48 protein-coding genes and 2 pseudogenes (2 of these 50 running past the window's edge) are annotated in these 57671 nt (G+C 34.2%); 23 read left to right on the forward strand and 27 right to left on the reverse strand.

The genetic code is table 11. From position 1 onward, the window contains the following. Window positions 1-699: the 5' portion of an AI-2E family transporter gene (locus H0W64_11375; GenBank protein MBA3662325.1), read on the reverse strand. The gene continues 369 nt to the left of window position 1, outside the view; only the first 699 of its 1068 coding nucleotides appear in the window; it begins with the start codon at window positions 697-699; its stop codon lies off the left edge, out of view. A 383-nt stretch (window positions 700-1082) separates the two neighbouring features. On the opposite strand from H0W64_11375, the pseudogene H0W64_11380 reads away from it, so the two are divergent. Then, window positions 1083-2245: pseudogene (locus H0W64_11380) on the forward strand (IS256 family transposase). Between the two features lie 169 nt (window positions 2246-2414). Here the strand turns inward: H0W64_11380 and H0W64_11385 are convergent. The 5 genes from H0W64_11385 to H0W64_11405 form a co-directional block, all read right to left on the reverse strand. Continuing rightward, entirely contained in the window at window positions 2415-3428 is a 1014-nt protein-coding gene (locus H0W64_11385) for a mechanosensitive ion channel family protein (GenBank protein MBA3662326.1), read from the reverse strand. A gap of 39 nt (window positions 3429-3467) precedes the next feature. After that, window positions 3468-4802, reverse strand: coding sequence for a DUF2254 domain-containing protein (locus H0W64_11390; GenBank protein ID MBA3662327.1), 1335 nt, complete (start codon window positions 4800-4802; stop codon window positions 3468-3470). A gap of 388 nt (window positions 4803-5190) precedes the next feature. After that, a complete protein-coding gene (locus tag H0W64_11395; protein MBA3662328.1) occupies window positions 5191-5349 on the reverse strand; it encodes an IS3 family transposase in 159 nt (52 codons plus the stop codon). Beyond that, window positions 5313-5405 (reverse strand): hypothetical protein, encoded by a 93-nt coding sequence (locus tag H0W64_11400; protein MBA3662329.1) that lies wholly within the window; start codon window positions 5403-5405, stop codon window positions 5313-5315. The genes H0W64_11395 and H0W64_11400 overlap by 37 nt, the downstream gene beginning before the upstream one ends. Beyond that, window positions 5402-5635 (reverse strand): transposase, encoded by a 234-nt coding sequence (locus H0W64_11405; protein ID MBA3662330.1) that lies wholly within the window; start codon window positions 5633-5635, stop codon window positions 5402-5404. Before H0W64_11405 ends, H0W64_11400 begins: the two co-directional genes overlap by 4 nt. Window positions 5636-6197: 562 nt before the next feature. On the opposite strand from H0W64_11405, the gene H0W64_11410 reads away from it, so the two are divergent. Beyond that, on the forward strand, window positions 6198-7196 hold the full coding sequence (locus H0W64_11410; protein ID MBA3662331.1) for a hypothetical protein: 999 nt from the start codon (window positions 6198-6200) through the stop codon (window positions 7194-7196). Window positions 7197-7583: 387 nt separating this feature from the next. On the opposite strand, the gene H0W64_11415 is transcribed toward H0W64_11410, so the two are convergent. Together H0W64_11415 and H0W64_11420 are read right to left on the reverse strand one after the other, a co-directional pair. Further along, on the reverse strand, window positions 7584-7895 hold the full coding sequence (locus H0W64_11415; GenBank protein MBA3662332.1) for a hypothetical protein: 312 nt from the start codon (window positions 7893-7895) through the stop codon (window positions 7584-7586). Window positions 7896-8100: 205 nt separating this feature from the next. After that, window positions 8101-8922, reverse strand: a complete 822-nt coding sequence (locus H0W64_11420) for a hypothetical protein (protein MBA3662333.1) — start codon at window positions 8920-8922, stop codon at window positions 8101-8103. Between the two features lie 551 nt (window positions 8923-9473). On the opposite strand from H0W64_11420, the gene H0W64_11425 reads away from it, so the two are divergent. Continuing rightward, the gene (locus H0W64_11425; protein MBA3662334.1) at window positions 9474-10430 is read left to right on the forward strand and encodes a hypothetical protein; all 957 of its coding nucleotides are present in this window, start codon (window positions 9474-9476) and stop codon (window positions 10428-10430) included. Window positions 10431-11052: 622 nt separating this feature from the next. On the opposite strand, the gene H0W64_11430 is transcribed toward H0W64_11425, so the two are convergent. The 3 genes from H0W64_11430 to H0W64_11440 all read right to left on the reverse strand — a co-directional run bounded on the left by H0W64_11430 (window position 11053) and on the right by H0W64_11440 (window position 14756). Continuing rightward, window positions 11053-11835 carry a hypothetical protein gene (locus H0W64_11430; GenBank protein ID MBA3662335.1) on the reverse strand — a complete coding sequence of 261 codons (783 nt, stop codon included), beginning with the start codon at window positions 11833-11835 and terminating at the stop codon, window positions 11053-11055. Window positions 11836-12431: 596 nt separating this feature from the next. After that, window positions 12432-12803, reverse strand: a complete 372-nt coding sequence (locus tag H0W64_11435) for a hypothetical protein (GenBank protein ID MBA3662336.1) — start codon at window positions 12801-12803, stop codon at window positions 12432-12434. 633 nt (window positions 12804-13436) lie between these two features. Beyond that, window positions 13437-14756, reverse strand: coding sequence for a hypothetical protein (locus H0W64_11440; protein MBA3662337.1), 1320 nt, complete (start codon window positions 14754-14756; stop codon window positions 13437-13439). 575 nt (window positions 14757-15331) lie between these two features. Between H0W64_11440 and H0W64_11445 the strand changes: the two genes are divergently transcribed. The 4 genes from H0W64_11445 to H0W64_11460 all read left to right on the forward strand — a co-directional run bounded on the left by H0W64_11445 (window position 15332) and on the right by H0W64_11460 (window position 21496). Continuing rightward, window positions 15332-17203, forward strand: a complete 1872-nt coding sequence (locus H0W64_11445; protein MBA3662338.1) for an ankyrin repeat domain-containing protein — start codon at window positions 15332-15334, stop codon at window positions 17201-17203. Window positions 17204-17225: 22 nt separating this feature from the next. Next, complete coding sequence (locus H0W64_11450) at window positions 17226-17681, forward strand: hypothetical protein (GenBank protein ID MBA3662339.1); 456 nt, start codon at window positions 17226-17228, stop codon at window positions 17679-17681. An 864-nt stretch (window positions 17682-18545) separates the two neighbouring features. Further along, window positions 18546-19172, forward strand: coding sequence for a hypothetical protein (locus tag H0W64_11455; GenBank protein ID MBA3662340.1), 627 nt, complete (start codon window positions 18546-18548; stop codon window positions 19170-19172). Window positions 19173-19672: 500 nt separating this feature from the next. Further along, window positions 19673-21496, forward strand: coding sequence for a hypothetical protein (locus H0W64_11460; GenBank protein ID MBA3662341.1), 1824 nt, complete (start codon window positions 19673-19675; stop codon window positions 21494-21496). A gap of 826 nt (window positions 21497-22322) precedes the next feature. Here the strand turns inward: H0W64_11460 and H0W64_11465 are convergent. The 3 genes from H0W64_11465 to H0W64_11475 all read right to left on the reverse strand — a co-directional run bounded on the left by H0W64_11465 (window position 22323) and on the right by H0W64_11475 (window position 26626). Then, the gene (locus H0W64_11465; GenBank protein ID MBA3662342.1) at window positions 22323-23384 is read right to left on the reverse strand and encodes an ankyrin repeat domain-containing protein; all 1062 of its coding nucleotides are present in this window, start codon (window positions 23382-23384) and stop codon (window positions 22323-22325) included. Window positions 23385-23563: 179 nt separating this feature from the next. Further along, complete coding sequence (locus H0W64_11470; GenBank protein ID MBA3662343.1) at window positions 23564-24121, reverse strand: dihydrofolate reductase; 558 nt, start codon at window positions 24119-24121, stop codon at window positions 23564-23566. A gap of 381 nt (window positions 24122-24502) precedes the next feature. After that, window positions 24503-26626, reverse strand: coding sequence for a HEAT repeat domain-containing protein (locus H0W64_11475; GenBank protein ID MBA3662344.1), 2124 nt, complete (start codon window positions 26624-26626; stop codon window positions 24503-24505). A gap of 380 nt (window positions 26627-27006) precedes the next feature. On the opposite strand from H0W64_11475, the gene H0W64_11480 reads away from it, so the two are divergent. Both H0W64_11480 and H0W64_11485 read left to right on the forward strand, forming a co-directional pair. Further along, on the forward strand, window positions 27007-27765 hold the full coding sequence (locus tag H0W64_11480; GenBank protein ID MBA3662345.1) for an SDR family oxidoreductase: 759 nt from the start codon (window positions 27007-27009) through the stop codon (window positions 27763-27765). Between the two features lie 457 nt (window positions 27766-28222). Next, entirely contained in the window at window positions 28223-28552 is a 330-nt protein-coding gene (locus H0W64_11485; GenBank protein ID MBA3662346.1) for a hypothetical protein, read from the forward strand. A gap of 189 nt (window positions 28553-28741) precedes the next feature. Here H0W64_11485 and H0W64_11490 read toward each other — a convergent pair whose 3' ends face one another. After that, window positions 28742-29173, reverse strand: a complete 432-nt coding sequence (locus tag H0W64_11490; protein ID MBA3662347.1) for a GNAT family N-acetyltransferase — start codon at window positions 29171-29173, stop codon at window positions 28742-28744. Between the two features lie 669 nt (window positions 29174-29842). Here H0W64_11490 and H0W64_11495 point away from each other — a divergent pair. Then, window positions 29843-30658, forward strand: a complete 816-nt coding sequence (locus tag H0W64_11495) for an alpha/beta hydrolase (GenBank protein MBA3662348.1) — start codon at window positions 29843-29845, stop codon at window positions 30656-30658. A 27-nt stretch (window positions 30659-30685) separates the two neighbouring features. Here the strand turns inward: H0W64_11495 and H0W64_11500 are convergent, their stop codons facing one another. Then, window positions 30686-31489, reverse strand: a complete 804-nt coding sequence (locus tag H0W64_11500) for a hypothetical protein (GenBank protein ID MBA3662349.1) — start codon at window positions 31487-31489, stop codon at window positions 30686-30688. A 293-nt stretch (window positions 31490-31782) separates the two neighbouring features. On the opposite strand from H0W64_11500, the gene H0W64_11505 reads away from it, so the two are divergent. Both H0W64_11505 and H0W64_11510 read left to right on the forward strand, forming a co-directional pair. Further along, window positions 31783-32727: a threonine/serine dehydratase gene (locus H0W64_11505; GenBank protein ID MBA3662350.1), complete on the forward strand. Its 945-nt coding sequence runs from the start codon at window positions 31783-31785 to the stop codon at window positions 32725-32727. 471 nt (window positions 32728-33198) lie between these two features. Continuing rightward, a complete protein-coding gene (locus H0W64_11510; GenBank protein ID MBA3662351.1) occupies window positions 33199-34422 on the forward strand; it encodes a hypothetical protein in 1224 nt (407 codons plus the stop codon). Window positions 34423-34520: 98 nt separating this feature from the next. Here H0W64_11510 and H0W64_11515 read toward each other — a convergent pair whose 3' ends face one another. Both H0W64_11515 and H0W64_11520 read right to left on the reverse strand, forming a co-directional pair. Further along, window positions 34521-35288: a metallophosphoesterase gene (locus H0W64_11515; GenBank protein MBA3662352.1), complete on the reverse strand. Its 768-nt coding sequence runs from the start codon at window positions 35286-35288 to the stop codon at window positions 34521-34523. Next, window positions 35288-36181 (reverse strand): NAD(+)/NADH kinase, encoded by an 894-nt coding sequence (locus tag H0W64_11520; protein ID MBA3662353.1) that lies wholly within the window; start codon window positions 36179-36181, stop codon window positions 35288-35290. Before H0W64_11520 ends, H0W64_11515 begins: the two co-directional genes overlap by 1 nt. Window positions 36182-36474: 293 nt before the next feature. On the opposite strand from H0W64_11520, the gene H0W64_11525 reads away from it, so the two are divergent. After that, window positions 36475-37542, forward strand: coding sequence for a gamma-glutamyl-gamma-aminobutyrate hydrolase family protein (locus H0W64_11525; GenBank protein MBA3662354.1), 1068 nt, complete (start codon window positions 36475-36477; stop codon window positions 37540-37542). 607 nt (window positions 37543-38149) lie between these two features. Here the strand turns inward: H0W64_11525 and H0W64_11530 are convergent. Continuing rightward, entirely contained in the window at window positions 38150-39772 is a 1623-nt protein-coding gene (locus H0W64_11530) for an FAD-dependent monooxygenase (protein ID MBA3662355.1), read from the reverse strand. Window positions 39773-40182: 410 nt separating this feature from the next. Between H0W64_11530 and H0W64_11535 the strand changes: the two genes are divergently transcribed. Continuing rightward, window positions 40183-40575: a hypothetical protein gene (locus H0W64_11535; GenBank protein ID MBA3662356.1), complete on the forward strand. Its 393-nt coding sequence runs from the start codon at window positions 40183-40185 to the stop codon at window positions 40573-40575. A gap of 143 nt (window positions 40576-40718) precedes the next feature. Here H0W64_11535 and H0W64_11540 read toward each other — a convergent pair whose 3' ends face one another. Then, a complete protein-coding gene (locus tag H0W64_11540) occupies window positions 40719-42179 on the reverse strand; it encodes a hypothetical protein (protein MBA3662357.1) in 1461 nt (486 codons plus the stop codon). A gap of 226 nt (window positions 42180-42405) precedes the next feature. Continuing rightward, a complete protein-coding gene (locus H0W64_11545) occupies window positions 42406-42765 on the reverse strand; it encodes a hypothetical protein (protein ID MBA3662358.1) in 360 nt (119 codons plus the stop codon). A 309-nt stretch (window positions 42766-43074) separates the two neighbouring features. Between H0W64_11545 and H0W64_11550 the strand changes: the two genes are divergently transcribed. Then, complete coding sequence (locus tag H0W64_11550; protein ID MBA3662359.1) at window positions 43075-43467, forward strand: hypothetical protein; 393 nt, start codon at window positions 43075-43077, stop codon at window positions 43465-43467. Window positions 43468-43645: 178 nt separating this feature from the next. Then, window positions 43646-44343, forward strand: a pseudogene (gene dapE, locus H0W64_11555) (succinyl-diaminopimelate desuccinylase). A gap of 309 nt (window positions 44344-44652) precedes the next feature. On the opposite strand, the gene H0W64_11560 reads toward dapE, so the two are convergent. Continuing rightward, window positions 44653-44991, reverse strand: coding sequence for a hypothetical protein (locus H0W64_11560; GenBank protein ID MBA3662360.1), 339 nt, complete (start codon window positions 44989-44991; stop codon window positions 44653-44655). Window positions 44992-45345: 354 nt separating this feature from the next. Between H0W64_11560 and H0W64_11565 the strand changes: the two genes are divergently transcribed. After that, a complete protein-coding gene (locus H0W64_11565) occupies window positions 45346-46521 on the forward strand; it encodes a hypothetical protein (protein MBA3662361.1) in 1176 nt (391 codons plus the stop codon). Between the two features lie 136 nt (window positions 46522-46657). Here the strand turns inward: H0W64_11565 and H0W64_11570 are convergent, their stop codons facing one another. Next, window positions 46658-48001 carry a beta-lactamase family protein gene (locus tag H0W64_11570; GenBank protein ID MBA3662362.1) on the reverse strand — a complete coding sequence of 448 codons (1344 nt, stop codon included), beginning with the start codon at window positions 47999-48001 and terminating at the stop codon, window positions 46658-46660. 309 nt (window positions 48002-48310) lie between these two features. Here H0W64_11570 and H0W64_11575 point away from each other — a divergent pair, with 309 nt between their 5' ends. From H0W64_11575 to H0W64_11590, 4 genes are all read left to right on the forward strand, one after another. Next, complete coding sequence (locus H0W64_11575) at window positions 48311-49633, forward strand: hypothetical protein (protein MBA3662363.1); 1323 nt, start codon at window positions 48311-48313, stop codon at window positions 49631-49633. A gap of 32 nt (window positions 49634-49665) precedes the next feature. Continuing rightward, entirely contained in the window at window positions 49666-50349 is a 684-nt protein-coding gene (locus H0W64_11580) for a helix-turn-helix transcriptional regulator (GenBank protein MBA3662364.1), read from the forward strand. Window positions 50350-50791: 442 nt separating this feature from the next. Further along, the gene (locus H0W64_11585; protein ID MBA3662365.1) at window positions 50792-51271 is read left to right on the forward strand and encodes a hypothetical protein; all 480 of its coding nucleotides are present in this window, start codon (window positions 50792-50794) and stop codon (window positions 51269-51271) included. An 801-nt stretch (window positions 51272-52072) separates the two neighbouring features. Further along, on the forward strand, window positions 52073-52867 hold the full coding sequence (locus H0W64_11590; GenBank protein ID MBA3662366.1) for an IS30 family transposase: 795 nt from the start codon (window positions 52073-52075) through the stop codon (window positions 52865-52867). 98 nt (window positions 52868-52965) lie between these two features. Here the strand turns inward: H0W64_11590 and H0W64_11595 are convergent, their stop codons facing one another. Continuing rightward, on the reverse strand, window positions 52966-53841 hold the full coding sequence (locus tag H0W64_11595) for a DUF2608 domain-containing protein (GenBank protein ID MBA3662367.1): 876 nt from the start codon (window positions 53839-53841) through the stop codon (window positions 52966-52968). 297 nt (window positions 53842-54138) lie between these two features. Continuing rightward, window positions 54139-54699 carry a hypothetical protein gene (locus tag H0W64_11600; protein ID MBA3662368.1) on the reverse strand — a complete coding sequence of 187 codons (561 nt, stop codon included), beginning with the start codon at window positions 54697-54699 and terminating at the stop codon, window positions 54139-54141. A 305-nt stretch (window positions 54700-55004) separates the two neighbouring features. Between H0W64_11600 and H0W64_11605 the strand changes: the two genes are divergently transcribed. Continuing rightward, window positions 55005-56060, forward strand: a complete 1056-nt coding sequence (locus H0W64_11605) for a hypothetical protein (protein ID MBA3662369.1) — start codon at window positions 55005-55007, stop codon at window positions 56058-56060. Window positions 56061-56484: 424 nt separating this feature from the next. Here H0W64_11605 and H0W64_11610 read toward each other — a convergent pair whose 3' ends face one another. Both H0W64_11610 and H0W64_11615 read right to left on the reverse strand, forming a co-directional pair. After that, window positions 56485-56742, reverse strand: coding sequence for a type II toxin-antitoxin system RelE/ParE family toxin (locus H0W64_11610; protein ID MBA3662370.1), 258 nt, complete (start codon window positions 56740-56742; stop codon window positions 56485-56487). Between the two features lie 20 nt (window positions 56743-56762). Next, entirely contained in the window at window positions 56763-56987 is a 225-nt protein-coding gene (locus H0W64_11615) for a ParD-like family protein (protein ID MBA3662371.1), read from the reverse strand. Between the two features lie 493 nt (window positions 56988-57480). Here H0W64_11615 and H0W64_11620 point away from each other — a divergent pair, with 493 nt between their 5' ends. Then, on the forward strand, window positions 57481-57671 hold the 5' end (the start) of the coding sequence (locus H0W64_11620; GenBank protein ID MBA3662372.1) for a hypothetical protein. Its footprint extends 2575 nt past the window's final position; 191 of the gene's 2766 nt are visible here — the first part of the coding sequence; its start codon is at window positions 57481-57483; the stop codon falls past the right edge of the window.

Below are 57671 nucleotides of genomic sequence, written 5' to 3' on the forward strand. Positions count from 1 at the left end.
GAAGAACGCGTGAGGTATTCCAATAGCTAATAATCCAAGAACATTCAATATGGCAACAATAAAGATATCTAAGGAAAGCCCGATAAAATATAGTTTAATGATAGTCACACTTTCTTCAATTATTTTTTTTATACGACGATGATTTTTTTGTGCAGTGATTTTAAATAAAAAGGTAACTAGGAACTGACGATAATAAAGTAAAAAAAATAATGAAAGCAAAAAAAATACAAACGATGTCAATATATTTTTAGTTAGCCCAATTATATAATTCACGTAAGATGATATACTTTTACCTATATTACTAAGCGAAGCTGTTAAATAATCTGTTTGCTTGGGCGGCTTTATATCTAGTTTAGCGGCTCCCCATTGTTTAATTGAGTCTACATAGGATCCCAATTTGCCAAAGCTAGCGTTAAAATCAAAATTAATATTTGCTATTTGTACTGAAATGCAAAAAAAGATAAGAAGCAAAACAAACATGACAAGTAATACAGATGCCAAACTGCTAAAGAATCTTGGCATGATTTTCTCAAATACGGAGCATAGAGGAGACAAGCCTATCGCGAATATTATGCTAAGTATTAACGGGTCAAAAAAGATACTCAAATGATCAATAACATGCCAAGTTAGTATAATACTTCCTATAATAAAGAAGTACTTAATATATGTAGGAATTTGTATCCTATCGTTAGTTCTCACTATCTTTCCCTGCAATGAAAATATATTCTCTAAGAAATAATATCACAGACCCTGTATAAATATCGGTTATAAACAGTTTATAGCCTGGTGGTAGGGTAAGTTATAATTTAAATCGTTGAAAACATATTTATTTCTGGATCAATGGCCTTTGTCTAACCTAAAGCAGAGCTTTACCTTTCTAAATAGAAATAACTGCGTAAAAAAAATGTCATTAAATTTTCATACCTAATGAGGCCGCCTGACATATCCAGCAAAAAGTTTCGTTCATTTTTTTATGGGTGGGGTAGGTGTAGGTGGCTCACGGTTAGATTGGCAATTACTTTTGATTGGTTCGTATCTAAAAAGATTATTGAATAAAGAAATAGGTAACTACTTCTTCTTTATTGTCTTTGTTCATCTGTCCAACAGCCATTGATAAGCTTAAATTGGATCCATCATTGATCGGCAAAGATGGCATACTTACCCCATTAATTAAAGAAATTCTCGAAGCAACATTAGATGGAGAAATGGATTCTCACTTGCAAGACTGCAAAGTACAAGACCAAGCTAATCGGCGTAATGGTAAATTAAAAAAGCTCATGAAAACTGGGACTGGCTCTTTTGAACTTAATTAAGAAACGACAAACCGTCTTGAACGAATTACTCGATAATAAAGTTCTATCGTTGTACGCCGCTGGAATGAGCTATGAGACGATAAAAGATCACTTGTCTGATATATGGCCTTTGAAATATCTCCTGCTAAATCAGCCTCATTACCGATAAATTAATGCCTATAATCACAGGAGTGGCATAACCAACCATTAGAAAAGGTCTATCCAATTGTATTTCTAGATGCCATGCATTTTAAAGTTCACGAAGAAGGCAAAGTAACGAGCAATGCTTTTTACTTTATCCTTGGTATTAACAAAGAGGGGATTAAAGATACTTTAGGAATGTATCTTTCTGAAAATGAAAGCGCACATTTTTGGTTAGGTGTGCTGAATGATTTACGTGCATAGGCTTAGAAGATATTTTAATAGCAAGCATTGATGGTCTAAAAGGATTTCTGGAAGCTATCGCGCAAGCATTCCCAAAACGGAAATTCAACTTTGTGTCGTGCATCAGATTCGCAACTCACTCAAATATGTTGTGAGCAAAGATCAAAAGTCTTTTATGCTTGATTTAAAACTGGTTTATAAGCTACTAGCAAAGATTTAGCGGAACATCGCCTGCTGGAATTAGGAAAGAAGTGGGAAAAGAAAAATATCCTGCTGTTATCAAATCATGGCAAGCAAATTGGGACGCACTATCGCAATACTTTAAATATCCGGAAGATCTTCGCCGGGTGATCTATACTACTAATATTATCGTGGGTTTTCAACGTCAAGTGCGCAAATATACGAAAAGTAAATACGCATTCACTAGCGAAAATGCATTAATAAAATTAATTTATTGTGCCTGCCAAAAAATACTGGAAAAATGGAATGCGCCTATGCACAATTGGGCGTTAACCATTTCTCAACTTCAAATTTATTTTGAAGACCGTTTAAGCTTAGAGCTGAGGTGATTTTAGAATGACACAGTTTGATGACCGCTCTCGCAAAACTAGCAGTCCGATTGATGATGGTAATTTTATGTATTTATAATTAATAAAACTACATATTGTTGCTGAAGCATCTAAAACTGCAGATATCTCAAAAAGATTCATCGCGTCTCCATTAAAGGCTACAAATACTTTAATCTGCAGGTTTTATTTTGTTGGTAATAGCATCCGCAATAGTATTTCCCTTTGTAAGATGCTGACTGGGTGGCCAACCTTCGCGTTGTTTCTCGCGATTACCATCTGTTGTTTCTGTTTGATCGTGCCAAAGGATAGTTTGCGTAGGAAATGGAATATCTATTCCTTCTTCATGAAAGCGTTTCTTTATTCCGCTTAACACCTTCCCCCTGATACGTAGCACCTCAAGCTGCTTTGGTGCTGTCCACCAACGTGCTCTTAGACTATTATAATATGCTCCTAATTCGACTATAATAACTTCTGGTGCGGGTTCCTTTATAATCGTATTAATACTACCTAATATTTCCCGGATTATTTGAGATGCTTTTTGTAGATCGTCACTAGAACCAATACCAATATCATATTCTGAACAACGCATCCCATAAGTAGTATTAACCGTAATCGCATTTGTATAAATTTCTCCATTGGGTATTAGAATACGACGCCCGTCGTATGATTTTAAAAAGGTTGTGCGTGTATCCACAAATTCCACTGCTCCCTCAAAATCTTTATACTTTATCTCATCACCAATTTTAAAAGGTTCCTGTAGAAGGATTAAAACACCAGATAAATAATTCTGTAATATATCTTTAAAAGCGAAACTAAGAGCCAACCCTCCTAAACCTAACCCTGCAAGTAAATCAGCTGGTGTAATAGAGGGAAAGATGACTGCTAAACTTATTAATATACCAGCTAATATAAAACCCCATTGGGCTAGCCTTGCAATCACGAGAGCTACATTATAATGACGTCTGTTTATCATTACATTCTTAATAATACTTCGAGCTAACTTACCCGCTATGAAAAAAATTATAAATACAAAAAGTCCAATCGCAAATATTGGCAACGCTTGTAAAAAATTTTGAAGAATTAAATTCAATTTTTGCCATATCGTTGTAATATTAGGTGCATGGATAGATAGCTTAGCTGTTAAATCATTCTCGATAAGTGGAATTCCATCAAATGTAATCATTCCATGTTTCCTTAAAATTTTATATCTATTTTTATAAAGTCACATTTTTAATTCGTACAATTTTTTAACTTCATTAAATCTTTTATCAAAAATGCCGTGATCTTGAGGAGATTGTAATTTGTCTTTGGTCATTTCTGCTAAGATATGTGCTTGCGAATTTAACAAGCGCATAAATTCTGTATTTGCAGTTCTTTCAAACATTTCTTTTATGACTTTTATCATATGTAAGGATGTGTTTCGGTCGCGACTAACATAAGGAAATATTTGCCCGAAAATTCTTTCTAAGTAAATCGAAAGTGTGACTGGGTACATGATTACGCGTATCTTGTTATTTTTATCGTATTTATTTTTGTGCTGTATTTGCCTTGTTGAAAACAACTCAATACTACTCTGTAACCAATTAATTGCTGTTATCGCAGTAAATGGGTCATTAATTCCTGGAGAAAGAGCGCGAGCAATTATTTCAGCTATTTCATCTGACAGTAACAAGAAGTCTTGACTTTGATCCCTTTCCTGACCTATAGCAAAAAACGTTGCAAATGATTTTTGAGTTTCTTCATCCATTTCCTTATTAATGTACATTAAGGGCGTTTGGAGAGTTACAAAATCACCTGGTTGACGTTTAATTTCTATGACACATTCTTTTTCAACAGAGAGATTGCAAATACCTTCGATATCAAAAATACGAATATATCCCGAATGGTTAGGAAAAATTGGGTTTGCACTGATAGAAAAATTTGTAGACCGATTTTTTTCCTGCTCTAGAGGCGGGTCAGCTATAAGATCTACCAATAGCGGGTACTCTTTATCAATCATTTTGGTTAAATCAAGCCCAATTTTGGCAAGAATATTGTATACGTTGAAACTAGAAGCAATATGATGAATGAAAAAGATGAATACAGCTATATTGAATATTGCTAGTAGCATCGCGGTAAAAACTGATATATGTGGAACAAATGCTTTCACAATAGGCCATTCATTGCCATTCAAAACTAAGCGTAACACTAACAAACAATAGAGAAAGGTTGCGATAAAAGTGCCTAAAGTATATTGATTAACTTTATCTCGCATAAAACTATGAATTAACCTTGGGCCTATTTGACCCAATGCAAAAGAAACAGCCATTATAGTTATTGAAAATGTAACTCCCGCAACAGTTATCATTGATCCTGCGATTGTGGACAAGATGGCTCTGGCGCCTTGAGGCTGATTTGCAAAAAACAGAGTATTATTGTGAAACCCAGCTTGGTTTAACCACCAATCCAAAGAAGTAGTTGTTAAGGCAAGTAAAATAGCTAAGATAGCCATCATCAAGGGAATGAACCAATAACTTGCTCGAATATATGCCAATATATTCATCAAATATGTTTTCATGTGTCCTTAATGAAATCTATGGAATTAATTTCAATAATTAACGATTGTTAAATATTATATCTTTTTTATTTAATTGTTATTAGGAGGATTTCAAGTTTATGCAAAAAAAAACATCGAAAGTTGAATAATATATAAATTTTTAATCAACCACATTTCCGATAATGCTCATTATAGGAAATGCCATAATTACCCACAGGGGGAAGACAAATGCTAATAGTAAAGATTATTTTTTAAATGTATTTAATAGATAAACTTATATGAGAAGGAAATTGCCCTTAAAAAGGTAAATCGCAAAAAACAATCAGCAGCAATATGAAAACGGAAACCCCATTATTACAATGTTTAGTAGGTAAACATGATCTGCCCCGAGTTTAGTAGACACTAATTTCTAAAGTCCACTTGCAAGCTCATATTGTTCGGGCGATTTATATCCAATAAATGAATGCTTGCGTTGCCGATTATAAAATACTTCGATGTAATCAAAAATAGATTTCTTTGCTTCATCACGAGTTAAATATTTTTCATGATAAACGCATTCTGTTTTAATTTATGAAAGAAACTTTCCATTGCGGCATTATCCCAGCAGTCGCCCTTGCGGCTCATGCTGCATTTAATACGATTTCCTTACGCAAACGGTTTAACTCTGTAATGAGATTGGTTTGATTACCGCTTTCATCAGTAATGGTTTGATTTTTATTTTTTTCTTCACTAATCCAACTGTATAGTGCTGATTCTTTTATTCCCAAATCTTGAGCTGTCTTGGCTATTGGTTGTGCGGATGATAATGCTAATCGTATTGCTTCATCTTTGAATTCTTTGTCGTACTTACTCATTGGTTACACCTCGTTTGATGGTTGATTCTATCAAATTTGGTGTCTACTGAATCGGGGTCAGTTCAAATAGCCAGGGCGGTTCCTAGAGTATTTCTTGGGATATGCGTTGATCTCGACAATATACAATTGTTTCAGACCATTTCATTGGCGGTGGTGTCCATGAAATCAATACTGGCTGGCAAGATATATGGGTATTATCTCTAAATTAGTTTGGTTGAAAATCCCCGCGTAGGTCAGCGCAACAACTAATAACAATGCTGTTGATTCGAGTGAGATTCAAACTGAATCACCATCTCCAAATGATAGTGTCATCCCAAAGTTTAACTCTAAATAAATTCCGAATTTCCATGAATTAAATTTATATAATTTATAGTGCGAATGTTTCAAAATAATAATTTAAGATATTTTTAAGGTTTTTAATGGGTTTTCGCAAAAATAAGTTTGGAACTGTCTGATAAATAGTTATTACTACTATGATTTTTTGTAACACATTTTTAAGTTCTTGCTAATCTCACCTTAAGTTAAGTTTCTTATACTATAGTTTTCCATGAGGGGTTATTTTGTGCCGGATAATAATAGAATTAGTACCGTATCAGAGTTGTCTCAAGATAGTCTAATTGACGAATTCTGGAGGGTTATTGCTGCAGAAGGAAGTGATATTGTTGCAACTTTTCTAAGGCAAAATGCGACTAAGTTAGAAGATCACATTCGTCATTTTAAGCTCTTGCAGCAATACGCGATAATTAAAACATTAAGTAACAGATTTCATTATGTTAATTTAAAATTAGTGTGTCAGTGGATGCACCAGGCAACGTTATTAGGTTTTTTGGAAATTAACGCAGGGGTTACAAATAATAAAATGCAAAGTATTGTTCGTTGTGTTGCAGAAGAAGTTTCTCGAAGGCAAAGACAGGACAGCAATATTAACACCAACAATAACAACAACAATAATAATAACAACAACAGTGAAAATGATCATATCTCTCAAATTTTTACCGACGAAGCTGAGGAGCAATCCAAGAAGCGCAAAGCTCCTGCAGCATTAATATTCTCGGATTCTAAATCTATTGCTGAACAAGAACACGATTTCAAAATCATTAATATTTTAAAAGATAAACGTTTAGCTTCTAATCCGATTAGAGATTTTTATACTAAGACTCCGCGATCTACATTACTAACAGTGAAAAACTCAAATACACGACCGGCAACGTTAGGAAATGTTAAACGTTCCAAAGCTTTATTGAATAAAAATGCGTATGTCCTGCGGAAAAATGCTCCTTCTGTAAGTATAGGGCCGCTTAAGGTGGCAAGTAATGATTCCAAGGCAAATGATGTAATTTCTGTAGATAACAATCCTGTTACAGTAGAACCTCTGGTACCATTTTACGCTCAAGGATTAGTGTCTACTTTATTTCAATCTCCTAAATTAAATAATTTATGTACTCCAATTTCTCCGGTTGCTGAAGCAAAATTTTCTACTGAATTTAATCCGGATGATTATTTGAATCTTGAATCCGATTCTGACGATGTCACTCCTAAATCTCCCCACAATTATAACTAAATAAAAGAGATGACGCTGAAGGAAAATCAGAAAGTAAACGTTAACCCGACGGCTAATGATTCAGGTGTACTGGAAATCTTTTTCATACTAACAGTTTGCTCGCAATTTTAGTGGTAAAGCCATACTTATCGACGCAAAGAAAAAGACGTGCTGTTTGGACCGAAATTAAAAACGATCGCTATACAAGACAGCTTCACGGGTGAGTAACTGTTCACGCTCTTCTAAGGAAGCTGTAATCATTTCCTCTACAATCACTATATACCTTTTTTGACATTGCGATGTCTTGCGCAATTAGCTCATGGTTATTGTTGTTAACATATTTTTCTCGCATGCCCTCTAAGTGTGTGATCGTTGCTTGCAATTGGGAAAAACAGTCATCCCCAAGCGTTAATACCATTTGCTTAAATGCTTCATTGTCAGCATCAACATAAATGCAGGCGGCGCTAATTTTTGTAATTCAGCTAAATCTTTAGCAATGATGGGAGTAGTAGGCAAATCATTAAGCCGCTGCTGTAAAGGGGCATTGATTACCCCTGCTAAATACGGCCGCCCGTGATAGTCTGCCAAAAGTGCACGTAACCGCTCATCATACCACTCGTAACTTTGGAGCAAACCGTAAGTATGTTCTTTTAATGCTAAAAAAATTGGTGGCAGCGTTGCACTGAATAGCTGCTTAGGTAAAGAATCAACATTTACCATATATTCCCTGATGCTCGAATTCCCTTTTTTTGTTAAACTAAGCACAGTACCTTTTTTGTTAAAGATAACAAAACTACAGAATTTTATGTGTTGCAACAATTGCCTTTATGCCAGTCTTATACGGAATTTAGTCATTAATGCCGTTAATATTGACTGAGTAATGATTGCCAGATAGGAATGGGAGAAAGAGCGGATACGAACAAAATCATAAAAATAATGAAATTTCACTGATAGGTTTATCATCACAGCTTGGATCATATGTCAATTTGAAATTTTTGTCCTTATCAAAACATTTAGTCGAGCGGAAGAAGTTATGTTGATGGCCAAAGTTTGTATCGTCAATACATGTTGTTAACATTGCACGCCAATCGTATAATTTTGGAGATATTGTTGATAAATGATTTAATTGTCGTTGTTGCCAATACTTTTCCCAGCAAGGATCTTCCCAAAATGGCGGGATTTGCTCTATGTCAAAAAGATCCTCAACCTGAGAATCTTCTTGAATCATGACAAATTTAAAAGTCTTTTCAATAAGTGCTTTAACATCAGGTGTTCCCTCTGCATAGATTTTATAGCATCTACGTAATTCTTTTTCAGTGACGCTACTAAATTGCGAATCATTTAGCTCGTCAATATTTCTTGCGGTATGTGATAGCGCCACTTTTTTGATATCTAGTGTGAGCGTTTGATTCTGATCTTTCAAACCGATACAAAAAATAAAAGGGATAAGATCACTCCCTTCTTTCATCCGTTTATAATTTTCTATAATTAAGCTGGTAATGATTGATTTACATTCGCGAGCGCCATTAATCCTTACCGTAAGCAAGTCTTTATACTTTTTATCTAAATATTTTATTTCATCAGATTTAATAACAGGAAAATTTACCCTTTCCCATGAATATGTTTTAATTTTAAATTCATTTAATGCGTCCATAACCCCATAATAACGAAAATCTCTTAAGCCAAAGACTACAACCTCATGAGAATCGCCAATAAGCTTTTTAACTGCGTTTTTTCTAAGCTGCATTAGATTGAATTTGGCTCCATAGGAAAAATAATCGACATTATTTTAGCCATTTGTAGTATATTTATCAATCAATATCCGCTATTTAATTTGTATATTATACAATTTATTACCAGATAGCAGATGATGTTAAAAATATATCTAGGCTTCTCAACTATACCTGGCTGTGCATATTTTCAACAATTGAGCTGACGCCTCGATTATCACAAGTGAATAGTTGATACATGCGATCCTGCAAAGCAACCTCCCAAAATTACCGATTCTCAGTGCTTTACCTGCATTAACCCAAGCCAAAATAAATTAGTTTTTGTTTAAAAATAATGTCGCTTTCATTCAAACAGCGTTTACGATCTTTATTGTCATAAATAGGTTGATCAAGATCAATGGTATTTAATTCCAGTAAACAATTAATATAATGAATTATATAGTAAATTGTGCTTATTACTTTACGGTATATATTTGCTCATTTCTTCATTTTTCTAATTTCTTCATATTATTTTAAGGTAATTAAGATAAATTATGGATCGATTACCTAATAATGATAAAAGAAGACGATGATGATATTTAATAATTCAAAAGAATTTAGAGATGCGTTGGACAGTGTGATTGCGTATGCCTCCGTAGCGTTTTTTTTTCTGGCATGCTTATTTGTAGCAATGAAATGGGAACGAAAAAAACTAAAGAGAGTTCCCTACGTCGGCAATAGTACCCAGCCAAAAATTTATTCTAATACATCATCTTCTCATCTAGATAGGCAAAATTATGGTGGCAAAGTAAGCGCATATCAAGATGCGCAATATGACCAGGACATTAATCAACTCATTATTGATGATCAAGGTCCACAAGCAGCTAAAGGTAAAGAAAATATAGTAGAGGTAAAACCAGTCAAGAAATCTCGAGCACGGGTAAGTTCACGTTATAGTAAAAAGAGCAACAATAATAATGTCAGCAGCAGCAATAGCAATGACACGAGAACGAATACCATCCTAGCGCCCCTCTCCCCGAAATTGGATACATGTGCGAAAATCCAAAAAGCTCTAAATATACCTGCGACTGTTTATAAGCTAGAAGATCAGGATAAATATATCTATATTGATCAAGATTTAATGAGTTACTTAGTCAAGAAAGAGAAAGACCTTCCTAATGCGGTAGCAGATTTATTACGCTTATGTAACATCAAAAAAGTGATCACGCATCAGGGTAGCAAAGGTGAAGAAGGACTTATTTTTAGAGACACTCCTTTTAATGAAAAATATCAAACCGCTCCATCAGCTATCATAAAGAAAAGTTATTATGTTAAAGGCAAAACGAAAAGCCACTATCGATTTTTTGGCACACAAGTTGCTCATAGCACAAATACAAATGGTGAAAAGCTACAAGTATATAGATTAAATGGCATACGAAAAAAACATAATGAGCAAGGAAGAGTTAAATATTTTAATTCGGCTATGGTTGCAAACGATTTTGAAAACGATGTCACCGATAAGTTGGCTGTAAATAAGCGTAAATAATCTCATCAATTAAACGTTACTTATTATGAGATGGCGTATTGCTTGAAGGAAGGTCCATCAGCTCCTGCGTTTTATGCGCATGCAGTTTAAGCTTTTAAATGATCGCCTGCTGCAATACTTGCAGAGATGATGTTAGCCACAATTGATGTTCAGCATCAGCAAGGAATATGCGAGATTGAAGTGTGTGTATCGATTAAAATAATCAGTGATATTCCAATGATTAAACTTGAAATTCACACCGCTTTATTAGATTTCGGAAATAAATTACCGTGCATTATAAATGCTTAACTTAGTTCATTCGTAGAGCAAAAAAGATTTTGGCTGAGCACCTTCAGGGGTGCAATGTAAACTTAGCAACTCGCATGGGACCTCTTTTATATTCTGGCAAATTGTTAAATTGATTTAACGTTATTTCTACTAACAACCCAAAATAGTTACGCATTTATTGATAGCGAAATACCTTGCCCTCCCTTTAACACTATCAAACAACTTGCAAACAAGATTGATCATGCTTCTAAATTTGATGAAAGCTATGGTTGCAGTAAAACCTTGCTTGTCGCATGCGATCAATTAAGGCTACTGTAATTTAATGGGGCATTTGTTAAGGGGGTCAAGCTTGTTTTTAACCAAATCCTAAATGTTTTCTTGCACGATGTGGGCTTTGAGCGCTAAGTATTTCTAATAAATATTTATAAGCTTGCAAATCGAATGCAATACATACTTTTTTCTTCGATTCAGGAGTTGGAGATAGATCATCTTCATCATTATAAGCTTGTATTTTTAATGCAGTTTTGCGCTGTGGAAATTTTTCTTGAAATACACTTTCTAGTTTTTCTTTTACTATTTTTGTGATTTGAATATCAGCACAAACAATGCTTAGCGATTCCGCTATTACGTTAACATTAATATTGGCAATACTACCAGATGGAACCCCACATAATTTTTCTATGTCATTGCCATTGTAACCCAATGAAATCATAAGATTCAGTTGTTCAATTTGTTCAACAAAATCTTTATTACTAAAAAATGAATAAATTGAAGCTGAAGGTTTTTCACGTGCTTTATCGATAAGAAGTTTCTCAAGATACTCAATAAATATATTAACATTTTCAGCTTCTAGTATAATGGCATCATCAGCGTATTCATACTTCAAACCTGGAATATCACTTAATAACTGATCCAGCCGATTCAAATATTTTATATTATTTTTTTCTTCCACGACTAAAGCATCTTCATAATTTATAACTGTAAATTTTGCAAAACCATGTGTTTCTTTAAAAGGTATGATATTTGCTTTAAAAAATAATTGATTGATGATAATTGCTATACGTTTCGCTTTATCTTGAATAATCTCATCATAATCTTCACTATCTTCATCAGTCTGACTCATATCATTTCTTAACATAACAACCTCGTTCAATTCATATTTAAAAAAGTTAATTTTCTGAGTTTCGGTAATAGTAGCTTTTGAGCAGCAATAATTAAAGCGATGTATGAGTAAACCCAGCGAGATCAGAATGAATAAATGGGTAATAATTTATAAATTTCATATAATCAATGAATTAGGTCATTATCATTGCATTATTATTGTGCGGAAGGCACAAAAAAAGGACGTATGCAGCGTGATCTTAAATTGCTTTGCTACCTCGCTTTTAAAAGAATTATTAATCCTAAAATTGAGTAAAGGCTTCAATGTAAGTTGGTAGTTTATCCTTTGTCGTTGGCTCTAAAATATTGGCACCTCGGTGGTCATTTTCACAAAAAATAAATGCTGTACCAAAGCTAAGTTTAATTTCGTTTTCATAGACTTGCGGGGTAAATGGTTGCTGAAGTTTGAGAAGGGGATTTTTGTATTGGATATGGGTGAATATCAAATAAAGGCATGAACTTTCATTGACCACCCATTTCACATGCTGCGGTACTGTTAGAAAGCGGCTTCATTCTAATTCAAATTAAGCCGCTCTATGGTGATTAATCAGAGCGCGCTCTACATAAAGAAAATTAGCGTTTATTTAACTCAACTGAAAATCTCGCTTCTTTGTAACGCACTGTACAGCCATTATCGTTACAAGTTAACTTTACATTTGGTATATTGATCACTTTTCCATTTTCACACAATAATGAAAGTTCACTTTGTCCGAACTTAGACTCAATTAACAATGCATAATTTATGCCAGTAGTGTGTTTTACTTCAGCGGACGTTGCATGAGTGCAACCATCGTATTTCCTACAATCTTTTGGATTTTTCAATGTAAAGCTACCTTCCCAATGACCAGGTATTTGCAAGCAAATGTCATTGAAAGCAGCAGCATTGGATTGCGTTGCAGCGATAAGTGTAAATGAAAATAATGTTACTAAGAGGTTTTTTTTCATGAAAAATCCTTTTTAAGTGTTATTGATCTATCTCAGATCTAACTTTAAGCGGCCTTCGCAAATACACTAAATATATGAGTGATTATTACGAGTCAAGAACATATTAAAAAATATTAATTCTTAATTGGACTTTAGTAAAAATAACACCATAATTCAAGAAAATTAGCTATGCCATAACTTAAACTCTATCTAGCTTAAAACCAATCCACCTTTGTTAATGTAAAAGATAACCCCAGTCCCTAACTTTTGTTTAACTTCATCACTTAAAATTAATGTCACCCATTATTTTTGAAGTGCGGTGAGCCTGTATTAATAACTGAGTATATAATCAAAGGCGCTTCATACCCTTTGTTAGCATTTAAACGGATGTTATCGATTCTATAAAACAAGGGTGCGCGGACGATCACAAGTGGATTCATTCAAAGTACCACCAAAGGTAACTCAAGCGATATGATGAACAATTCGCCAACGTTACATCTTATGCAGTTAAGAATGGCAAGATAATACCATGAAGTCTCTGGACAAAATATTCCATAACGGAATCAATACATTCTTCACCGTGCCATCGGATGAATTTATTTTTATGTTGATAGTAAGCATCCGTGCGCATGATCGTAGATTTCAGTCACATTCCTATGTTAATTGATTATACGCTGGTTTCTCTGCTGCATCTTTTTCTGAATAATTTTCAATTAAATCGGTAAACTGGTCTAGAAATTTATCCGCCCCTGATTTTTGATTGTTAAAAAAGCAAACGTTGTAATTAATTTTTACCTGAAAATTGTTTGGTTGCGCATCTGACCCGTTTGCAGATTCTGAAGAAGATAAGTTTACCTTCATGCCCTCTAAGGTTGTTCTTAAAGATGTTAGCGATTTTTGTAGACGTTCGTCGATCATAATATTTTCTAATACATCTAAGATTATCAAATCAATCTTAAAAATTTCTGTCAAATTAAGTTTATGTACCTGAAATTTATCAAAAGTTAACATAGATTGAACATCATCGTAAAGATTTGCGGCAAAATTATTAGAATCAATTTTATCATCTCTAGTTTCGCTTAGCTCCCTACTTAAATTATTAATCTGTTTATTAATAAGTGGAGCTATTAATTGGTGATTATCCGCTGAATTTTTAAATTTATCGTTAAATTTTTCGAGTAATTCCGCAGCTGTATTTAGTGAATCTCGTCGAACAGAAGTTAGCTTAATGCATTCCCCGAGGAGCATATCCTCATCCTTTACAGGAAGTTTTGCAATTAACGTAATATAATCATTAATGTCTATTTGCTCAAATAAATGCATACTTACCCAAGGCTGACTTAGGAAAGAAAAGGCTTGTGTAATTTTCCCAACGTCCATAGTTTCAATATTTTCTGCACTTTGAAAGTGGTTCGTAAGCTTCGCAAAAGTTTCACTACTTACAAGTCCCAACAAATGTTTTGTACTTTCATTTCCTGCTAAACAACCAAAGCCGTAAAAAAGAAAAGACAGCCAAAATGCCTTTTTCTCAAAAATGGGTGTGTTATTAAATTGTTTTAAGCAGAGCATAGTGAGCCATTCAATATCATCTGCAGTGATTTCAGCAAGTAATTCTGGAAATTTTTGTGCAAGGGAACCTAATAAAAATATTAGATTCGCAATGACTTTTGGCGAATTATATTCATTCATCTGCGTAAATACGCCGGAAGCAAGACGTGCAACATTTTCGGGTTTTAGGGTAATATTTAATAACTCATTCGGAGCCTTGATTAATCCTATGAGAACCGCGGTAAGTTCTTCCTGATTAAGTTTATTAATTCGTTTAAGCGAATCACTGATTGAGGAACGTTTTACTGGTAAATTGTCATCAACTGGTAAAGCACGTTTTCGATTAGATAAATTATTATTGTTATTATTATTGCTCGGTGCGGTATTACTAGACTTGATTTGGTATTTTTTGTTAACCCTTTGCATACTCACCTTCTTAATGTGTTCAAATAATTCAAACAAGTCTACATACCCAAGCTTAAGAGATTATTATTTATCGCAATAAGAGAATTGCACCGTAATAAACGTTACCGAAAGGCTGTGGGTAAGTAGCTGAAAACAAGTCGATGCGCCCGTATAGATGTTGCCGAAGGGAGATCAGTAATCATGGGGCAATTAAATATGAGCGGTATCAAACATCTAAAAAACGTTATTTTAGAACAAGCCACAAGCGTAAGTCAGAAATTCTTAATGAGTTTTGCGCCACTAGTGGTTTGCATCTTAAACACGTTATCCGTCTTCGAACCCGCACAATTGGAAAGAAAAGCCTGCAGGTCGTAGAAACGGTTTATACCCAATATTACTTATTCCTGAGTTTTCGATAAATTATCATGTCTAATTGCCACCTAGTTACCGACTCCATTTGTACCATCTATTTTGACGCAACGACTTGTTTCTAGCTATTCCTTCTCAGCCTTTGGGTAACGTTTAATTTGGCGTAACTCAGTGTCACATAAGACCTTTTTGCTTCAGTTTACGTTAATATAAAAGAGGTAAAATATATGAAATTTTTGGGCTTTCATATGTCTCCTCGAAAAACTAAATTCAATGATGATAAAGTAGATGATACGTCTTCTCAGGAAGAAAATTCAAATTCTGCTTTCGCTACAGAAGTTGAAGTTGAATCTTTGTTAGAGATTTTTTCTCTTTGCGATATTCCTAATGATGTGTTTATTGAAATTGTTAAGCACTTACCTCGTAATGAATTTTTTAATATCAAGAAAGTTAATCGCCGATTTAAAAATATTATAGAAACAGCAGAGGAAAGACATATTTCTAGCTTAGTATCCTCTCCTTATTCGACGGCTTTTTTTTGTGAATTTTGGCCGCGCAGAAATTTTTATGTGGATAATAGATCTTTAGTATTTTACGAAAAGGCTAATAATTGGCAGCCTGCAACACTAGAACCCGAGAGATTTAAAGAAATCAAAGAGCGATTCTCTAATCGAAGCGAAGATCAAATTAAACTTTTTTGTAGCAATTTTTTTTATGCTCTCTTTTATTGTATAAACCATAATAAGGAAGACTACTTTATAAAATTAACAAAGGATCACTGTGCATTTATAGATTTATATCAATTCTTTACTACCATTAAAACTAGCAATGATCAAACCTTCTGGGAGTTAGCATATCTTAATAAATCAAAGTTTATTTTAGATGCAGCTTTTGCCCAAAAAAAGAGATATTGCCAAGCACATAATTCTGGCCAAGTCCCAGTTGTGATGGAATATCTAAAGAAAATGATTTCTTTAGATGGTAAAGAGCTTTCAGAATTAGAATGGGCTGTTGTTTGTAATCAAATAGATTATATAAAGCAACATTTTCCAGATCACAAATCAGAGTCTAATCAATCTTTATTATTACATGCAGTCGAAAACGGACATGTAGAAATGCTTAAGTATTTATTGGAACAGGGTATAAAGCCAAACCTTCCAATCGGCCCAAATCAGGAAACCGCTTTAAGTTATACGCGAAATCCAGAAATTCTTGCGACGCTATTGCAGGATAGAACTTTATCTTTTCCAGATATTAATCTTGTTTTTAAATTAGCTATTAAAAATAATCATTCCGAAATTTTTTCAATACTTCTTGCTGATCCACATATCAATATCAATGCAGTTGGTCAGATTCACAATGATGATATTCATTCAGATTCGACGTTGATGATTGCCATAAAGTACGAGCGAATAGAAATGATAAAATCATTATTAAAAAATAAGCTGCTTGGCATAAATATGCCTACTGTAGATGGGGGATCTCCACTACTATTTGCAGTTAAAAATGGCAAAAAAGAAATTGCAGAATTGTTGCTTGAAGATCCAAGAACTAATCCAAACTGCATGGATGGTGAAAGTGCTTTACATTTTGCTTGTCAACACGGCAATCTTGAGATGTTAAAACTTTTACTTAAAAATCCTCGGGTAAATATTAATTTACAAAACTCGAACGGAGCAACTGCATTAATTCTTGCTGCTGTTAATGGGCATGAAGAAATAGTAAAATTATTATTATCACAACCAAAAATAAATCCTAATATACGTATGCGCTATTCTTATAACCAACCATTGTCAGAGCATGACTGTGCACTTTCTGCTGCGTTAAGGCGACGCCATCTTAAAATTGTAGAATTATTATTACAAGACAAAAAAATTAATCCAAATCTTCCGAAGAATGGTTGTACAGCATTAATGGATAGCGCATATGAAAATTTTGCAGCATTTCAGGTAATCATCAGACATCCCCACATTAACCCAAATATAACTGATGGTTGTGGTTTAAATGCTTTGGACTATGCTTTAAATAAAAGAGATCTAAAAAATGAAGATTTACAAAATCAGGTAAGTATTATTCAAAAGCTATGTCAAGAAAAGTAACTTTCATAGTATATATTCAGCTTTGGAAAGAAATAATCCCCACCCTTATATTCAGAACATGGTGACCAGCCTTTCAAAATTGTTAAGTTCTAATGATGATCATCATTTATTGCGTTATGGGTTAACATTCAAACAGTTAGTCGATTTAAAACCAATTTTATATACTGCCTTCATAATTTACATAAGAAATAATATTGAAGATGATGCAATGAAAATTAACTTATTAAAGCAAGCTAAAGATCCTCAAATGGTTTTAGGTAAAATATTTGCAACCCGAAGGAATTTTCCAGTCAAAAAAACATCAACTATTTTGAAAATAGAGAAAGAAATTGAAAAACTAGAAAATAAACCATCATCAAATAGGAAGCAGCATTGCGGATTTTTTAATTTTAGTATTTGGTCATTTAATAGTAGTAAAAATAATTCTTTTACTCTTGCAAAAGTTAAAGTGGAAAAGATTATTCGAGCGAATAGATGAAAATAAAAATCATTGATGCTGTTGTTGGCAATTATACATTTTATCTTTTTAGTTTAAATAATTAATTATATAGATAATTGAACAAACACTTAATTTTATTCATAAAAATTTCACCCTAATGAACTAGATAGAGCGACTAAAATGAACCTGACCTCCGCATCTCCTGCAAATGATTAAATTGATAATAAACTGAGCATTGATATCCTATTAAATTTACTGCACCCCAAGATTTCACACTCATTATTTAAACTTATAAATATGAAACGAATGTAACGTGAGGAAAGAAATAGAAAATCTAAAATCCGAGTCAGCAAAGACAACCAAGTTGCAAGAAAAGGTGTTAAGGCTCGAATTGGAAACTAATAAAAAATTAAAAAAATCTATCTCAAAATTAGAAAAGAAAGCATGGCTTTATGCAAATTATGTTACAACTGACTAAAAAAGAAGAAAAAACAAGGACACTGACGTTTTCCATAGCTATCCTTAATTAAGCTCATTCACTTAAGCAGCGAGAATAGGGGTCAAAATATAGACATGATCAAGATCGTATTTTATTACCCGTAATGTTGGAAAAGCACTACGCCAAGATTATAATTCCAAAGATTAATAGTTGCCCCCCTACAACTTATCGACAATAAGCGCACCCACCACCCAAATACAACACCTTAGGTGAGTTATTTTAATGAGTAAGCCAAATTCTGTGATGAATATTGGTGATAAAATGATAATTGGATGATAGCAACATTATAGAGCTTATTGCAGGAGGTCATATGCTTAAGTACGTATTTGCTTGGTTTTTAGGTGTTCCTCTAGGTGTGTTAATAATTATTTACTTACTATTCAATGCGTTTTAAGGAGATGACCATGCAGAATTCTTTTCATGATGAAAAAGTAGATCATATTGTATGTACACAATATTTTTCTTGGACACCCATTCTGATCGGGGCCCTTGTAGGCGTGGGTTTAGGCTTTTTACTGGATCTGTTCGGCAAAGGAATTGGCTTGTCGCTTTATACCAATGATACGAATGGCGCTACCATACTAGCTGTTGGTGGATTTCTCGCGTTATTGTTTGGCGGTTTCATAACCATGTTTGCGGCGGGGTTTGCCACAGGTTTTTTTGCGGGACCCAGATGCAGTGAGAGGAACTATGGGGCTGTTTATGGTTTTGTCGCTTGGTGTTTAAGTCTTATTTTAGTCGCGTGGTTTTCCACAGGTGTTGTTGGATCTGAGTATATGAAATCAGATTCCAGAATGTTCACGCCAGCAACTCAAGAAATGTCGGCTACCACCGAAAGGGTGACGACTCGTTTACATCCTGCAACTGATGCAAACGACACACGCGCAGAAAAACAAGTAAGAGCCACTGGCATGCTTTCCTTAGCAACATTTATTATCTTCTTTATTGGAGCTTTAGGAGCAAGTTTTGGTGGTTATTTTGGTTTTTATTACTGGGATAAGTGGGAAACAGAAAGAAAAGCGCGATTATAAAATATTAATCTTTCACCAGGTAATTTTTACCTGGTGAAAAGGTTTAAATTCGAATACTTGTTTACTTACTTTAATTAAAATACAGTTAGTATGGCAAATGATACTGGTTATATTATTCACAGCGCTAAACCTTTAGACGGCTCTATCGCAAAAGTTATCGATATCATAAGTCCGAGGTAATGTTATTGATTCACGCCTAACTCAATCAAGCAGATCAGTATGCTTTCTTCCTAAGATCCCAAATGCCAAAACTTTATTAAGACAATAGATCAAATTAGCAGCTCGAGGGTGAGAAATAATGGAAATTCAAGATTATTCGGCCATTAGGAAACCTGGAACTCCTTGTTGCTCGTTTTAACTCCAGTAAGAATTTCTTAAGTTTATTGATATTTCATACAAATACTTTCTTTGTAGAACAACAATTAGAGCATAAAGTAAGGGTACTAATTTATCCTTAAGTTATATTGCATATACTATAATTTTTCCATGAGTATACACATATGCTTCGTAAAAATAGTGATGACTTTTCAACCGATGATTTTATTGCGGTTATTAAACAAAAACGTAACGCAAAACAAATTCAAAGTTTTGTTCAGGAAAATGCAAACAATATTTATGCTCTTAGTGCATCAGAGCAAACTCACCTTATAGATGCTCTGATAACTCATCATCAGCTTAGAGCTCTACGAATTATGTGCGCATCGGTAAAGGATTGTGTTTTACATGCTTTTATAAAAAAATATAGCTTGGCTAAAAATGAAATTGAAGAAAGACGTTTGAAACTTTTTCAAGATGCATTAGCGATAAGAGACCCTGGCATCACTTTATTTACACAGGCAATAGCAGATAAACAATGGGATGCATTAGCCCTTTTGATCCAAGATGATAATGTAGGGCGAGCGTTTAGCCAACAAAATCGAGATTTTCAAAAAAAATATCTGGACCGCTTACTAAACGATTCTATAAAATCCATCAAAATTAAATTTGAAGCATTCTATATAAAATGGGTTGACTCGACCTTACTTAAGGACTTGCTTGAAAATGAGATGAAAAAAACAGATGGACACAAAGTAAAACTGAATCGAACCATACTTAAAAATAGTCTTGCGGCAAAGACAAAACAAAATAACAATGATGATAACCAAAACAACAATAATTGTAATAACAATAATCAAAAGCATCACACTGATAGTATCAATGATTCAGGAGTTAATGAAGATAAGCAAAAGCGGCTTAAACGCAAACGTTCCGCTGAAAGTACAAGTCAAGATGAGTTAGAAGATTTGCTATCAGATAATTTAAAAAATATTCAAGGTAAACTTGATCAAAACCCGTCACTATTGAAAGCTATAAGCAAAGACCAAGTTTTTCAAGAAAAATTTATATTCAAGTGTTTGACTCACACTCATTTAACATTACTTAGGAATGTACAACGTCATTTAAGTAATGAAGCATTTGAACGAGTACTTGAAAGGCGAAACAAAACAAGAGCTGAGATTAAACAAGAAATGAAAGACAATGCATCAAAGCCGGAACATTTACAAAAATTAGAAATCAAAATGATGAATTTAGAAGTTAATATCAGCAAATTGGAAGATATAATGAAAGATTGTCCTATAAGAAAGCCTTCAAATGTAAACAATAATAACCAAGGACAGGCTACTGAAAATATTAATAACACCAAAAGTAAAGTAAATAACAACCCGGGATCTAAGCCCACTTCGGGTCCTAGGACTACAAATAGGAAAGGGTTAGAAAACCTGGTGATAGAAAAAAATGACATGAATATTCGAAGTAAACGGGATCATAATTCTTCATTAACAATCGACAGTACATCATCGGATGAAAGGTTAGAAAAGTTAAAGAAAACTGAGAATAATTTAGACACTACCATTCAACAATTGGAAATAATTGTTCGGGACCGTCGTATAATAAATAATACGATAGACGCAGAATTGACAAATAATCAAAACGCCAATTTTTCTAACCAAAAATGCGAGGATAATAATTTATCTAGTCCATTTGGTCTTTTCTATCATCAGCCAATTATTCCTCCTGTTAATGCATCGGGATTACATCAAGCGTTAAATGTTGCGGATGCTAAGGGTGATAATGCTGAGTTATATTCCCTCCAATTCAATCAATCATCTGCACTTGAAAAAGAGGAAGATAATAGTAAAGAAAATATCACAGAAGAAGTAAACTCCTCTAATGAAGATCCTGAATATTTCAATACGAACATGTTCTTCACAAATAGTGAGAGTGATGAGGAAGATAATCTGGGTAATTCTTCCACCTATCGATTAAATTCTTTTGGAAAGTAGTGCTCTAAAGCATCATTCAATACTTAAGGTAAAAGTCTGTCCGCGATCAATGGCTGCGGCAATATTGCCATGCAAACGACGTAAGGAAATATATTTTTAGCTCTGACATCATGATGCATTGGTAAATCTAGATTCAAATATAAGAGAAACAGGTTTACAAATGCAGGTGATAATCTATATCGTATTTAGCTAGAACGACTTTATGGAATATTCTTTGCAATATCGGCCAACACGTCTAACATTTCTTGATCAGATAGATTATTTGCTTTCACAGCATGATTATAAAGTATCTAATTATTCTCACCATAAGTTGTCTGGATGAATCATTCATTGGCTGAATGAAAAATTAATGTAAAAGAATTGGCATTGCTGCAGCATCTTTATTCAAAATAATAATGCAAATAAAAAATTCACACTCTATTTTTAAAAATAACGCATAGAAGTTTATTTTTTTTAATTATTTCTTTAAAAGATGATATTAATGATATTATCGAGGTAAAAAATCGGACGCAAATGAAAGTTTATGGGAATCAATAATCTAATTGACGGATACTAAAACTTTACTTATTGGGCTCATCGTACATTTCTACTATTCGAGGCATTGGGCGGTTGTCTAGCAACGACGGTCTACCGCCCATTTTTCCTCTATTTCTTGCAGTTTTAATCCGGCTTGGATTCGCTCTTAATTAAATCCAGCTTATACTCAGTTCGTGCACAAAACATGTGAAAGATAAGCTTACCGCCACGCAAACGCCTGGCTTATTCTCCCTATTGGATAGACCTATATAATATAGTCGGGGATTAACTATATTCTTTATAGGAAGGCTCATAAAGAAAGAGTTTTAGGTGCTGGATCGGAGGTCTCTATCATTGTAGGTTTAGTTGAAAACATCCTGTTGCTATAAGGAGATGCAGCTGATGCTTTCAGTTGTTCCTTATAATTAACTTGCAAGGTTTCAATTTTTTGCTGTTGTAGCTTTACGATCTCTAACAATCCTGTGATTGAAGAAGTTAAATGTTCGACTTGACCCATCAAGGCTGATTGAGAATCTTGCAGAGATTTGCACGTATCCTGCAACAACTTAATATTGTGGGGCCCTATACGCATATCATGGGTATGAGCTGAAAACAGGTCACTTATTTCGTACCCAAGTTCTTGTGGAGTACTTCCATCCTTGTCTTTAATGTTAGGATCCGCGCCGTATTGCAATAAAGTAGAGATAAATTGTTTTGCATGACGACATTGTGCTGCTTGATGCAATGGTGTCCTACCATAATTATTTTGTGCATTGACATCAGCACCTGCTGCCACCAGCAAATGAATCATTTGGATTCGAGATTCTAATTTGGCTTCATCTTTAATAAAAAGATCATCAACAGCATAATGTAAGGGGGTATTCAAAGAGCAATCGATGGGATTAGGATCCACCTGTTGTTGTAACATGTATTTTATAATTTCTGGTTTTTCGTAAATAGCAATATGCAAAAAACTTGCCCTAGTTCGATTTTCGGGAACATCACACACTTTATCAAAACATCCTTCTTCAAAATTGCTTTGAGTTAATAATTGCACATTTCCAGATGTAATTGCTTCATATAAATTTGCATCAGAGGCCAAATGATATTGTGTTAACTCCTGTTGCAATTGGATATTTGGCGTGAGGGTTTTATCTGTCAGAGGTTTATGTGAGGAATAATCATCATCATGGTTTTGAAGATAAGTTTCTATATTCTTTTTTTCATAAGTAACGCCCGCAGTAGTCGTTACTGGATTAAACATGATTGAACGTTTATTAGGTTTTCGTGAATTAGGAATGATCCAACTCGAAACCCGGTCCTGAATGCTGATGGGACATTCAAATTCGTAAGGAATAAAGATTTGTGGCATTTTTATATACTTCCTATATTGGATAGCGAGAGAGCTTAGCTGAATTATACTCAAAAATATATAATGAGTTTTAGCCTATTCATCCACCATAGCTCAAACGTTAGTGAGCATGAACAGCATAGGCGAGGTTATAAATAGCGGTATGGAGGGAGCGATGGTTTTTGAACTTTAAGAAGGGTTCATCCATTGTTTGTAACTTCATATCGTAATTGAATTAAGCCATTGGAATAAGCATGAGAAGATGCTAAATGACACCATGACTCATGCAAGATGTTATTAAAAAGAGGAATACCTGAACCAAGGATGATTGGAATAATGGAGATAATTAATTCGTCAATTAATCCTTTATTCAAGAATTGGCTAATGGTTTTACCTCCATCTACATAGATATGTTTTATGCCGTCTGAATGAAGTTTATTAATTAAATGATCGATGTCACCGCTATAAATTTCTGCTTTATCACAAACAGATGATAGGGTAGAAGTGAGGACAATCACTCGTTTTCCTTGATATGGCCACACGATTGCTCTTGATGCAATTTTATAAGTATTTTTACCCATTACCAACGCATCAACTTGATTCAAAAATTTCTTAAAGCCATAATCTTCATTAAGATTATCTGACGGTGGACTGAATGTCTCTAACCAATCTAAGCCGTCATCTTTTTTGGCAATATAACCATCAATACTCGTGGCAATGTAAACGGACATTTTTGATCTTTGTTTATTAGTATTCATTAACCTATCACTTTTTAAAATAATTTTTTGCCGTTGGGTACCGCCGGATCAACCGTGATTAAACACACATCACCAGCAGCATCAGGAAAACCAACCCATAGAAAATTGAGATGTGAACCCTGCAATATTTTTTCTTGCTTATTTACACATCTCACTACTTGTTATCAGGCATTCTGGAGTGTAATGTGTTGTTTTACAAATAAAATATAAATCCTGACGAAAATTTTGCAAAAAGATATGAGAGTATTAGAGAGGAGCTGCCATCCTGATTACAGGTATGCCCGTGCCTTCAATACGGTATCTAAGCCCAAATTTGCGAATTTGTATGTAGCTAGTGTCAACACTAATATTATTAATAAAATTACACTTGAATAATAATATCTAACACACAAATCTTTTAATTTGTTGCCATACATCATTGGGAAGCTTGCTATTTAATTCACTTTTAGCTTTAATTCTCGCGATCTGAATAGGCACAGCAATATTTGCTTTAAATTGGTCGATAAGCGGTAACATGTCAACCATACGGTGTTGCGTTACACCTTTCTCCTCTCCTAGAGTTCGTATTCCATCTAGCTTAATTAAGATTGCGATTCTATTTTCTAAAGGAAATCGCTTGCTCAAATCATATAAGCGCTGATAAAAATGACGGACAGCAAACCATTTTTTATCTGCTATCATTTCAAGCATTTTCTCAATGATTCCAATTTTATTTTTATCGTCAATATTTAGCTTTAGTAATACGTGGCGCACATCACAACGTGATAAATAATCTTCTTGATTAGAGTCAACGATCTTAAGTAAATTTTCAATTACTTCTCTCTGTTTATCTTCAGGAATTTTCTGTTCCTCTAATGCTACAGAAGCAGGCTCCCACAAATTGCGATGAGGAGTCTTAATCATCATTATTAATGTCTCAATGACTTCGTTCCGTAACGTCTCGGAAACCTTCATTTTACCTAAGGCAACATTAGCAGATTTTCGTATAACCCAATTTTGCTCTACCATCCCTCTCAACAATTTGCCAAAGACCTCATTTTCCTTACTCTCAGGAATTTCCACTTTACCTAAAGCTTCATAAGCCGCTGCGCGCACCTCTGTGTGCCCATCTTCTGTTTTCACTAATAGGTTTTTAACGATCTCATTCTCATGGGATGGAAGATCTATCGCTCCTAATAATTTACAAGCAGATTCACGAATTCTATAATCTTGATGATTAATATTCTCTAGAGAATTTTCCAACACGATTTGTTTTTGATCTTTAGAAATATTTAACTTACTTAACGCATAACAGACACATTGACGAGTGTAATAATTTTCATCTTCCAGCTTCGCATACAATCTCTCAATTATTCCATTTTCATTAGTAAGAAAACTAAACTTACTCAAAGTGTCACTAGCATAATCACTTGCAAAATATCTGCCTTCTATAATGTTTTCTAAAAATTTCTCCTTCAACGCATCTCGTTCATTATCCGGTATCTTGATTTTACCCAATGCGTCATAGGCAGCTTTATAAACATTGTCTTTCTGATCCGCAGTTTTTTCTAGTAATTTACTAATAACTTCATGTAGTTTGAACTCAGGTATCTTCATTTTCCCCAAAACTTTGCAAGCGGCTGCTCGAACATCAGTAGCCGCGTCGGAAGTCTTGGCGAGTAATTTATCAATTACTGCACTCTCCTTACTTTCGGAAATATTTATTCGACCTAACGTTTTGCAGGCCCTCACGCGTATCCATTCGAAATCCAAATTTTGTATTTCGTTATTGTATTCCGTTAATACTAATAATTTTTCAATGACTGCATCTTGTTTATCGACTGAAATCTTCATCTTACCTAATGTTCTCATGGCATATTGAATCTCGCTCCAAACCCCCTCCATTTTTTCAAGGCATTTTTCAATAACTTTATTATTCTTTTCATCGGGAATGTCAGTTCGCGTTAATACTCGCCATGCAGATTCGGACAACAGGGAATTCCCATGATCAGTTAGTATTAATAATTGATCAATAACTACATTTTTTAAATCATTAGGAATTCTCAACCTCGCCAATATGTTACTAGCATTGTCTGAACTGGAAATACTCCCCATCTCCTCTAGTAATTTTCTAATTTCATCCGCATCAACTTTGCTTTGATATAACTTTAAGCTATACAAAATTTCTTCTTGAACAGTGTTCTTACTATCTGTTAGATATAAATTTTCAGCATGGATCGCTTGATAATAATAAAAATAAGCAATGATTAATGGATAGAGTGGACTGTTTTTATAAGGCTGGGTTTTTTTCAAATTTAAGTAGACATTTAATTCTTTCATTAAATCTTTAGCATCACTTATTTTGCTTAATCGAAGGGCAAAATTATCCGGTTCTTTTTCAGAATCAAGATAATGTTCTAAAAGATTACGGAATGTTTGGATGGGTTGCGGAGCATAGTTAGTAGATATGACAAATTCCTGAATAACGCGCTTATACTTTTCTACTAGATCAAATTTTTTGGTCATAAATTCACCAATATTAAAGATTTAAAGTGTTTTATTTTTGCTAGCATTATAATGGTGTGAGCATTTTAAGTCCACTGGTTTGGTTAAAAGTCATACAGGGATAGCCTATTGAAAGCAATAGAGATTTCCGACATCACCCTTCTTAATATGGTAAGTCATTAGACAAAGCGGAAACTATCAACGGGATCGATAAGCCTCAATAGGGTGTTGGATTCAAATATAAGAGAGCAGGTTTACAAAAGCAGTTGGTAATCTATATCGTATTTTAGCCAGAACGACTTGAGGTAAGGCTTCCCTAAATTCCTAGAAAACGGCTGCCATCGCGTGAATAATCAGCGTTAATACATTTCTTAATTCTAATCTCTTATGAGAGTTTACTTATGCAACGATTTCAAAATAAAAATGTAATGATAACGGGGGCAGCTTCAGGGATTGGACGTGCTGCGGCCCTTCGTATTGCCCAGGAAGGAGGGAATTTAGCTTTGTTAGATATTAATCTGACTAAGCTAAAAGATGTGGCTCAAGAATTAAACACTTACGGAAATAAAATTTTTTATTCAAAATGTGATGTATCCAATTTTGAAGAAACAGGTCAAGTTATAGCTACTTTGTGTCAAGAAATAGGTGGTATTCAGGCGCTTAGTCATAATGTTGGTATTCTACGTTGCTATCATACTCATGAAATGACTTTAGAACAGTGGAATGAAGTTATTGCTGTAAATTTGACGGGTACTTTTAATGTTAATAGGCATGCTATTCCCTATCTTTTAAAAAATAAAGTTAGTTATTTAGTTAACACATCATCTAATGCTATAGATCAACCGCATCCCTGGATGTCTGCCTATGCTGCAGCTAAAGGAGCAATCAAATCTTTTACGCGTTCCCTATTTATTGAGTATTGTTTGCAAGGATTGCATGCTAATTGTGTTTTACCAGGAAGCATTAAAACAGACTTAGCTGAAACTTTCATGGTTCCAGAAGGAGGAAATCGTGAACTCATAAAAACTTTGATTCCACTTGGGGAAAGTAAATTAGTAAACCCCGATCATGTTGCTGGGGTTATTGCTTTATTAACCTCTGACGATGCTTTTCATATTAACGGTACAGAAATAACGGTAGATGGAGGCAAAATTTTTTAATTGCATTGGGATCAGCAAAAGACTAAAGGTGTAGTCTAATTACAGAGGAAAGCACTTGCGAATATTTCAACTTTTTCTCGGTTACTACCCAATTTCCTTTGCAATATGAGTACTGAATATCCTGCTCCCCATAGACAATAAACTTCACATCACAAACGGTTTGAATGCCGTTCGCTTAAAGTGATGTTATAACTACTGCTTGACCTAATAAGCTGTTAGATGGAATCACTTCTTTGCTGCATTGCAGAAAGAAAATGGATAGCCGCTGATAAAATCACTTCTTTAAATTAAATGTTGTGTTTAATTAGTGTTTTTTCAATTTGACTCGGTCATTTTTTTTTCAGTGTGCATGACATTAAGGACTCTTAGAAGAATAGCTTTTTTATTTTAAGTAGTGTAACTTCGCCTACCATTGTCATTATGTTTGTATACTATTGTTCTCGTTAACGGAGTCTTAATGATAAAAGTTATTAAATTTGTAACTTTTTTTACAGTATTAAACATTTTTATGTCTGCTTTATATGCCGATACGGTTAATTTAGATGTTTATAACCTTTCACGGTCTTCTATTACCATTGTGAAAGAAGATGGCGACAGAATTTCAATCCCCCCTAATAACACGATTTATAAAATTCCATTTAAACTGAATAGTAAAGTTAGAAATTATATTGGTAACGAATATGAATGTTATTGGGAAATTAAGGATTTTATCCAAGATAAACTATTTGCTCTTGCTTATGGATTGCCGTATGGCGGCAAATGTGTTTACTTTACCACTAAAAAATAATGATTTTAACTGAGTATTCATAGTTTATATATTTGAAAATAAATAAAACAAAAGATTAGGTATCCAAAAATGCACTTTAAGCTAGTTTCACATTTGATTTTTTAAATGAATGTAAACTTGCCTTACAGGAATTTCATTTTGCATCGATGAGAGGCAGATTCAATAAATAAGTGCATCTGCCTCTTTAAATTAAAGATGATCACAAAGTTTTTTTCTAAAAAAATAAAATGTACTATCGCTGTCATATCCATCATAAATATGTTCAATTTTATACTTCATTTTTTCGTAAAATTCTTTAGCTTGCCAATTGAAAGTGTCAACAGTTATATAACGACAATTATTATCTTTAGCAAAGGATTCAGCTTTTTGAAGCAGCTTACGGCCAAGTCCTTTACCCCTGGCTGACTCATCAACCCAAAGTAATTTAATATATAAATATCCATACATTAATACGCCGGTACAACCGGCTATTAAGCCTCCAGAACTGTCATGTGCCATGAATCCAAAAGGTTCAAAAGAAGTTTTACCAATCTTTTGCTTTGCATGCCTTTCTAATCCTTGATGAATAGTTCCAACTTCGTGGGCCGAAGGTTCAGCTGTAAAATTAATGGTATAACTCATTTGTAATCCCTCTGAACAAAACGTTTGACATAGCAATATCTTAAGTTTTTTCTAGGCCTATTATTTAATCTATTTATAGTTAACACAAGCTTAATCAGTCGCATTCTGAGAGTAAAATATTTTTTAGGTATTGTAAGATTAGTCCATTCGTAATATTCATTTAGATCTCTTTCCCAAGAAGAAAAGCAATGCAAGATTAAATTTTGCATTCAAGTCTCTGCTAGTCTGTAATTACCTGTCCAAGGAAAGATGAAAGCTACGAAAATCGGAATGATTGATTGTCATGCTGCCATATCTGTAAGTTCTTTGTATCAACTAAGGTAAATGCTTTGCCGTTTTTACTTGCATATCCTCGTCTGTCTATTGATTAATTTTAATGTTTAGTTTCATTTCAGGATTAGAATAAGAAAAATAAATTTTATATTACTTGTTTCACTCGTGACAAAGATTAAAAATCATGTTGGTGCAGATGTTTTTTTATGATTAACATTCCCATATCAAAAAATATGCATTTGAAAATGGAAATGGTAAGATTCGTATAGATTTTCAGCGTATTTTAAATGCAAAATTATCGCCAAACCGCAATCACCATTAAAAAAACGTTAATAGATCCTTAAAATGCTTAATTATTCAATAGCTATAGACGTCTTTATGAACAGGGCTTCTGATATGATTAGAGATAAGAAACTAATAAATGAACAAATATTCCGATGCCAGTCTGTAGATATAAACTACATCGAAGGACCCGCTAATGGTTCAAATATTTTATTACTTCATGGAGGATGTAGTCGCTGGCAATCTTTTCTGCCAATTATTTCTGATTTAATAACCAACTTCAGGGTGTATGCTATTGATTTTCGAGGTCATGGTAAATCAGGTCGGACAATTTCCTATAACGTCCAGGATTATGTACAAGATACATATTTATTTATCAAAGAGCATATAAAAAAACCCACAATTATTTTCGGAAATTCATTAGGAGGAGTGGTTGCAATTATGACAGCCGCTTATCATCCTGAGTTAGTACGAGCAGTTATTATAGGTGATGCGCCTATCTCAATGAAAAGTTTTCGAAATCTTATTGATAGTCAACGTGATTTCGCCGATCAAATTATTAAGTGGTTACGCACCAATCAAATTACAAATATTTATAAAAAGTTAAAAGATGATCATTTTGCTGAAAGTTTAAGTCTTTGCGATCCTGACATGCTTGTTGCAATGTTTGATCAATTTGAATTCACCTTTCGAGAATATTCGATCAATGAATTATTCCCATTAATAATTTGTCCAGTTTTAGTTATCCGCGGTTGCTTAGAACGAGGCAGCTTAATTACTGATTCTGACATGAATCAGGCATCAAAGCTGCTAACCAGCGTCTCTCAAGTTCAATTACCTAATGTTGGCCATTCTCTTATGGAAGATAAATTTTCTGTGTTGAAGGAAATAAATTTTTTCATAAATGCATTAAATAAGTCATTAATCTAAGAAAAAGCAACTAGGTAAACCCAAGCGTTATATCAATTTGCATTTTTTAGCTTCCATCTGCGGACTTGAAAATAAGGATGTGTCTTGACCCGTTGGCTTATTTTCAAATTTCTTATAAATGGAATGTAAGGCCACTGAAGCATTCGCTCTGCGCTGTTGTTTAATAGACTCAAATATCTTTTTTGCAATACTTTGAGTATCACTAGTTTCCAGATAACTTAAAACGAGAGATTTAGTTTTATCATTTAGATTACTTTCATCAATAATGTAGTGATAATTTAAATTCGCCGTATGCTGTAGAGAGTCTTCATTGAATTCCATTTGTTTATTTCGTAATAACTCATTAAACTTGTTTTCAAATGCTAGGTATTCACTGGGTTGCAGACCATAGATCACAAGCTGCTCCACGGCAGTACAAGAACTAGGACCAAACTTTATTATAGGGTTATCTCCATAATTAATTCTTATATTTGAAAGATTAAAAATAGAGAAAGGAATATTGCCATCAGGCTTATTAATGATGCCAATTGCATGTAAATGATTAGGAGTATCCATGTGGGCTATTTGAAATTGATAGTATAGGCAAGATGGCACTAATATTTCTTCAATTTTTAAATTTATTTCAAGATGATGATCGTTTAACATCTTTTTATTAGCGGTTATGATGTTGCAAATAAAATTAAAAATTTCGGTATTTTCAAAGGAATAACTTTTATTTTTAAAAGATCGAATTAAAAAATCATTATGCGTTTGCGCTTCTTCTATCGAATATCGATTGTTTATTATTTTTTCTATAATGTTTTTTTCTGAGTCTAATAGCGTTCGTAACATTCCAGTAGTCATTTCATCGTGGGGCGAGCGTACGCTAGTCATGAAGATTTATTCCTATTTTAATTATAGTTTGTAGAAAAGATGGCCTACCTTGAACAACTGATGCATTTTAAAAAGTTAATGATTTTTAAGCAATCTCTATTAAAAATTATTACATCAATGAAGCCATCATATTAAATACAAAGAAAAAGATGAACAATAAATCATCGTTGCTGGTTTAACTGAGGTAGATGTGCAAGATACTGATAGTACATCTTACTTATTAATTATATTGAGAGAAGGGCAGGATTTGCATGCAGTATCACGAATATATAGCGGAAGTTTATCAAAGAATTGCTCCTCATATTAAAAAAACACCCGTTTTGACTTCACCATACTTTGATGAAAAAACTGAGAGCAACTTATTTTTTAAATGCGAAAACCTTCAGTATACAAATGCTTTCAAAGTACGTGGCGCATTTAGCAAAATTATAAATATGCCTAATAAAAACAAGATTATTATTACCGCTTCTGCCGGCAATCATGGATTAGCCGTCGCTTTCGCATCCAAAAAATTTGGCATGAAGGCAATGGTTGTTGTACCAGAATTTGTACCACCATCTCGTATCAATATGATACGAGCGTTAGGAGCAAAAGTGATTGTGCATGGCACAACAATGGACGAATTAAACGCTAAAGTTGCTGAATACACCCAAGATCCTAACTATGTATATGTTCATGGATTTGATGATGATGACATTATCGCAGGACAAGCAACTATCGCCTACGAGTTATTACAAGAAGTTCCTGACATTGACGTCATTGTCGTACCTGTGGGTGGCGGTGGACTTATTTCTGGTATAGCGCAGTATACAAAGTCTTTTAACCCAAGTATCAATGTCTATGGTGTCGAAACAATAGGAGCAGATGCTATGTCTAAAAGTCTGGCAGCTGGCCACATTGTTGCCCTTCCAAAAATTACCTCGGTTGCGATTAGTTTAGGCGTTTCTAAAGTAGCAGAAAGAACGTTTGAAATTGTTAAAAATTATGTCAATAAGATAGTGACGGTTACCGATGAAGAAGCAATCCGTGCATTAAAAGATATTTTAGAAAAAGACAAAATATTTGTGGAGCCTGCTTCTGCCTGTGCCTTATCTGCCGTGATTTCTGAAAAAATACCACATATCGAGGGGAAAAAAGTTGCAGTTATTTTAAGTGGTGGTAATTTTTCTCTCGAACAACTCAAGGCTTATTTATAGTAATTCACATTCATTAAGGAGGGCAGGGCCATCATTGATTGCAGATACGATGAAGCGAAAACTTCAAAACTCGCAAAATAAATTTTTTACTTTATTAGCGCATCAACCAGCTGGCTTTAGTCCACAATAGAGCGGGTATTTTGAATGATAATAAAGTCATAAAAGAGTTCTAAAGTATTAGTGCGATCGTTGCAAGCTAGATAGGCTTTAATGCTTTTCATCATTCATGAGATCAATATTTTTTGGCTAAACTGTAAAACAGGCGCTAAGAGTGGCTGCTTGCGCATAATTTCCTTAAGGATCTAATACTTGAGGGTTAGCCTTAGACCAACTGAAGTGGAATTTTAAGTTTTATACTCATGTCTCATTGGCCCATCGTCAATACCTCGTCAAGTTTAATTTAACCTTAAGCTTAATGCGATAAACTTCCTTCATAAAAAATAATAACGTTTAATTTGTCTGCAAAACTATATGAGAAATAAATTTTTTACGCCCTCTAAACAATATATTTTGATTGGCATAGTGAGCGGATCACTAGTCTCTTATATTTTCCAAAGAAATATGAGTCGTAGCGGGCCACACTCTTTAGATAATAAGTCTACTGAAATGGATTTTTTAACGGCGGCCATGACTAATTATTCAAAACCAATTACCCATGAAAAGATCCAGCTGGGTATTGATTTCATGCAGAAATTAAAGGCAGGCCAAATTCTTGCTAAAGTAACATTACCATCCAACCGAGGTTTTGCAAGTACTGATCCTACAGAAATTTTATTAAAACAACTATCTGATTATAAATTCAGACCTTCTATTAGACAACCTAGAGATAAACTGCAAGCATTAGAATATCGACCTTATAAATATATTCATTTGCGCGGTGAAATTATCCAATTAAATCCATATAACCATCTAAATATGTTTGCTAGTAAATCAAATACACATACCAAAAAACTATCGACAACCTTAGTTTCTCCGGATTTAAATACACGATTATTTATGAGTGATTGTTACAATGTAGTAGCTTTTTGCTTTGACATCAATAAAAGTGTCATTAAAGCATTATTCAATCGTGATATGTATAGCTATAGTCGTTCGTGGGTATCAACTAACTATGAAATAGTATGTAACTATAAAGCTCAAGTTGAGGGAAGTACTAAGTCCGGTTCAAAAATATCTTATCGAACCCTAGAGGAATTTCAACAACATATTGGTAAAAGCAAGTTCAATTGGAATGAAGTATTGGCAGCTTTAAGTAAAGAAGGCTTAAGCGGTATTTTAATAAGTCAGACGATAAACACTAGAAAAGAAAAGATCAAAAGTCTAAAGTTGGCTCAAATGCGTAAATATTTAATTCATAAAACTTTCAACAAGGATTTACCTATTGTAATTTATTATCCTGATGAGAGCAGAATAGAACCTTACAAGGAAACCGATCAAAGAATAGATGCATTAATGTGGTACTTACAAACAATAATTAAAGATGTATTAGATAAGCGTTCTGGAAATCGTAATCAACATTGGGTAAGTATAGGTGGAATATATGATGGCTGGGTAACAACTGAAAAAGCGCAAAGTATAATTGATTTGATTGAAAATCAAAAAAAACAAACTCCTGTCGAATTCGAGGAATTCAACAAAATACTTACCGAAAAGATTACTGAAAAAACACCATCGAAGAGAATGTTTCGCTCCTAACGCTCCCCACTTAATTCATTGAAGATCATCAAACAATTACGTCATTTAATTTGGCAAATTACTACACCTTAGCATCGGCATCGTTACTATATAAGCATTTATAAATTAAATTCATTTTCTTTAAAAGTAATAAATTGATTTTTATCATAGACTCTCACAGACATTTTACAATAACTGGAATCAATCTGTAGAATATTATAAGAATTTTGTCCTTGCCGTAAACGTCTTGATACTGCCGTTCCGGCAGTAACGACGTAAAGAGGATGAGCGAAGGAATCTCTTTCAATTTGCTCATAGCATGCATAATGCAAATGACCCGATAAAACTAAATTAACTTTACTAGCCCCAAGGGTCGCAATAAGTTCCTCTGAATTGGAAATAATTTTATGGCGATCAGAGCGAATTAAATTGTGATGCATAACAGCAATTTTGACGGTAGTAGCTGGGAAGGAACGAAAATAATTGTGAATTACATTGAGTTGCGCAGTTGTAATCTTTCCTTGGATGGATTTAAAGGGAGTAACAGAATTAACCCCCAATATGGCTAAACCTTGAATTTCAAGCTGAGGATTAAGCGTCTTGGAAATGTATCGTTTATACTTTTCAAAAGGGTAAAAAAAACGTTCAAAAGGATTATGTAAAGAAATATCATGATTGCCTGGGACACATAGAACCTTTTTTTTATCCAGTACTTTTAAAAATTGTTGAGCGGAACGAAATTGTGAGTGTAAGGCACGCTGAGTAAAATCGCCACTGATGACGATAAGATCAGGCTCGATTTGTTCAAGATCCATTAAGAGCAAATCCAACATGGCTTTGGTTTCAGTTCCAAAATGAAGATCAGATAGATGCAATATTTTTGGCATTAAGGCGTGACCACGTTAAGTTTTTTACTAATGATTTTATAATGTAATGGCATTGCTAATTTAAATAATTCACCATCGATTACTACATTAAGCTGATTTGTCTGAGAAGAAATAATTAAATCATTAGTAATAAATTGGGTTAAGTAAGTGGTTTTATCAAAACGATTAAATACAATACTGAATATGCATTTCAACATTTCCCAACGATTTTTACACCTTAAAATATAAACAGCTAAATATCCAGACGTTAAAGAATTTCTTTCGCCAAAGTCTAATAAATTGGTGAAATGATAATTATTACCAATGAATACTAAGCAAGTTCTGTGGGTTACAAGTTGATCATCGACAATCATCTTGAGGTTATAGATCGGTATTTTTCGCATGAGAAGCACAGATGTAAATATAATTTTTAATAGCTTACTCGTTCCTAGCCAGTTTTTATGTTTTTCTTTTAATTTTAATATATAAGAATAAAAGCCAATTGAGGAATGATTAATAAAAATGTGCTCATTAACTTCACCAATATCAACCCGTTTGGTTTTATTATTCTTAATATATTTAAAAAGTTTTTCTATATCGGGAGGAAATTTTAATTCTCTGGCAAAATAATTGAATGTACCGAGTGGTAGTATCGCAATAGGAATTTCATAATTAGCTAAAACTTGCACTACGGTCCGTACAGTTCCGTCACCACCAGCAATTAAAAAAGCATGATAATTTTTTTGCAAAAGTTCTTTTATCAAGGACTCGATTTCTTTAGGTTTAGGAATATACAGATCGTAAGAAAGTCCATTTTCATTAGCTAATAGATCAAGTTTTTTCTTATCCAAGAGTGGTGAATCCGCTCTTTTAGCATTTGCTATAATTGCGATTTTCATTGCTAAGCCACCCACGTGCACCTTATTTATTATACCTGTTTGCTCGATTAATTTTTAAGGCACGTTTAAATATTACCTACGCCCTATTTCGTTCATGTTTAAGATTTTATGTTCATGCTCAAACACTTACGTTTCAATCCGAGCTTTTTTGAGCGTGTTTATAAGGCATCCCGGGTACTTAATCAGGACCTAACATGAGTGTTTAATATGTTCAATTCACCTCCCTTTGGATTTGTCATTAAGTTTTCCATAAGAAAATAGCTATCTCAATGATTTATAATTCCTAAAAAAAATGTGGTGTATAAAATATGTCTAAATCAAGAATTTCAAACCCGCTCCTCGCAGTTGTCAGTTACAACCATGAGATAGGTGGCGCGACTGCGGATTCGCTTATTCAGGTTATAATGCAAAAGTTGGATATGACAGTAGCATTAGCTGATTATAGAAAAATAACTCCGCCTCAAGACAATCTAGATTCCATCTTTATAAATAATGACTTGGTATTTAAAGTAGTCGCGAATTCCAAAAGACGTGCATGGGCTTATTTGAAAGACGCTGACTGTTTAATCTTGCCAGGAAATCATGCAATTATTGATCCCCGACTTTTTGGTGGAAATTTATCTGCTGATCAACAAATTGATCTGGCACGAGCCATAGCTGAAATGGCATTAATACATGTGGCTATGCAAAGAGGAATACCTATATTAGCTGTTTGCGGTGGTCATCAAATTATTAATATCTATTTAGGAGGTAAGGTTGCTGACTTATCTGAGGATGATATTGATCAACAAGGCTTCATGGCTTATGCGAGCATTTTATTTGATAAGAATTCCGAAATTGCGAAAATTTGCTATAAGAATTCAAAAACAGTGCGCGGTAATTTTTTTGGTGCACATCAAGAAGCTGTAACTGAATATGGCGGTAAGGGTTTAATCAATAATAAAGACGACTCTATGGCAGTTGTTGCGGTTGCAAATGATGCAAATTTTAATATTGAGGGTATGGAAGCCAAATATGGAGCTCCAATATATAGTTTCCAGTTTCATCCAGAGGTAAGTGTGGTGGGAATGTATTCTAAACTTTACCGCGCAGTTAGCTATCACCCTGAGACCCAGCATGACATTGAAATTAGCTTAAGACTATTTATTGCATTCAAACAAGCAGCACAAACATTTCAAACTAAAAAATTAATTAAGTTTGATCAATTTAAGAATGATATTCGTAATAAAACTAAGGACCCACAAAATGAACAAGCCTATCACTTTACCAGTGGTACAAATGTAAAGCCTACTCTCAGAAGCATATTCACCGAAGTAAGAACTGATGAAACTCAAAAGGATGACTCTGCTGTTATAGAAGTCAGATATAAACCATAACACAAATACATTTGTAATATATAAACAAAAATTTTTAGTGAATAGCCTAGATTCACTGGGATTTACGATTTAGTTAATTTAATACCAAAATGACTTCGATTATCCTAATTACGTCAATTACGATTTTTATAAAGCATTCTTATCATGATTAAGTAAGAGTTCGGGTAAACACATCTTTTTAACGACTTAGCAATGCTGCATCCTTTAATCAGCAATCAGCAATCAGCAATCAGCAATCAGCAATCAGCATGGGCATTTAAAAGAAATCATTAGACTTCAAGATAAACAAAAGAACATGGATCATGCCAATTCATTATTTAGTCCTATAACTTTCTTTTCTAAATGGAAACCCGGAAGAAAAGATACGCCAAAAAGCGAGAGATCATCAAGCTTTCGTCTTTCTCTTCCCCATAATTAATAATTGAGGAGATTGCCTTCTTTCGTTAATCCAAGCTCTTCTTAATGATTAGATCATCTTATGCGGAATTTAACCCATTTGGGTTGAGGTGCCCTAATGAATTTGGTATTTTGTACTTTGGGCAGTAACGGAGTGAGCAATCGATGTATTTTTTATTATTCTAACTAGCTATAATTACGTACTAAAAAATTATTTCAAAAGCAAACCAAAACATCTTTCTAATTCAACATCATGATTTGCAATCATCGATTGACTACGCCAAGCTACATGACCATCAGGTCGAACTAAGACAGCACCTTTTGTTGATATACAATAGATATCATGCCAAATATTCTCTGGATCAATTAAATCTCCAGTGGGAGCAACTTTATAAATTACTAATGGAAATGCCAATGTTTTAACTAACTGATTTGCAGCAATCCGCCAGGCTTCGCCATCAGAGCCAATCAACAAAACAAAAACTTTTTCGAATAAATCTAGGGTTGAAATGTTTTTTCCATCTTTAATTAATTGCACATAAGGCGCGCGACTTCCAGGTAATGTGGTAGGTATATATTGATCGGGCAGCACACTAAGCGCTTGATCGCTTTCAGACAATACAGCGTTGGAATGATAAATAAAACCTAAATCTAAACCTTCATAATTAAGATTTTTTTGTTGCTCATGCAATTTTATTTTTAATGTTACATCATCACCAGCATGAATGGCTTTAAAAATATCAAAAAATCGTTTTGCGTTTTCGGTACTCCATTCAATATTACGTTTAGCAATGGGTGCACGTTCATTATAATAAGTATCCAGCAATGCATCTGGTCCATGATAATTAAGCACAAATGCCAACTTCCAAGCAAGATTATGTGCATCGGCAATGCCAGTATTCATTCCTAAACCACCGGTAGGGGGTAAACGATGTGCGGCATCACCTACTAAAAATATTCTGTTATGACGATATTTTTTCGCGATTTGCGCAGCCATAGTCCAAAAACTTTTATTGATGATCTTAATATGGAGATTAGGAATATCAAGAACACGCCGTATTTCATTAAGGCAATATTCGTCTGTAAAATCTTCTTTTACATTTTCTGGCTTAAGATTTAAGCCCACTATCCAGCGATTTTTACCGTAGGCAGTAAACAAAGAACGACCGAGTAGCTTTGGATCGGTAAAGAAAAATCCGACGCTAGGCCGATCCTTTGTCCATTGGGATATGTCAAATTCGCAATAAACACTACAAGACCGTGCTAAATTGTCGGGTCCTTCCATCTCAATTTTTAATTGTTTACGCATGACGCTGCGTGCGCCATCTGCTGCAACAACATACTGTGCCTGAATAAATTCTTCCCGATCATTTTTTCGATTGAGCAGCCGCACCATTACGCCAGTATCATTTTCTTCGAAGGAAATCATTTCCTTGGAAAATTGAATTTCTGTTTGTTGATGATTTCGCAAAGTACGGTGTAAATAATCTTCCACACAATCTTGTGTGATAAAGCTAGCGCCAATAGGGCCATGCGTATAACTTGCTTCGCTTTTTATTTCCACGCGCGTTACTTCTTTGCCCTGCAAAGATTCAGACCAAATAAACCTTATTGCTTCTCTGGGAAATTCATACTTCAGTAATTCGTTAATATTTCCCCATTGTTTAAATAGCTCCATAGTCCGCATGCTTACGCCACGAGCACGAGGATGTTGCGTACGTGCAGAATGTTTTTCAACGACAATAGAGCAAACATTTTGACGAGCTAAGGCTAAAGCTATGCTTAGGCCCACAGGCCCTGCACCAATAATGAGTACTGGAATGTTTTTTTTCATAATTTTTTCTTATTAATCAACCAATTGAATGGGTAAAATTTAGCTTACTTGAAGGCGTTATTATAGACCATTCAATCTTTCGCGCCACTCATACCCATAAACTCGTTCAAAAAAAAGGGTCGTTCATTTGTTTTTGTGAAGCGATAGTCTAGCCCTAGACTTTCATCCTGCGACGAATAAGAAAGGAATAACTATTTTATCTTATGCACTTCTTAAATTTAAATCATTCATTATGTAGATATAATCAGGCTCGTTCTTAGTATGCTTATAATCATTTTATCTAATTAATTTATTGATCTTTCACCCCTTGTGAAAATTAAATGAAATGATTAACATCGTGGCTGAAGAGTGAAGACAACCAGAAAATTCAGGCAAAATCACTCAAATCTAACGCAAGGATGATATCTATCATGAAAGCAAATAAAGTGCTAAGCCTAGTATCATTGTTTTGTATTACGTCGATAGCTAATGCAGGTAATTTTACGATAAAAAATGATTTAACTAGTTTAGAGGGTGATAGCTACGCTAAAGTTTATATTTATGCAACAAAGATGCAACTGCCTTATGGTGATCTACAGGTACCAGAAAAACATACTGCGACAAACAACTTACCCTCAAATCATCCTATCTTTTTGGATGCATATATTAAAGTAAAGGGTTATTCACTCAAAACTAAGGGATGCGTTTATACTCTCGACGATTCTAGTAACAACGTAGGGGATCAACTTGTCTTACGATTCTTTGCTAATGAGAATCCAATCAAGAAAGACAGTGTTATAAATTGCGTATGGAGTAGCGTGTAAGATTAGTTGTAAGTGATTATCTTTGCAATTGCCAGCAAGTGTTGTAAATTTTTTTTGCTGGCAATGCTTTGAAGTGCTTTAAAACTCAACTCTTTTAAAAATATTACCGATAAAACTCCGGTTGTATTTAATTCTTACAATAACTAGAGTCGATAGGGAAGTTTATCTAGTATGATAAAGTCTTCATCCTCATTCTCATCGCCCGCCAATGCTAACTGACTTAAAAAAGACAATTTTGTAGGAAAATTTAATTTGTGACTTTCAACATCAATGCTCACAGAATTCTTATTATTGTTATTATTATCTTGAATTTTTTCAAAGGCATTTTTAATTCTTAGCACACCTTGTTGGGTTAGTTCATGATTTTGCCTTAACTTAAGTTGCAAATGTTTCGGAAGTATTTTTGCTGTTAGAGCCTCTATAATTACTTCAATGCTATTATTATTGATATGACAGTTAGATAAATCTAAACAAATTTTCGCATTAATTGTTGGTACCGCAAATAAAAAAACAAGTGCATTTAAATCTTCTTTAGTAAAAATATGGTTAGCTAAACACAATTCAAAGTTACATGTCGAGGTTAAAAAGCTAGTAGCTTTGATTAAAGGCGCGAGATCGGTTAATGAGAGCTTTGATTCACTTAAATCTAATTTAAAGTTTGCAGGAAATACAGATTTTCGCATTGACGCAGATAACATTTCAATTTCCACGTCTGAAGGCTTATCTTGGTCGTAATCCAGTGTAAGGTAGCTCGGACACTTAGGATTCGTGAAGGATTCAATTATTTTACTAAAGGGAATATCCTGTTGGTGAAATTTGCGCATGTTAATGGTCATATCTTGAAGAGGAAAAGGGAGAAACATATTGCCAAAAAATTGGATGGGATCGGATGATGGACCACAAAAAATATTAGTAATATTAGGTATTCTTGTTGTCTTGATATCTTGTATTGTTATAGCTGGCAACTCAATTCCATAACCATGGAAATAATGTTGAGCTAGTTTATATAAACTTAATAAAAATTCAGGCTGCTCTTTACAACTTAAAGAGTAATCAGTGTTATGTGTACCTTGTCGTACATTGTAATTTAATAAATGTTTAAATTTAGTTTGCATTTCAGGTTTAAAATGCGCAGACCATGATTCGAACATGGCTTTGTCAAAAACTTTACGCTCTATGTGAGAGCTCCCAGGCCCGGGTCCAGAATGCATTAGCACTGCTGACTTTAGATTTGTCTGAATTGGATCTGAGATAGGTTCAATACGCCAGTACCCTTGTTCATGAGTAAATGAATGATGGGTGAAATTTAAAAATTCGGCGATAGCGATTAACGGGTGATCACTTTCATACAGTTCTTCTTCTCCCATATATAATTGCGCGAGATTAGCTAAAACTCTGAATTTGCCACGGTTGTTAGCGTCCCTTGACTCATGGGTGGAATAAATGTGTCCATTTAACGGGTCATCTTCAATAAGGGCTTTGCAAAGGTTTTTTGCTTCCTTGCTAGAATATAACTTTGATACTAACTGATGAGATTGATTGCGCTCCCATCTCACTTGATTCTGACTATGGATGCGTCGAATGAAATATGAACGATTTAGCATGAGTAAGGTCCTGAATAATTTATTATTTTTATCTCGGCAAAATCTTTAAATAGTAGAAGAATTTTTACCGGGTTTCCAGACAGCAATCAAGCAATCGCAAACGATATTGCTTTTTGGTTACAAATAAAGATTCATTTAATTTGTGCCAAAAGGTATTAGTGAAATTATTATTTTATTAAGGAACGATAAGAACAACTCCACTAGAAATTACTCCACAAAAGTATTTCTAGATTTGATAATAATTCCAAGAATAGTATCTTTCTTTTGTAAGGGAATTGTTTGCAACCTCTACTGCGAAACGTGTTTTTTTAATTGAAGATTCAACATCTACCCATTTAGACCAATTACTTGGTACTACTTTATCTAGCATTTTAATCAATTCTGATGTTTTCGCCAGTAAAAAAACAGGTAAATAAACGGTGGTGCTTTTATCTATTACACCACTACTTGTTTTCATAATTGGCTGATTGCCGAGAAGTTGATCCACAGTAATCTGAAAGTAACTAGCTATGACAGTTAACGTTGATGCTCTAGGGTCTGTGTTTTCATTTAATAATCTCCGTAGGGTCGCCTGAGAAATTTTAATTCCTTTACCTAAATCCGATTCAGGATTCCATGCATTTCCGTAAGGATTTCCAAACTGTTTTTAATTTTCGCACCAATAGTTGACGAAGTCATATTCACATGCTACTTTTCTTTTTCAAATAAGAATAACTTTATTCGTATTAGTGACAGTCGTAAGGTTACTGGTAATTTCTTTATCGACGAAGAAATTTTGAAAGAACGTGGGATAACCAACTTTGAACCTTGTGCCATGCATGCCTTGATTCCACTGTATCCCGATATTTTTATTGATTAACTATAAACAACAATTGATTAAATAAAGGAGATATAGATGTCAGAAGATGATCTCTTTTCAACTGCTTATGAAAAATTAGGTAATACAGCTAAACGTTTATCGCATAATCCTGTGGGAATATGCACCTTTCCTGTTTGGTTACCCCCCATAGGTCTTGGATACGTTTTTGTAGGGACAGCGCAGGTTATTACCTATGCGGTAGTCGTACTTCCTGCTGTAGGCGTATATGCAATAAAGGAAGGTATTGAGGATGCGCGGTTAGTGCATCATAATAATAGAAAATTTAGAGAAGCCAATCCCCAATTTAGAGAAACTCATCCCCACAAACACAGTGGCCATCTTCATCGTTTCTTTTGCAGGAACAAGCCAAAAACAATTGAGCAGCAACCTGTGTATAGGGCGGATTACCCTCGTCGTTTTGGCCCTTAATCGTTGGTTCTAGGTAGAGTTTGTCATCTCGCGACCCCGTATAAATCCTTACGAGGCAGGCCCGTTTCGCGGGATCAACGCATTAAAGTAGCGCTCTAACTTCTCGACCATTTCTTCATACTGATTTACGCTTACATCTTTTGCACCCCATGCAAGCCATTCCTTACGAAGAGAGAAAATCAATGTGAAGAAGCTTGCAGGTCACACCGATGTAGTACCACCCGGTCTTGAAACAAATTGGGCATCACATCCATTCCAGCCAGAAATTAGAGACGGTCTATTGTATGGTCGTGGTGCTACAGATATGAAAGGAGCACTTGCGGCAATGGTTATTGCTGCAAAAAACTTTGTAACAAATAATCCTGATTTTAAAGGTACAATCGGTTTTTAATACCAGTGATGAAGAAGGCCCCGCCATGAACGGGACAAAAAAAAATGATGGAGATATTATCCAAACGCAATGAAAAAATAGATTATTGTATTGTGGGAGAGGCAAGTAGCGAAAAGAAAGTAGGAGGTCAGATTCGTGTTGGGTGCCGCGGTTCATTACATGGCAAGCTATCCATTTTTGGCAAGCAAGCCCATGTTGCCTACCCTCAATTAACAATTAATCCCATCCATAATAGTCTTTCATCTTTACAAGAATTGGCTAGTACTGAGTGGGATAAAGGTAATGAAAATTTTCCGGCAACTACTTTTCAAAGTACCAACATCCATAGTGGAGTAGGGGCAACAAATGTAGTACCAGAACAACTGGATACTTTATTTAATTTTCGTTTTTCCACCGCCAGTACCGCCAATCAGTTGCAGCAAAAAACAGAGGAAATATTGCAAAAACTTAATCTGCAATATGATATTGAATGGAGACTTGGCTAGATCTTATTGAATAGGTAGCTACAGATTGCTTCGTTAGCAATTTTCAAATAATCGATAAAGATTTTGTCCCCATTACATTGCGCTGTCTAATTTTTATCAAGTATATTAGGATCTTACTTACTTTATAATTTGATTTGTTGATCTAGATTAGGGTAGCTATAATTCTTTAAGAATAGAGCGTCTAAATTATTTTTTTTCGATTTACTTTGCGAACATCAAAAGCATTTAACTTTTCTTCAACGGTTTAATTCGAGTAAAGCATTTCTTTCCGGAGTAAGCCTTCAATAAAAGTGTTGATCCAGTGAATATTTAATCAATTTGTTTACAGGCTGAAAACCTCAGTGGTTTTGCATAAGCTACTAACACCATACCTTTAAATTTAGATTCATGTGTATTAAGTTCAGCGACTTGATCTTGTGTAAGCGTTGCGGGACAAATGAGATTACATAAATTTTTTAAGGAATGATTGTCCATTGTATTGGCCCGATAACACATTATATAGCATTCAAATTTTTCTTCTAAAAATTTACGCGTTAAATTTGATTCGTGATCAGGCATATAAAACTCATTAAAATTTAATGTTAAAAATAAATCATCAGGAATTAAGTTAAGAAATTCTATTCTTGCTTTGATTTCATTTAAGTACATGGGAAAGGTCAGTAAAAAAAATTAATAAATTTTCCTATAATAAGCTAAAAAATCAAGAACGGTAATAAAATCCGCCTAGGCAACTCTACTTACGTTCACTAAGCCGGGGTTTTTACCACGAAGGAAACGAACTTTTACATCTGGAAGTTTCGCGCTATAGTTGAGGCTGACAAAAATACTTAGACTCTTTGAGTTTAGTTAAAAGGTTCTTTTCTTATGACATGATTCAATTAAAAACATATAAACAAATATTAGTAAAATCAAATAATAATGTCATTGATGCCGGTTTCAACCTATAAAAAATAAGATAGTTGCTAAACTTATAATATAGAGCAAAAAAGGGGTGTGGTAAAAATGCGTTCGGCAAATGACAATAATTCTAATCCAGATAATGTTAGGTTGGCTAAATTGTACAATATCTTGGAAAACACCAAAATTAAAAATATGCAGGTCAAAAGTGAGCAAACTGCAATATCACTCATGACAATTTACTGTTTGTTAGATGAAAAACTCAATCCTGAAATTTACTATCAACATAATTCAGTGAGATTCATTTGCGAAGCTTTAATTTTTATAGAGAAATTAAAATTTTCGTCCGGATATTCATTATTTAAAAAAACGACGACTATGGGTAAGGATTTAAAAGGGCAAAATCGAGTTGCGAATGTTAGCCAAAATGAAGGAGTATCTATTCTTCCAGCTTCTGATAAGCCTATCTTTACTTCTCTTCATGAAACACTATTAAAATTATTGCGGCCGAATGACAACTTAGGATGGGTTTTTAGTTATTCACAAGAGGAATTGAAAAACCTTACTGTAGAATGGAGATCAGAATTAGAAAATAAATTAAGCGCTGTGCCCACAGCCATCGTTGATTTTTCTCGCACCGTTCAACTCAATGGTTTGATTTTTGCATCTACGCAAAGTGGTGAAGAAGAAATTCAAAAGGAATTTATAGAATACCTCACTACTTTTGTAGAGGAAGCTAATTATAATGATACTGATAAAAAAACTTTAATCGATTGGCTAGCTCACAACGGTGGTCAAGTAATGAATCAATTTATTATTCTTCCACCATTCCTAAATCATCATTTTTATGACGAGATTCTTTCAGGTCAATTTGCAAAAAGCGTATTTAATTGGCGAATTAATGGTGAAAGAAAAATAGAGTTAGATTTAAATATAGACTTTCCAATCCTAAATGGTATGTGCGAGAAAGATGAAAAGGGCTCTTCTCTTGCTCATGATGGAGAAAAATTTCGTTTACTTGATGCAGAAAATGAGGAAGATGAAAAAATTTTGAAAGATAGATCTAATAAAATACCCGTTTTACAAGCAATGACTAGAATTGAATTGACTATTAATCATGGTATGGTAACACCTGTTGTAAAAGACTTAATTTTTATAAGTCATACCAATTATCTACAAACTCCCGCGCATAGAAATCCCATTCAAATTGCAAATGACTCTATTCTTCAAGAAGAAATTGGCACCGAAAAAGTATCTGGATTAAATAAAACATCCAAGTAGCAGTAAACTATGGAAGACATCATAATTCACCAGACTATTATCGAAATGGTGTACAAGTGGGTAAACATTTAATTCCTATCAAAAATAATCGCAAGGCTTAACACCATGATGCTAGACATTAATTTTCAATGAAATCTCATTTTTTAGTGGGTTTGTATTTGGTTGAGAAAGGTGATGGAGAATGATAGCTGGGCTTTGTTGCCTGATCAGACTTAGCCTCAGATTTACTAACAATAGATTTTTCTTTATCATTCACCGAATCATTTTTCTTTTTGGGAATGGTTTCTTGTTTTGAGGAGGAAGTAGCCTGATGCTTGATAGCACCGCTCAATAATTTAGCGGTAGTTGTTTGGCCTTCAGCTAATGTTTTAGCAGTATTAGAACCTTGGCCAAAAGAGCTTCTTGCCATTTGGTCATCTGTTATATCCCAGTATTTTCTTATCCCAAAGCTCGGATTTACTCTCCAATCTTCTTTAAGCTCATCAGGTGTTCGAGCAAATTTGAATTTATCAAAAAAATAATCTAGCGCATAACTACGCCCAAGAATTTGATCTTGAAGTAAATGACCATTTTCAAAGTTAGATCGAGAGAAAAAAACCTTAACACTCTTATCATTTAAATCTAATTTTACACCTGCTCTCCACTCACCCATATCCCCCGTATGAAATGCACTGATAATATCGCCTTCATCATTCTTTTCCAAGCCCCAACCATACCCCCAATCAAGATGATTTAAAGTATTGAGTGGGATTTCCTCTCGTACGGCCCAAGGGTCATCGCGCATGGATACTTTACTTTTAAATGCAGCTTGTACATTTGGATTTTGGTCATGCATCCAGTGTAGGCAAAACCGCACATAGTCTTCCGCAGTTGTGTGTAAACTATTAGCGGCATTAGCAATAGGATTATTAAAGCTCGTGTGGGTCATGCCTGCGAGTCTAAAAACATATTGCTCTGCAAGTGCTTCAAGGGGAAGTTTAAATTTAATTTCTAAACATTCTTGTAAGTACATCATATGTAACCCTGAGTACCCAAATCCTTCGCCTGGCTCAAAATCAAATTTAAGAGGTCCGGATGCGGGATTATAACCGATTGGCAAGCCAGTTTGATGCGAAAGAATCATGTCCGGGTTAAATTGTTGAACACGCGCTTGATTTTCTTTTGTATCATCCCATATTATTTTGAATTTGTTGCAAAAATCTCTGAACGGTAAAATTTCATGCAGTTGTGTATTTAATTGAAAATTCTCTTGACCTATTAATGTTAGAGCAAGATAAGTGAAGACAGGCTTGGTTAAAGAGGCTGCACCATAAATAGCATTTGCTAGGACTTGCTCAGTTTTTTCAGCGTCATCATTATTAATTTCTATAGCAGTAATATGGTTTAGGTCCGTACCTGCGGCAATAGAAACAGATTGAATTTCACCGTCTTGCATGACTTTTCTAATTTTTGATTCATCAATTCCCAGTAATCTCTGCATTATAATAACCACCTCTTGAGCAAGTTATTCTAGGGTTAAATTATGTAATATATTGAAAGTATAACACTATATATAAGAGCCATTTGTAAAATAAAAAATGCGTAAAGGTTTGATGTAATTGAAATTTAGTCCTATTCATTCTCCAATGAACATGCTCCTCAATGCCCAATATCCTTAGGCTCTTCACTAACTATCTCGCGACGGTTGCGTTTAATTTAAGATTTTTTCATGATCCCTCCGTATAAATACGGTAACAGACGCACTGTTAGTACTCTATATTTTCGCACCACATACAAAAAGAGTAGGGCTATGCTAAAGAGACTTCTATATTTCATCATCACGGGTTTGCTGAGCACGGTAAATCATGCAGCGGACAAAAATATATTATTTGGGACGTATTCGAACCATCAAGGTAGTAGGGGGATTTATTTACTACGCAATGACGCCAACGATCATTGGACATCCGTTTATGAAGTCGATGGGTTTCCTAAAGGAATTGGCGATTATATTAATTTTTCCCAAGCAGTTTGTTCAGGAAAAAATTGTATTAGTGTGGGAAGTTTTAGCACTACTGATGCTACACATCCTATCTTAATGACAAGTCAAACAGCTGAAAGTGACTGGTCGCAAGTACGTTATATTACCGGTATAAGCACAAAAGTAAATTTTTTAGAAGGACATTTAAATCATACAAGTTGCTATAGTCACCATTGTTTTGCAACAGGTTTACTTAAAGATACAGCTGGAAATGATAACATTATTCCTCTTATCAAAAGTGAAGATAGTGGCAGATCATGGTTTGTGTCACGAATTCAGTTAAGCAAAAACAGTGCACGTGAAGAGATGCATGATCTCGCGTGCATACAAAATTATTGCATTGTAAGTACTGGAAACCAAGTTGCAAATCATTTTATGATAAGTGATGATTATGGCAAAAGCTGGCGTCTTAATACCTTTACTTTGCCTCATTTACGGATCAAAGCTCTGCAAGCTGTTGGTTTAAATTTTATTGCTGTCGGATATTATAAAAATGATAAGGAAATGACGCCGGTGATGCTTGTAAGTCAAAATTTCGGACGTAGTTTTTCAATTAAACCAAATGCTGTCTTCCCCAACACCACTACAACTGGTTTTTATAACACTCTTTTTTGTAAAAAACATTCCTGTTTAGCTGCTGGTGAGAGCGGTGTTTATCCTTTTCTATCGTTAAGCAATGATGATGGTAATACATGGAAAACGATCACTCCTGCATCGCCATTCCCTAAAGGTTTCGTGGCAGCTAAGATTAAACATGTCAATTGTACAACCCATTCATGTGCTGCTTTAGGGGATTATCATACGGGGGGGCGTTTATTACCCTTGATTTTAACTGTACAATTGACCGCTTCACCTCTTGTTTATCAAATTACGTCAACAATGTTGAATAACTCCATTAAATTGAGGGATATCAATTGCAGCGATGCTGTTTGCTATATTGCAGGTATGGGCGAAATGGCGGATGATCGCTTCAACCGCCCTATGTTATTTAAAAGTGATCGTTTACTTACTTCATGGCATGATATAAGTGATAAAGCGCACTTTCCTAAGGTCGATAACGTTTGGATTGAAAAAATGACAATGCTAAATGATTAATGTTCACTGGCTTATTTTATTCGAGTAACGCTATGTATAATTTAAATGAATTAATGTCACAATTGCCCGGCTATATTGGGTGGAAAGATATGCATAGGCAGTATCTTGGTTGTAATGAAAACTTAGCCAATATACTGCAATTAAAAGAACCCGATAAAATTACAGGTTTAACGGATTATGATCTCCTGGATTACTGTGATGAAGCTTACAAGTTCCATAAGAACAATGATGAATTGGCATTAACCGGTGTAACAATCAAAAGTTTTCATAAATCGAATTCACCCTATGATGGTGCTTTTTATTTTTTTATTAAAAAACCTTTGCAAGATCGACACCAACGAATTTCGGGATTGATTTTTCAATGTCATGAATGGTTTAAAAACAATTTTATCCATACCTTATATGACTATGATCAAAACAATTTCTCTGAAAAAGACGCCCCCATTAATTACCTAATGGATCATCTCGACAATCCTTTTGACTTGTCTATCAGAGAGTTAGAATGTTTGTTTTGTGTGTTACGCGGAATGACTGCCAAATCCATTGGAGAACTTTTTAATTTATCTAAACGTACCATCGAAACTTATATCGAAAACATCAAAAATAAATTTGGCTGCCGCACCAAATCAGAATTATTTATTATTGCGATTACTAATCATTATTTAAATATTATTCCGAGCCAGCAATTATTTGAAAAGTTTGCCGGCAAAATCTAATACCGATATCTATTAGGTATTGATGATATTTGAGTGGCAAATTTTACGCTCGTAGAATAGACAGCATTTCATGCCAAGGAAAAGGGAAGGGCGGGCTGTGTGTCAAATAGAATTAGTTAGAGTCCAATTGAAAGATTTTACCTACATCATTTAGCCATCTTGAGCATGTATATTCTAGGCGATTTTCAGGGTAAATATATGTTTGCAATGCCAAAAGTTAGCCTAAAAGACGACCATTTTACTAATACCAAAATTTATGATGTAATAATCATCCTGTATTTATTAACAATGAATATTAATAGCATTGAAATTTTCTGACATTAACTTTAGTGTATGTTTTAATTTCAAATTATTTTTATCCGACCCAAATAATAATATTATAAAATCATCAATTGCTTGATCGTCCTGAAAAATCTTAATTAACAAAAGTAGGTATATAATAATGCAAAATAATAATTTAATGAGTAATAATGAACCGGATGAAGAAATAGATGAAGATGAAACTAAAGATAAATTAGAAGAACAATTATCAGACTTGTATGATTTAGAAAAACCTAATCTACAAGAAAGCTTATTAATTGATCCCGATATAAAGCTAAAATATAAAGACGGTGACCTCAGAATAAATACTTCCATTAAATATTATCACATCTATTTAATCGAATTCTTTCAAAGAAATAAAATAAATCATGCTGTTGACAAAGCACATTATACGATTCGTGGTCCAGAAAATTGTGATTGGCTTGTGGTGTTTGATGTTACCAAATTAATTGAAGCGCTTGATAAGCATTTAAAGACATCAGAATTAAATCAAAACAATAAGATTTATAGCAATAACGATTTATTCTTCAGCAAGAATCAGCAAAAAAAACCTATTAAAGATAGTGAGCCCCATGACGTGCATCAGAATCAACTAAAATGATGCTGTATAGACAGTACGATACAGACGGTTGTATTCCTTAGAAAATAAAAAAGGTTAAAATCATCGAAGCAGGCAAAATTCTCTTACGGTTTGCAAGTTCGGTAGTTGATATCCTAAAGAATTGAGCGTGAGGGCAAAATTGTTTTAAGTTAAAAAATTGTTGAGTCTTATGACGTGCACACAAAACTTAATTTTTACACAACGGATGAGTTTAAACCAAATAAGGGGCCCAGTGCCGACTGATTAATAGCTTATCGCCTGCTAAATAAGAAGAAAAAGTAAAATTCCTGTTTTTATTTATTTTAAACAACCAGGCAATACATCCACCGTTACATGGCCATTGCTGTTCCCTTTCTGTAATTCAGATAAATAAAGTTGTGAATTTTGTTTACATCATAAACCATCAAGCCTGGTTACCAAGAAGTTATGATATTGCCAAACTTAAACAAAAACAGCTTTCTCGACTAATCGAAGAAATTAATAATCGACCTTTAAAGTGTTTAGGGTATAGAACACCGCAAGAAATATTCCAACAATCTATTGGCAATTAAATGGTTTTCTCCTTGCCGTGGAGAACAATTACTTGGTCTTTCCATTGCTAAAATTAATGCATTTTGCTAAATGAAAATGATTGGTTATCCACAGTTTGAGATCCCTGGGCGAATAAATCAAAAAGTTAGCAGGGTCAATGATGCACTTGACACGAGATTCCCGTGAATTCAAATGATAAACGCAACTTTTGATCAATTAATAATCAGTGATTTATTGTAAAATTACGCCGATTATGAATTTAAAAGAAATATTACCTTCGTTCGAACAAAGCTAGGTTCATGGCAATACAAACCAAATTACGCTCAAAGTTACACAGATGAAAGACATAAAAACAAAAATAAAGAAGTAAAATTTACCAAGGATGCTGAAGCATTTGTTCGAGAGAAATTATTACTAGACTGGAGTCCAGACCAGATTTGCGGTTATGCAAACCGACACAGCTTATTTTCTATTAGTCATGAACGAATTTATCAATTTATTTTAAAAGATAAGGAAAAAGGCGGAAAATTATATCTGCATTTGCGACATCAAAATAAAAGGTATAGAAAACGCTATGGCAGCCCTAAACGACAAGGCCCGATAAAAAATCGCAAGCTTATAGATGATCGGCCGGCTATTGTTGCTGATAAAAAGAGAATAGGTGATTGGGAAATTGATACCATCATTGGTAAAGAACGCAGACAGGCAATTGTTACGATTGTCGAAAGAGTTTCAAAGAAAACAGTGCTCAAAAAAGTAAGAGCTAAAAGCGCAGAATTGGTTACCAAAGCAACGGTTGATGGGCTGAAGAAATTTTCTGATTTAGTTTTCACAATCACGAGTGATAATGGAAGTGAATTTGTTAATCATGAAAGCATTAGCAAAAAATTAAATGCAGATTTTTATTTTGCTCATCCGTATGCTTCCTGGGAACGTGGGTTAAATGAAAATACAAATGGCTTAATACGCCAATATTTGCGAAAAGGCTGTGATTTTAGCGATGTAAACGACGATGATCTTATAATAATTATGGATAAGTTAAATAATAGGCCACGAAAAGTTTAAGTTATGCAACACCAAACGAAGTATTTAGAAGTGTGCAAAACATAATGGTGATTCCTGAATAAATCCAAGCTCCCTGAACAAGAGCTTGGTACCTAAAATTATGCAAATGATTTTGACATAGATAGTCGTGATTTTGAGTTTTCTAAAACTTGAAGAGCCGAACTATCTGAAATAAGCTCACGTTTATCAATTAAACGTTCTTTTTGAATAGCAACAACATCTGGATTCAGTTCATGTTTATGATCATGTGCAAAAGTATAATGAAGACCAGTGAAATTTAATTTATTTGTTACGCATACATTTTTTAAATTTTGTAAATATTTTACATTATCGTCCGTTTCAATAATGTCTGTTATCTCTATTCCTAAAGAAGATAGATGTTTAACTACAGACTCAAGAATTAATCCTTTTGGATAATTGGCAGTAAATATTGTTGTAGCGCCAAAACTATCACCAAAAATTTTTGGTTTACCTATAATTTCGTATGGTCTTAAATTTGGATTTTCTAATTGAACCGAATTTTCAGGAATATCAAATTCTTGAGTGGCTACCTTAGAGAAATTAACACCTATTTTTTGTACACTTTTGCAGGCATCTTCCTCAACAGAAGAAAATGCATCTGCTTTAGCTTTACCAGTTCGGCGTGAAGTAAATCCTAAGACAATGAAGCCTTGTTCAACTAGTTTTTTTATATAACCAGCCATTTCTTCTTCGATTAATTTATACGGTGACTGTGCATAGGCAATTTCAATTAAAGAAGGATCAGTTTTAGCTAAAGAATCCATAAATTCTTTGCGTTCCCCAGGGTATAAATCACTCATGATACCTGGACGATCGAAAAGTGTTAAATCTAAGTCAACTAAAATGAGAGTTTTTGAAGGATCAAGCCTATCTTTAGAGATTTTAGTGGATATTACTTCCGCCATTTTTGATACATTTTCAACTCTTACAATAGAGGATTCACTTCGAAACATGGTAACTCCTATAATGAGGATAATTTATAGCTAGCTAAAATAATTTTATTAATATTGAGGGCTGCCATTTAAGCATAAAAGTGATATTTTCGTCAAAAGGTGAGTTGCATTGATTGTTTGAATCCGCCCCCGCATGAAATGATAAACTTCCTGTAAAGTTTATTACAGGAAGTAACTTGCATTCATGGGGCGCGAACCCATACATTCATTTATCAAGTTAAGTATTTTTTTTACGTGCGGCAGTATTTAGTAAGTTTCAAGTGATAAAAAAATGGGTTTGACATAAAAACCAGAATCTTAATAGATTGTTTTTGGTTCTAACAACAAATTTTTAACATTGGCGGCTTCCGGTAAATATGGTCGGCTAGCTAAAACGGCACATCCTCTGCTAAATTCTATGGAGACCTTACTATTCTGTGTACCTCCAACGTATTGCAGTAACTGCCCGAAGGTTAGATTATCTTTTGGCTGAATGACATAGGGCGTGTTTCCAAAGGATGAGTTCCATGGGTCTCTATCTACAAATATCAACGTCCCTTTATATTGCTCCAATGAAAGTTTTCTATTACCAAATGTAGTTACATCTAAACCCTTTATAAATTTTACTAATTGATTGGTATCTAGGGATTCCGCTAAGACAACTAAGCATGCAGGCATCTTTTTTGTGACATGATATGCTCCATTATCTAGCCATGCATCTGAGCCTGGATATGATATATGGTAAATTCCTTTATGAAAATAATCGCCGATCGCAATATTCAGACTCATGTGCTCATTTAATCCAATTGAACTTGTATAGCCATAAGATGTAGCGGAAAAACAAACAATAAATAAAGGTAAAAAGTATTTCATCTTCATACGCCCTGTCCTTCTAAATTAAGTTTTGAATCGACTTTGATCTTATTCAGAATGAAAGCACTTAGCAATTAGTTCACCGTTATCGTTACCATAAGAAGTATTTATGGTGATCTATACTCAAATCAACACGTAACCTCCTACTCAAGTTGGTTCATGTCCTTAAGTTAACCTTAAGCCTACTTTAACAATCTTCATCTCATCCATTGTATAATCTTCGTCTATTTAACCGCTGATGCTATGCTTTACGTAGCTTTTAGTTGAGTTATCCGACAATTTTTCACTTATATTTGAAGATGAAGGCTTCCATGAATAAAAAATTTATTCTAATTTTCCTTTTTGTTTTTACTCTAACTAATTTTTCTGGGAATAAAATCTGGGCAAAGAATGTTGTTTATCAAGGACCTATTTACAATCTTTTCTTTCACCCTTTAATTAATTATCCAGAACTCGCTTTTAATCAGACGAATAAATATTTAGATTATATGGATCAATGGTTTGTAACCGTGAAAGAATTTAAAAAAATTATTCCTGAATTATATAAACGTGGTTTTGTACTTGTTTCCCCGAAGGATCTTTTTGAAGAAAGAAAAGATGAACAAGGTCGATTGATTATCACTAGAAAAGAATTGATCTTACCCAAAGGAAAGATGCCTTTGGTTCTTTCACTCGATGATTATAATTTCTATAATAAGATGAAATTGCACGGCACCATTCATCGATTTTGGGTGAATCGACAAGGTACGTTGGTAACCATTACGAAGAGAAATAAATCGACTTCGCTAAATCAAGATGACCAAGAAGTACCTCAAATTTTAGAAAAATTTATTACGGAACATCCCGATTTTTCCTTTAACAACGCCAGAGGTATTATCTCTCTAACGGGTTACAATGGCATTTTTGGTTATAATACGCATGAAACACTTCATCACAACTATTCATCTCAAGTGATCGAAGCTAAAAAAATTGTTCGAAAGTTGAAAGGAATGGGATGGCAGTTTGCATCTCATTCTTATTTTCATTTGGCCGAAGATGAACAAACAGAACAAAATTTTGAGAACTCCGAAAAACGCTGGTTGAAAGAAGTTGGAGTTATTGTTGGACCTACTTCATATTATATTTTTCCTTTCGGTGATCCTTGGAATAAAAATGTTACTCGCATGAATTTCTTAAAATCCCAAGGTTATAAATATTTCTTTGGTGTCACACAGACTAATAAAACAACGATGGAACCTGGTATCGTAATGATGGGAAGATTTCCTATGGATGGTCGTTCGCTTCGCGAAAAGTATTTTGGTGTCAGAACTTTTGTAAATCCTGTCGATGTTTTAGATTCAACGAGACGAACTGAAGGTAAGCCATAATTGTTGGGGTGCTTCCAACATCGTAACTTGATTATTCATGTGTATGATGCATTTTGTATGCTTCTGGTTTTCAAGCATGACCAGAAGCATTCGATTTTTTCATTAAGTATGATGTATGGTATATAGGAAGTGGGCTGCAAGGATGTAATTCATTAGGTACCACTGGTCTTGCTTCTTAAAAGTTTCCATCTAACTATTAGATGTTGCGCGTTGAGGGACGAATAACCCTGCGTATAGTATCAACCCTTACCCTGTCCAGCTTCTTTACGATCTAAGACTTCCCCTTACCGTTTGATCTAAATCTTGTAATTTTAACGTTTTAACTTAATATTCATCTCTAAATTTGTCCATAATGACCCCTCCGTTTTGGTCATATTTCTTCAGATTGCAAAGATGCACTGAATTTTAATTAGCGTAATTGAAATTAGGATTTTTGCTTTAAATCACGATAAAAATTTTCATGAACGCTCAGCGCTAACAGTAACCTTTGTTTTGCATCCCACTCATAACCCAAAAGAAATTCTTTGGTTTTGAATTTAAATTTGTAGACAAAAATTCCCGTTAAATCTCCCTTTTTTTCTTCGCCAATTTTAGGGTTTTTTATAATATCTTTAATGGCGCTACCAACAGCCTCTTTCTCATTAACGTGTAATTTTTTATAAACTTTTTTAAACCCTGGCATTTGTTTGACGATAATTTCAGTCACTTTTTTTCCTCAAAGCTGAATGGCTCAGCTATAGATCGATCTTGATGTTTTGCGATTAGAAGGTCTTTGATAAAATCAATGGGCAAATCTGGGTTATCCAGCGCACACTTGCCAATCATTGCCCAAAACTCTATTTGACCTGGGATAGATCGACATTCCGCACGAGCTGTCTTTTTGGCTTCATTATAAATGAACTCATCTATTCTAATGGGAATTCCCATAAACCACCTACTAAAGTAATAATGTACGACAATTGTAGTATATCGCTACATTGATAATCTAGCAATATACCCATTTTTTCATGTGAACCCGTCTTATGGGAAAAAAACATTTCTTATATCTTTGATTTTTATTATAGATATATTTTTCCGCCCCTTGCATGAGTTTGCACCCTACCTGCGTGCCAATAAAAATGATATACACTCAAGCGAACCTCGATTCTTTAACCACTTATAGCTAGAAATAATTCCTCACGAATACTAAGGCAACTCTCTTTTTCACATCTTTATAAGCTTAAATCACTGAAACTAACTTAAAAAATGGAAGCGGAGAGACTTTAGATAAAATAATCGTTATAAATCAGCGAGAAAATGTTCGTTATACCCCTTAACATCTTGTCTAATCAGGAAATCAATTTTTTACTTAACCTGGCAATTAAGGCTACTTTAAGCGAGCTGATATAAGCTATTTATAAGGTACATAAATAATTTATAGATGAAAAATGGGGTTAAAGTGAAAAATAGATCAATGCCCAAAAACAGTATTAAACCTTTTAGCTCCCCTCCTAAGACAATCACAGTTGCTGAGCTACGTGAAAAAGACAAGCAACGAAGCCTCTTGCCTAACTCTGAAGAAGTGTACTCGAACAGAGGCTTAGAGATGGGTGCAAATGCCGATTATTTCTT

This window comes from Gammaproteobacteria bacterium (genome assembly GCA_013816845.1).
Taxonomy (GTDB): domain Bacteria; phylum Pseudomonadota; class Gammaproteobacteria; order DSM-16500; family DSM-16500; genus Aquicella.

Coding starts and splice junctions, on each gene's coding strand:
- H0W64_11385 (MBA3662326.1), bottom strand. CDS start 3,428: ATGATTACATTTGATGGAATTCCACTTATCGAGAATGATTTAACAGCT.
- H0W64_11390 (MBA3662327.1), bottom strand. CDS start 4,802: ATGAAAACATATTTGATGAATATATTGGCATATATTCGAGCAAGTTAT.
- H0W64_11400 (MBA3662329.1), bottom strand. CDS start 5,405: ATGAGCCGCAAGGGCGACTGCTGGGATAATGCCGCAATGGAAAGTTTC.
- H0W64_11405 (MBA3662330.1), bottom strand. CDS start 5,635: ATGAGTAAGTACGACAAAGAATTCAAAGATGAAGCAATACGATTAGCA.
- H0W64_11415 (MBA3662332.1), bottom strand. CDS start 7,895: ATGGTAAATGTTGATTCTTTACCTAAGCAGCTATTCAGTGCAACGCTG.
- H0W64_11420 (MBA3662333.1), bottom strand. CDS start 8,922: ATGCAGCTTAGAAAAAACGCAGTTAAAAAGCTTATTGGCGATTCTCAT.
- H0W64_11425 (MBA3662334.1), top strand. CDS start 9,474: ATGATGATATTTAATAATTCAAAAGAATTTAGAGATGCGTTGGACAGT.
- H0W64_11430 (MBA3662335.1), bottom strand. CDS start 11,835: ATGTTAAGAAATGATATGAGTCAGACTGATGAAGATAGTGAAGATTAT.
- H0W64_11435 (MBA3662336.1), bottom strand. CDS start 12,803: ATGAAAAAAAACCTCTTAGTAACATTATTTTCATTTACACTTATCGCT.
- H0W64_11440 (MBA3662337.1), bottom strand. CDS start 14,756: ATGCAAAGGGTTAACAAAAAATACCAAATCAAGTCTAGTAATACCGCA.
- H0W64_11445 (MBA3662338.1), top strand. CDS start 15,332: ATGAAATTTTTGGGCTTTCATATGTCTCCTCGAAAAACTAAATTCAAT.
- H0W64_11455 (MBA3662340.1), top strand. CDS start 18,546: ATGCAGAATTCTTTTCATGATGAAAAAGTAGATCATATTGTATGTACA.
- H0W64_11460 (MBA3662341.1), top strand. CDS start 19,673: ATGCTTCGTAAAAATAGTGATGACTTTTCAACCGATGATTTTATTGCG.
- H0W64_11465 (MBA3662342.1), bottom strand. CDS start 23,384: ATGCCACAAATCTTTATTCCTTACGAATTTGAATGTCCCATCAGCATT.
- H0W64_11470 (MBA3662343.1), bottom strand. CDS start 24,121: ATGAATACTAATAAACAAAGATCAAAAATGTCCGTTTACATTGCCACG.
- H0W64_11475 (MBA3662344.1), bottom strand. CDS start 26,626: ATGACCAAAAAATTTGATCTAGTAGAAAAGTATAAGCGCGTTATTCAG.
- H0W64_11480 (MBA3662345.1), top strand. CDS start 27,007: ATGCAACGATTTCAAAATAAAAATGTAATGATAACGGGGGCAGCTTCA.
- H0W64_11485 (MBA3662346.1), top strand. CDS start 28,223: ATGATAAAAGTTATTAAATTTGTAACTTTTTTTACAGTATTAAACATT.
- H0W64_11490 (MBA3662347.1), bottom strand. CDS start 29,173: ATGAGTTATACCATTAATTTTACAGCTGAACCTTCGGCCCACGAAGTT.
- H0W64_11495 (MBA3662348.1), top strand. CDS start 29,843: ATGATTAGAGATAAGAAACTAATAAATGAACAAATATTCCGATGCCAG.
- H0W64_11500 (MBA3662349.1), bottom strand. CDS start 31,489: ATGTTACGAACGCTATTAGACTCAGAAAAAAACATTATAGAAAAAATA.
- H0W64_11505 (MBA3662350.1), top strand. CDS start 31,783: ATGCAGTATCACGAATATATAGCGGAAGTTTATCAAAGAATTGCTCCT.
- H0W64_11510 (MBA3662351.1), top strand. CDS start 33,199: ATGAGAAATAAATTTTTTACGCCCTCTAAACAATATATTTTGATTGGC.
- H0W64_11515 (MBA3662352.1), bottom strand. CDS start 35,288: ATGCCAAAAATATTGCATCTATCTGATCTTCATTTTGGAACTGAAACC.
- H0W64_11525 (MBA3662354.1), top strand. CDS start 36,475: ATGTCTAAATCAAGAATTTCAAACCCGCTCCTCGCAGTTGTCAGTTAC.
- H0W64_11530 (MBA3662355.1), bottom strand. CDS start 39,772: ATGAAAAAAAACATTCCAGTACTCATTATTGGTGCAGGGCCTGTGGGC.
- H0W64_11535 (MBA3662356.1), top strand. CDS start 40,183: ATGAAAGCAAATAAAGTGCTAAGCCTAGTATCATTGTTTTGTATTACG.
- H0W64_11540 (MBA3662357.1), bottom strand. CDS start 42,179: ATGCTAAATCGTTCATATTTCATTCGACGCATCCATAGTCAGAATCAA.
- H0W64_11550 (MBA3662359.1), top strand. CDS start 43,075: ATGTCAGAAGATGATCTCTTTTCAACTGCTTATGAAAAATTAGGTAAT.
- H0W64_11560 (MBA3662360.1), bottom strand. CDS start 44,991: ATGTACTTAAATGAAATCAAAGCAAGAATAGAATTTCTTAACTTAATT.
- H0W64_11565 (MBA3662361.1), top strand. CDS start 45,346: ATGCGTTCGGCAAATGACAATAATTCTAATCCAGATAATGTTAGGTTG.
- H0W64_11570 (MBA3662362.1), bottom strand. CDS start 48,001: ATGCAGAGATTACTGGGAATTGATGAATCAAAAATTAGAAAAGTCATG.
- H0W64_11575 (MBA3662363.1), top strand. CDS start 48,311: ATGCTAAAGAGACTTCTATATTTCATCATCACGGGTTTGCTGAGCACG.
- H0W64_11580 (MBA3662364.1), top strand. CDS start 49,666: ATGTATAATTTAAATGAATTAATGTCACAATTGCCCGGCTATATTGGG.
- H0W64_11585 (MBA3662365.1), top strand. CDS start 50,792: ATGCAAAATAATAATTTAATGAGTAATAATGAACCGGATGAAGAAATA.
- H0W64_11595 (MBA3662367.1), bottom strand. CDS start 53,841: ATGTTTCGAAGTGAATCCTCTATTGTAAGAGTTGAAAATGTATCAAAA.
- H0W64_11600 (MBA3662368.1), bottom strand. CDS start 54,699: ATGAAGATGAAATACTTTTTACCTTTATTTATTGTTTGTTTTTCCGCT.
- H0W64_11605 (MBA3662369.1), top strand. CDS start 55,005: ATGAATAAAAAATTTATTCTAATTTTCCTTTTTGTTTTTACTCTAACT.
- H0W64_11610 (MBA3662370.1), bottom strand. CDS start 56,742: ATGCCAGGGTTTAAAAAAGTTTATAAAAAATTACACGTTAATGAGAAA.
- H0W64_11615 (MBA3662371.1), bottom strand. CDS start 56,987: ATGGGAATTCCCATTAGAATAGATGAGTTCATTTATAATGAAGCCAAA.